This window comes from Erwinia tracheiphila, assembly GCF_021365465.1.
Taxonomy (GTDB): Bacteria; Pseudomonadota; Gammaproteobacteria; order Enterobacterales; family Enterobacteriaceae; genus Erwinia; species Erwinia tracheiphila.
This window is the reverse complement of the sequence record NZ_CP089932.1, coordinates 1-57,320: the sequence shown is the minus strand read 5'-3', so window position 1 is coordinate 57,320 and position 57,320 is coordinate 1. Positions and strand designations below refer to the sequence as shown.

53 protein-coding genes and 10 pseudogenes are annotated in these 57,320 nt (G+C 52.1%); 28 read left to right on the top strand and 35 right to left on the bottom strand.

The annotated features are described in order from the left end of the window. Positions 1–213: 213 nt before the first annotated feature. Positions 214–705 (top strand): annotated as a pseudogene (locus LU633_RS00305) (IS6 family transposase); the annotation flags it as partial. 89 nt (positions 706–794) lie between these two features. Here the strand turns inward: LU633_RS00305 and LU633_RS00300 are convergent. Next, on the bottom strand, positions 795–1,376 hold the full coding sequence (locus tag LU633_RS00300; RefSeq protein WP_016193039.1) for a hypothetical protein: 582 nt from the start codon (positions 1,374–1,376) through the stop codon (positions 795–797). Positions 1,377–1,467: 91 nt separating this feature from the next. On the opposite strand from LU633_RS00300, the pseudogene LU633_RS00295 reads away from it, so the two are divergent. The 8 genes and pseudogenes from LU633_RS00295 (at position 1,468) to LU633_RS00265 (ending at position 8,048) form a co-directional block, all read left to right on the top strand. Further along, positions 1,468–2,157 (top strand): annotated as a pseudogene (locus tag LU633_RS00295) (IS6 family transposase). 39 nt (positions 2,158–2,196) lie between these two features. After that, positions 2,197–2,972, top strand: a pseudogene (locus LU633_RS00290) (IS5 family transposase); the annotation flags it as partial. A gap of 34 nt (positions 2,973–3,006) precedes the next feature. Next, positions 3,007–3,096 (top strand): DUF943 family protein, encoded by a 90-nt coding sequence (locus tag LU633_RS26030; RefSeq protein ID WP_252120233.1) that lies wholly within the window; start codon positions 3,007–3,009, stop codon positions 3,094–3,096. 20 nt (positions 3,097–3,116) lie between these two features. After that, entirely contained in the window at positions 3,117–3,380 is a 264-nt protein-coding gene (locus LU633_RS25670; RefSeq protein WP_325175742.1) for a DUF943 family protein, read from the top strand. 451 nt (positions 3,381–3,831) lie between these two features. Continuing rightward, positions 3,832–5,751, top strand: a complete 1,920-nt coding sequence (locus LU633_RS00280) for a PTS mannitol transporter subunit IICBA (RefSeq protein ID WP_016193044.1) — start codon at positions 3,832–3,834, stop codon at positions 5,749–5,751. A 93-nt stretch (positions 5,752–5,844) separates the two neighbouring features. Then, positions 5,845–6,990 carry a mannitol-1-phosphate 5-dehydrogenase gene (locus LU633_RS00275; protein ID WP_016193045.1) on the top strand — a complete coding sequence of 382 codons (1,146 nt, stop codon included), beginning with the start codon at positions 5,845–5,847 and terminating at the stop codon, positions 6,988–6,990. 99 nt (positions 6,991–7,089) lie between these two features. Beyond that, a complete protein-coding gene (locus LU633_RS00270; RefSeq protein ID WP_016193046.1) occupies positions 7,090–7,614 on the top strand; it encodes an MltR family transcriptional regulator in 525 nt (174 codons plus the stop codon). A gap of 71 nt (positions 7,615–7,685) precedes the next feature. Then, on the top strand, positions 7,686–8,048 hold the full coding sequence (locus tag LU633_RS00265; RefSeq protein WP_016193047.1) for a YibL family ribosome-associated protein: 363 nt from the start codon (positions 7,686–7,688) through the stop codon (positions 8,046–8,048). On the opposite strand, the pseudogene LU633_RS00260 reads toward LU633_RS00265, so the two are convergent. Continuing rightward, positions 8,047–9,039, bottom strand: a pseudogene (locus tag LU633_RS00260) (ATP-binding cassette domain-containing protein); the annotation flags it as partial. The gene LU633_RS00265 and the pseudogene LU633_RS00260 overlap by 2 nt on opposite strands. Positions 9,040–9,301: 262 nt before the next feature. Beyond that, positions 9,302–9,919: a superoxide dismutase [Mn] gene (gene sodA / locus LU633_RS00255; RefSeq protein WP_016193050.1), complete on the bottom strand. Its 618-nt coding sequence runs from the start codon at positions 9,917–9,919 to the stop codon at positions 9,302–9,304. A gap of 135 nt (positions 9,920–10,054) precedes the next feature. Here sodA and LU633_RS00250 point away from each other — a divergent pair. Continuing rightward, a pseudogene (locus LU633_RS00250) lies at positions 10,055–10,177 on the top strand (IS5/IS1182 family transposase); the annotation flags it as partial. Positions 10,178–10,204: 27 nt separating this feature from the next. On the opposite strand, the gene LU633_RS00245 reads toward LU633_RS00250, so the two are convergent. Next, a complete protein-coding gene (locus tag LU633_RS00245) occupies positions 10,205–11,206 on the bottom strand; it encodes an acyltransferase family protein (RefSeq protein WP_016193051.1) in 1,002 nt (333 codons plus the stop codon). 161 nt (positions 11,207–11,367) lie between these two features. Here LU633_RS00245 and LU633_RS00240 point away from each other — a divergent pair, with 161 nt between their 5' ends. Continuing rightward, on the top strand, positions 11,368–11,802 hold the full coding sequence (locus LU633_RS00240) for a hypothetical protein (protein WP_016193052.1): 435 nt from the start codon (positions 11,368–11,370) through the stop codon (positions 11,800–11,802). A 46-nt stretch (positions 11,803–11,848) separates the two neighbouring features. Here LU633_RS00240 and LU633_RS00235 read toward each other — a convergent pair. After that, positions 11,849–13,085 (bottom strand): annotated as a pseudogene (locus tag LU633_RS00235) (aspartate aminotransferase family protein). Positions 13,086–13,256: 171 nt separating this feature from the next. On the opposite strand from LU633_RS00235, the gene LU633_RS00230 reads away from it, so the two are divergent. Beyond that, on the top strand, positions 13,257–14,033 hold the full coding sequence (locus LU633_RS00230; RefSeq protein WP_016193053.1) for a DeoR/GlpR family DNA-binding transcription regulator: 777 nt from the start codon (positions 13,257–13,259) through the stop codon (positions 14,031–14,033). Between the two features lie 8 nt (positions 14,034–14,041). Here the strand turns inward: LU633_RS00230 and fdhD are convergent, their stop codons facing one another. Further along, entirely contained in the window at positions 14,042–14,791 is a 750-nt protein-coding gene (fdhD, locus tag LU633_RS00225) for a formate dehydrogenase accessory sulfurtransferase FdhD (protein WP_040465912.1), read from the bottom strand. Positions 14,792–15,132: 341 nt separating this feature from the next. On the opposite strand from fdhD, the gene fdhE reads away from it, so the two are divergent. The 3 genes and pseudogenes from fdhE to LU633_RS00210 all read left to right on the top strand — a co-directional run bounded on the left by fdhE (position 15,133) and on the right by LU633_RS00210 (position 17,339). Beyond that, on the top strand, positions 15,133–16,053 hold the full coding sequence (gene fdhE / locus LU633_RS00220; protein ID WP_016193055.1) for a formate dehydrogenase accessory protein FdhE: 921 nt from the start codon (positions 15,133–15,135) through the stop codon (positions 16,051–16,053). Between the two features lie 58 nt (positions 16,054–16,111). After that, positions 16,112–16,691: pseudogene (locus LU633_RS00215) on the top strand (glutathione S-transferase). 84 nt (positions 16,692–16,775) lie between these two features. Beyond that, positions 16,776–17,339, top strand: coding sequence for a DNA-3-methyladenine glycosylase I (locus LU633_RS00210; RefSeq protein ID WP_016193058.1), 564 nt, complete (start codon positions 16,776–16,778; stop codon positions 17,337–17,339). A gap of 204 nt (positions 17,340–17,543) precedes the next feature. Here LU633_RS00210 and LU633_RS00205 read toward each other — a convergent pair whose 3' ends face one another. Genes LU633_RS00205 through LU633_RS00130 form a run of 17 tightly spaced genes read right to left on the bottom strand, consistent with a single transcriptional unit; the run spans position 17,544 to position 29,659 of the window. After that, positions 17,544–18,140, bottom strand: a complete 597-nt coding sequence (locus tag LU633_RS00205) for a tail fiber assembly protein (protein WP_016191786.1) — start codon at positions 18,138–18,140, stop codon at positions 17,544–17,546. Further along, entirely contained in the window at positions 18,140–18,796 is a 657-nt protein-coding gene (locus LU633_RS00200; protein WP_407647036.1) for a phage tail protein, read from the bottom strand. Before LU633_RS00200 ends, LU633_RS00205 begins: the two co-directional genes overlap by 1 nt. Positions 18,797–18,834: 38 nt before the next feature. Continuing rightward, entirely contained in the window at positions 18,835–19,419 is a 585-nt protein-coding gene (locus LU633_RS00195; protein WP_016191784.1) for a YmfQ family protein, read from the bottom strand. Further along, positions 19,410–20,489 (bottom strand): baseplate J/gp47 family protein, encoded by a 1,080-nt coding sequence (locus LU633_RS00190; protein WP_016191783.1) that lies wholly within the window; start codon positions 20,487–20,489, stop codon positions 19,410–19,412. Before LU633_RS00190 ends, LU633_RS00195 begins: the two co-directional genes overlap by 10 nt. Beyond that, positions 20,490–20,930 (bottom strand): phage GP46 family protein, encoded by a 441-nt coding sequence (locus LU633_RS00185; protein WP_016191782.1) that lies wholly within the window; start codon positions 20,928–20,930, stop codon positions 20,490–20,492. Then, positions 20,927–21,475: a phage baseplate assembly protein V gene (locus LU633_RS00180; protein ID WP_016191781.1), complete on the bottom strand. Its 549-nt coding sequence runs from the start codon at positions 21,473–21,475 to the stop codon at positions 20,927–20,929. The genes LU633_RS00185 and LU633_RS00180 overlap by 4 nt, the downstream gene beginning before the upstream one ends. Further along, positions 21,472–22,569, bottom strand: coding sequence for a phage baseplate assembly protein (locus LU633_RS00175; protein WP_016191780.1), 1,098 nt, complete (start codon positions 22,567–22,569; stop codon positions 21,472–21,474). Before LU633_RS00175 ends, LU633_RS00180 begins: the two co-directional genes overlap by 4 nt. Next, positions 22,553–23,869 carry a DNA circularization protein gene (locus LU633_RS00170; RefSeq protein WP_016191779.1) on the bottom strand — a complete coding sequence of 439 codons (1,317 nt, stop codon included), beginning with the start codon at positions 23,867–23,869 and terminating at the stop codon, positions 22,553–22,555. The genes LU633_RS00175 and LU633_RS00170 overlap by 17 nt, the downstream gene beginning before the upstream one ends. Further along, positions 23,869–25,677, bottom strand: coding sequence for a hypothetical protein (locus tag LU633_RS00165; protein WP_016191778.1), 1,809 nt, complete (start codon positions 25,675–25,677; stop codon positions 23,869–23,871). The genes LU633_RS00170 and LU633_RS00165 overlap by 1 nt, the downstream gene beginning before the upstream one ends. Further along, on the bottom strand, positions 25,678–25,809 hold the full coding sequence (locus LU633_RS25665; RefSeq protein ID WP_016191777.1) for a hypothetical protein: 132 nt from the start codon (positions 25,807–25,809) through the stop codon (positions 25,678–25,680). A 1-nt stretch (position 25,810) separates the two neighbouring features. Continuing rightward, the gene (locus LU633_RS00160) at positions 25,811–26,164 is read right to left on the bottom strand and encodes a phage tail assembly protein (protein ID WP_016191776.1); all 354 of its coding nucleotides are present in this window, start codon (positions 26,162–26,164) and stop codon (positions 25,811–25,813) included. Positions 26,165–26,167: 3 nt separating this feature from the next. Continuing rightward, on the bottom strand, positions 26,168–26,527 hold the full coding sequence (locus LU633_RS00155; RefSeq protein ID WP_016191775.1) for a phage tail tube protein: 360 nt from the start codon (positions 26,525–26,527) through the stop codon (positions 26,168–26,170). A gap of 9 nt (positions 26,528–26,536) precedes the next feature. Beyond that, positions 26,537–28,003, bottom strand: coding sequence for a phage tail sheath subtilisin-like domain-containing protein (locus LU633_RS00150; protein ID WP_016191774.1), 1,467 nt, complete (start codon positions 28,001–28,003; stop codon positions 26,537–26,539). Continuing rightward, the gene (locus LU633_RS00145) at positions 28,003–28,182 is read right to left on the bottom strand and encodes a DUF2635 domain-containing protein (protein ID WP_016191773.1); all 180 of its coding nucleotides are present in this window, start codon (positions 28,180–28,182) and stop codon (positions 28,003–28,005) included. Before LU633_RS00145 ends, LU633_RS00150 begins: the two co-directional genes overlap by 1 nt. Beyond that, on the bottom strand, positions 28,175–28,741 hold the full coding sequence (locus LU633_RS00140; RefSeq protein WP_016191772.1) for a DUF1834 family protein: 567 nt from the start codon (positions 28,739–28,741) through the stop codon (positions 28,175–28,177). Before LU633_RS00140 ends, LU633_RS00145 begins: the two co-directional genes overlap by 8 nt. 1 nt (position 28,742) lies before the next feature. Then, positions 28,743–29,195, bottom strand: a complete 453-nt coding sequence (locus LU633_RS00135; protein WP_016191771.1) for a gp436 family protein — start codon at positions 29,193–29,195, stop codon at positions 28,743–28,745. Then, positions 29,192–29,659 carry an HI1506-related protein gene (locus LU633_RS00130; protein ID WP_016191770.1) on the bottom strand — a complete coding sequence of 156 codons (468 nt, stop codon included), beginning with the start codon at positions 29,657–29,659 and terminating at the stop codon, positions 29,192–29,194. Before LU633_RS00130 ends, LU633_RS00135 begins: the two co-directional genes overlap by 4 nt. Positions 29,660–30,216: 557 nt before the next feature. Here LU633_RS00130 and LU633_RS00125 point away from each other — a divergent pair. The 4 genes and pseudogenes from LU633_RS00125 (at position 30,217) to asnC (ending at position 34,182) form a co-directional block, all read left to right on the top strand. After that, positions 30,217–30,357, top strand: coding sequence for a hypothetical protein (locus LU633_RS00125; RefSeq protein WP_161796965.1), 141 nt, complete (start codon positions 30,217–30,219; stop codon positions 30,355–30,357). Positions 30,358–30,365: 8 nt separating this feature from the next. Next, positions 30,366–31,580 carry an IS91 family transposase gene (locus LU633_RS00120; RefSeq protein ID WP_046371879.1) on the top strand — a complete coding sequence of 405 codons (1,215 nt, stop codon included), beginning with the start codon at positions 30,366–30,368 and terminating at the stop codon, positions 31,578–31,580. Positions 31,581–31,734: 154 nt separating this feature from the next. After that, positions 31,735–33,600, top strand: a pseudogene (gene ovoA / locus LU633_RS00115) (5-histidylcysteine sulfoxide synthase); the annotation flags it as partial. Positions 33,601–33,720: 120 nt separating this feature from the next. Next, positions 33,721–34,182 carry a transcriptional regulator AsnC gene (gene asnC, locus LU633_RS00110; protein WP_016192443.1) on the top strand — a complete coding sequence of 154 codons (462 nt, stop codon included), beginning with the start codon at positions 33,721–33,723 and terminating at the stop codon, positions 34,180–34,182. A gap of 88 nt (positions 34,183–34,270) precedes the next feature. Here the strand turns inward: asnC and LU633_RS00105 are convergent, their stop codons facing one another. From LU633_RS00105 to LU633_RS00090, 4 genes are all read right to left on the bottom strand, one after another. After that, the gene (locus LU633_RS00105; protein WP_040465776.1) at positions 34,271–35,539 is read right to left on the bottom strand and encodes a hypothetical protein; all 1,269 of its coding nucleotides are present in this window, start codon (positions 35,537–35,539) and stop codon (positions 34,271–34,273) included. Then, positions 35,539–37,968, bottom strand: coding sequence for a TcfC E-set like domain-containing protein (locus LU633_RS00100; protein WP_051124405.1), 2,430 nt, complete (start codon positions 37,966–37,968; stop codon positions 35,539–35,541). The genes LU633_RS00105 and LU633_RS00100 overlap by 1 nt, the downstream gene beginning before the upstream one ends. A 62-nt stretch (positions 37,969–38,030) precedes the next feature. After that, positions 38,031–38,558, bottom strand: coding sequence for a CS1 type fimbrial major subunit (locus tag LU633_RS00095; RefSeq protein WP_016192441.1), 528 nt, complete (start codon positions 38,556–38,558; stop codon positions 38,031–38,033). Between the two features lie 73 nt (positions 38,559–38,631). Then, positions 38,632–39,393 (bottom strand): hypothetical protein, encoded by a 762-nt coding sequence (locus LU633_RS00090; protein WP_040465790.1) that lies wholly within the window; start codon positions 39,391–39,393, stop codon positions 38,632–38,634. An 831-nt stretch (positions 39,394–40,224) separates the two neighbouring features. Here LU633_RS00090 and LU633_RS00085 point away from each other — a divergent pair. The 5 genes and pseudogenes from LU633_RS00085 to LU633_RS00065 all read left to right on the top strand — a co-directional run. After that, positions 40,225–40,560 (top strand): hypothetical protein, encoded by a 336-nt coding sequence (locus LU633_RS00085; RefSeq protein ID WP_052734695.1) that lies wholly within the window; start codon positions 40,225–40,227, stop codon positions 40,558–40,560. 8 nt (positions 40,561–40,568) lie between these two features. After that, positions 40,569–41,783, top strand: coding sequence for an IS91 family transposase (locus LU633_RS00080; protein ID WP_046371879.1), 1,215 nt, complete (start codon positions 40,569–40,571; stop codon positions 41,781–41,783). A 151-nt stretch (positions 41,784–41,934) separates the two neighbouring features. Then, a pseudogene (locus tag LU633_RS00075) lies at positions 41,935–42,390 on the top strand (substrate-binding domain-containing protein); the annotation flags it as partial. A gap of 143 nt (positions 42,391–42,533) precedes the next feature. After that, a complete protein-coding gene (locus tag LU633_RS00070) occupies positions 42,534–43,157 on the top strand; it encodes a hypothetical protein (protein ID WP_016192438.1) in 624 nt (207 codons plus the stop codon). Then, a pseudogene (locus LU633_RS00065) lies at positions 43,111–43,848 on the top strand (NAD(P)-dependent oxidoreductase); the annotation flags it as partial. The gene LU633_RS00070 and the pseudogene LU633_RS00065, both read left to right, overlap by 47 nt. Before the next feature lie 90 nt (positions 43,849–43,938). Here LU633_RS00065 and kduD read toward each other — a convergent pair. Continuing rightward, on the bottom strand, positions 43,939–44,700 hold the full coding sequence (gene kduD, locus LU633_RS00060; RefSeq protein ID WP_016192436.1) for a 2-dehydro-3-deoxy-D-gluconate 5-dehydrogenase KduD: 762 nt from the start codon (positions 44,698–44,700) through the stop codon (positions 43,939–43,941). A gap of 352 nt (positions 44,701–45,052) precedes the next feature. Here kduD and LU633_RS00055 point away from each other — a divergent pair, with 352 nt between their 5' ends. Both LU633_RS00055 and LU633_RS00050 read left to right on the top strand, forming a co-directional pair. Next, positions 45,053–46,303 carry a valine--pyruvate transaminase gene (locus LU633_RS00055; RefSeq protein ID WP_016192435.1) on the top strand — a complete coding sequence of 417 codons (1,251 nt, stop codon included), beginning with the start codon at positions 45,053–45,055 and terminating at the stop codon, positions 46,301–46,303. A 40-nt stretch (positions 46,304–46,343) separates the two neighbouring features. Beyond that, positions 46,344–46,577, top strand: a complete 234-nt coding sequence (locus LU633_RS00050; protein WP_016192434.1) for a hypothetical protein — start codon at positions 46,344–46,346, stop codon at positions 46,575–46,577. A gap of 127 nt (positions 46,578–46,704) precedes the next feature. On the opposite strand, the gene ibpA is transcribed toward LU633_RS00050, so the two are convergent. Next, complete coding sequence (ibpA, locus tag LU633_RS00045) at positions 46,705–47,121, bottom strand: small heat shock chaperone IbpA (protein ID WP_016192433.1); 417 nt, start codon at positions 47,119–47,121, stop codon at positions 46,705–46,707. 299 nt (positions 47,122–47,420) lie between these two features. Between ibpA and LU633_RS00040 the strand changes: the two genes are divergently transcribed. Further along, a complete protein-coding gene (locus LU633_RS00040; RefSeq protein WP_016192432.1) occupies positions 47,421–47,792 on the top strand; it encodes a YceK/YidQ family lipoprotein in 372 nt (123 codons plus the stop codon). Here LU633_RS00040 and LU633_RS00035 read toward each other — a convergent pair. Both LU633_RS00035 and yidA read right to left on the bottom strand, forming a co-directional pair. Further along, positions 47,789–49,060 carry a DUF3748 domain-containing protein gene (locus tag LU633_RS00035; RefSeq protein ID WP_016192431.1) on the bottom strand — a complete coding sequence of 424 codons (1,272 nt, stop codon included), beginning with the start codon at positions 49,058–49,060 and terminating at the stop codon, positions 47,789–47,791. The two genes, LU633_RS00040 and LU633_RS00035, sit on opposite strands and share 4 nt — an antisense overlap. 109 nt (positions 49,061–49,169) lie before the next feature. Further along, positions 49,170–49,979, bottom strand: coding sequence for a sugar-phosphatase (gene yidA / locus LU633_RS00030; RefSeq protein WP_016192430.1), 810 nt, complete (start codon positions 49,977–49,979; stop codon positions 49,170–49,172). A 322-nt stretch (positions 49,980–50,301) separates the two neighbouring features. On the opposite strand from yidA, the gene LU633_RS00025 reads away from it, so the two are divergent. Continuing rightward, positions 50,302–50,898, top strand: a complete 597-nt coding sequence (locus LU633_RS00025) for a helix-turn-helix domain-containing protein (RefSeq protein ID WP_157275262.1) — start codon at positions 50,302–50,304, stop codon at positions 50,896–50,898. Between the two features lie 264 nt (positions 50,899–51,162). Here LU633_RS00025 and gyrB read toward each other — a convergent pair whose 3' ends face one another. The 4 genes from gyrB to dnaA all read right to left on the bottom strand — a co-directional run bounded on the left by gyrB (position 51,163) and on the right by dnaA (position 57,320). After that, a complete protein-coding gene (gyrB, locus tag LU633_RS00020) occupies positions 51,163–53,568 on the bottom strand; it encodes a DNA topoisomerase (ATP-hydrolyzing) subunit B (protein WP_016192428.1) in 2,406 nt (801 codons plus the stop codon). An 18-nt stretch (positions 53,569–53,586) separates the two neighbouring features. After that, the gene (recF, locus tag LU633_RS00015) at positions 53,587–54,672 is read right to left on the bottom strand and encodes a DNA replication/repair protein RecF (protein WP_016192427.1); all 1,086 of its coding nucleotides are present in this window, start codon (positions 54,670–54,672) and stop codon (positions 53,587–53,589) included. Positions 54,673–54,823: 151 nt separating this feature from the next. Continuing rightward, positions 54,824–55,924 (bottom strand): DNA polymerase III subunit beta, encoded by a 1,101-nt coding sequence (gene dnaN, locus LU633_RS00010; RefSeq protein ID WP_016192426.1) that lies wholly within the window; start codon positions 55,922–55,924, stop codon positions 54,824–54,826. A gap of 4 nt (positions 55,925–55,928) precedes the next feature. Next, positions 55,929–57,320, bottom strand: a complete 1,392-nt coding sequence (dnaA, locus tag LU633_RS00005; protein ID WP_016192425.1) for a chromosomal replication initiator protein DnaA — start codon at positions 57,318–57,320, stop codon at positions 55,929–55,931.

Sequence of the window (57,320 nt, the reverse complement as noted above, 5' to 3'; positions counted from 1 at the left end):
ATAAAAGCGCTCTGGCAAAATAATAAACATTAAGAGCCTGTTCCAAAAAGGAGTTATCGTACAATGCATCCCGGTAATATCTGAGGGCAAAGTATGGCAGGCAGCAAATGGGGTCCTGTCGCATTAAGTAGTCATCAGGTAACATGCTGTTTTTTTGTGATTTTACCTGCCCATGTCTCCGATCCTGACATCCTTCAAACGCCCGCACTATCCCGCCGACATAAACGTGCTGTGGGGGGCCACTGGCGCATGGACGAAACCCACATCAGGGTCAGAGGGCAGTGGAAATACCTGTACCGCGCCGTCGACAGACCGGGACAGACCATCGACTTTTTGTTGACCGCCTGGCGTGATGCCGCCGCGCTGCGTTTCTTTCGCAAGGTTATCCGTCACTACGGTGAACCTGAAGTGGTGACGATCGCTAAAAGCGGCGCCAGTACCGCCGCCCTGGCAACGCTCAATGCCGACAAACCCGCTGAGGAAAACATCACCGTCAGGCAAAGCAAGTATATGAACAACTTAGTTGAGCAGGATCACCGCAATATCAGACGCCGGATACCAGATGCCGGGATTTAACTTGTTTCGCCGTGCACAGACGCGGCTGGCCGGCATCGAACAGCTCCACATGATACGCAAAGGACAATATCAACATCCACAAAGTGATGGACTGTCCCCGCGGAACAATTCTGTTTGCTGGCTGCCTGAAAAACAGGCAGCAGCCTTTCTGCCGGTCCACTGCCGTTAATGCGACAGAACCTTTGCCTGTCTACTTCCGTTAATTGCGGCAGCGCCAATTAACGCCCTTCGGACAGATAATCATCTGGAACAATTGTAGGTATAGTGTTGCTACGTGAGAAATTATGCGGAATATTGTCAATATGGCTTTCAGGAGCGAGATCGCTCTGTGCTGGAGCAGCACCACCATGGTATGTCCTGATAATCTCAGCATCATAGCGTCTCCCCAAAGCTACCCAATCACGCATCCGCTCTAAACAGGCAATGTGGTTGGACAAGACTGAACCTTGTTGTCTTTCTATGGGATCTAAAGAACCATTTTCCATGTTATTAATGTTGGTTTGTAAAATATCCATTTCATGGTCAGTCTGTCGATTGAGACGGTTCGCGGCGACTCGTATATTTATAAATTCATGTGTGTCAAAAGGTCTGTGTCCTTGTCGAGCGTCAAGCAGTGGATTGAGATGCGCACGAATATCACTGACTCTCGATATAATATCATTCCCTGGCCTTATAAAGTCTGCAACGGCTGAGTGATCTTCGGGCAATCCTTGCTGCCTGCCCTGAATAACGTTATCAGAATGGTTGTTACCCCGAGTTTCTCTAACACTGATATGACCACAGCAAGAAATATTTCCCATAAAAAGCCCTTTTCCACATAGTTATTAATGTACGTGTTTGTATGTGTAAAACTGGCTGTTATGGTTCCGTTTTTTTTGTGATGTTATGCCCATGTCTCCGATCCTGACATCCTTCAAACGCCCGCACTATCCCGCCGACATGATTACCCGGTGCGTCCGCGGGTATCTGGCCTGTGCCCTGAGCCTGCGTAATCTGGAAGAAATGATGGCGGAGCGCGGTACTGTCGTTGACCCTTCCACACGCCATCGCCGGGTCATCCGTCTGGTGCCGTTACCGGACAGGGCATTTCGCCGGCATAAACGTGCTGTGGGGGGCCACTGGCGCATGGACGAAGCCCACATCAGGGTCAGAGGGCAGTGGAAATACCTGTACCGCGCCGTCGACAGACCGGGACAGACCATCGACTTTTTGTTGACCGCCTGGCGTGATGCCACCGCGCTGCGTTTCTTTCGCAAGGCTATCCGTCACCACGGTGAACCTGAAGTGGTGACGATCGCTAAAAGCGGCACCAGTACCGCCGCCCTGGCAACGCTCAATGCCGACAAACCCGCTGAGGAAAACATCACCGTCAGGCAAAGCAAGTATCTGAACAACTTAGTTGAGCAGGATCACCACAATATCAGACGCCGGATACCAGATGCCGGGATTCAACTTGTTTCGCCGTGCACAGACGCGGCTGGCCGGCATCGAACAGCTCCACATGATACGCAAAGGACAATATCAACATCCACAAAGTGATGGACTGTCCCCGCGGAACAATTCTGTTTGCTGGCTGCCTGAAAAACAGGCAGCAGCCTTTCTGCCGGTCCACTGCCGTTAATGCGACAGAACCGTAAAGGGCAGATTAGCGATGAACTCCGGGACAAAATCGCTCCGCTTATCCCGGAACACAAAACCGCCACCCTCCGGGTACGCGCCGAAAACGTGTTGATAATCGGGTCGCAATGAACGCCATTTTCTTCGTCCCCAGCACAGCCTGTCAGTGGAATGCACTCAATGCCACAGGGATAGGTTCATCAGCTTCTGCGCACCGACGCTTCCGGGAACGGAGAGACGCAGGTGTCTTCGGGCGTTTCTGGCAGAACGGATCACTGGCCTGTGGACACCCCGGACTGCTCATGGATGGCGGTATGACAACATCACCGCTGCCCGGGACAAAAAAACAGGACGCAACCCCACGGACAGAGGGAAACAGGGCGTAAAGCCCAGTCTGATGACAGATACCGGGGGGCTTCCTCTGTCACGGGGCGTCGCAGCAGCAGACAGGCATGACATCAAACTGGTGGCGGACACACCCGGTGCTCTTCAGGCGGGATGCCCGGGGCAAAAAACCGGACTCTGCCCGGACAAAGGCGACGAAGCACCCGGGCTGAAAACAGACCGGTTGAGCCGTCGTGACGAACCTTATATCCCGCCCCGTAAAGAGGAATGAGATGCCAGTAAAACCACGAACTTCAGTGCCCGTCGCCGGGAGGACGCGCAGCCGGATGAACCGGTTTCGCCGGGCCCTGACCCGACGGGAAAAGACATCTGAGAATGACGGGGTCCTGTTGCATTTTTCCTGTGGTCTTATTGTCTGGAATAACGTTCTGTTGAGACAGGCTATTAACCTGGTTTTTATTACGAGCTGTGGACATTGTCGCCACCCACCAAAAATTTGAGACTTCTTCAGTACTGGTAAATCACTTTCCTCTTACGGATAGCGGAAAAATACAATAGTGGCTAAAAAATAAAGAGATATTAAAGAAAAATATAATGTCCCACAGGAAGACAGCGATCGAAGTTTCAGCGTAATTTTCTGGAATTTCGGTGATGGCTACCAAGAAGAGGGAAAATATGACAGGCTCTGTTTTGATGATATGCATACAAAAGAAAACTGCATTGAAAAAGATCCGGTTTTTTCCGTCAGCAACAGCAGAAACAGGGGAATCATTTTTACCGTCTACGACGGCACCTGGCATGTAAAAGAAAGCGGTGAAATTATCCGCCTGCAGGATGAATAATCGATAAGCTTATCCAGAGGGCCTGATACCATTCAGCCGTAGTAGCCCGCCTGGCAAAATAGTCAGCCAGAATAGCGACTGCTGTAAAATAGAGTGGTCCACGCTTTCGGCAAGGAAAAAATAATTTGTGACAATAGTCACATGTCAATCAAAAACACCCAATCACAAAATGTGATTAATATCACAAAAAATCCGGCATTTTATTTATCAACACGCGTTAATCAACCTTTATTTGTGCAAAATTGTGATTAACATCACTATCCACCCCCCTGTTTTACGCCATTAAAGGTGATTTCAATCACATTTCTGTGACCGACTACGCAGCTGAAAATTCGCGTGATAGAGTCCGCCTGCATACAGCGATATTGGTGGTAATTTTCGCCATCCGTTCCTAAACAAAAATCAACGCGCGCACTTATTAGTCAGCGCGTGCTAATAAGGGGTGCCTTTTATGTCCTCATCAGATATCAAGATCAAGGTGCAAAATTTTGGTCGCTTTCTGAGCAACATGGTGATGCCAAACATTGGGGCGTTTATCGCCTGGGGGATTATCACCGCGCTGTTTATTCCTACAGGCTGGTTGCCAAATGCCACCCTGGCAAAACTGGTTGCCCCGATGATCACCTACCTGCTGCCTCTGCTAATTGGCTATACCGGGGGTCGGCTGGTCGGTGGCGATCGCGGTGGCGTGGTGGGTGCCATCACCACCATGGGCGTCATTGTGGGTGCCGATATGCCGATGTTTCTTGGCGCAATGATTGCCGGTCCGCTGGGTGGCTGGGCGATAAGAACATTCGATCATATGGTTGACGGTAAAATCAAAAGTGGCTTTGAAATGCTGGTCAACAACTTCTCTGCCGGGATCATCGGCATGCTGTTGGCCATCCTCTCTTTTCTGGCGATTGGTCCACTGGTGGAAGGGCTGTCGCACCTTCTCGCCACAGGTGTTAATGTGATGGTGCAGAATAACCTGCTGCCGCTGACCTCTGTCTTTGTGGAACCGGCAAAAATCCTGTTCCTCAACAATGCCATCAACCACGGTATCTTCTCCCCACTGGGCATTCAGCAGGCCAGTGAAGCAGGCAAGTCAATCTTCTTTTTGATCGAAGCCAACCCAGGTCCGGGTATGGGCGTGCTGATGGCCTACCTGTTCTTTGGTCGCGGCAATGCTAAACAATCCGCAGGCGGTGCGGCTATCATCCACTTCCTCGGCGGTATTCACGAAATTTACTTCCCGTACGTGCTGATGAACCCGCGTCTGATCATCGCGGTGATTCTGGGAGGCATGACTGGCGTGTTCACCCTGACCATGTTGAACGGCGGTCTGGTATCACCGGCATCCCCCGGCTCTATTCTGGCCGTGCTGGCGATGACGCCAAAAGGTGCTTATTTCGCCAATATTGCCGCGATTGTCGCCGCGTTTGCCGTCTCCTTCGTGATCTCCGCCATCCTGCTAAAAACCAGCAAGGTTAAAGAGAAGGAGGATATTGAAGCAGCCACCCGGCGCGTCAATGAGATGAAAGCACACGCAAAGGGCCAGGCCAGATCGGCTGATACCCGGACCAGCGACCTTAGCCATGTGCATAAAATCATCGTCGCCTGCGATGCCGGTATGGGTTCAAGCGCCATGGGTGCCGGCGTACTGCGTAAAAAAGTCAGCGATGCGGGTTTGGACGATATTTCTGTGACCAATACCGCCATTAATAACCTGCCGGGTGACGTGGACCTGGTGATCACGCACCGCGACCTGACCGAGCGGGCGATGCGCCAGGCACCTCATGCCCAGCATATTTCGCTGACCAACTTCCTCGACAGCGCCCTTTACAACGATTTGACCGCGCGTCTGACAGACGCGAAACGCGCTGCCGGACACCGGGCAAAGGCGTCTGCCGCGCCGGGTGACAGCGAGGATAACGGTCAGGCACAGCTGTTCAGGCTGACCGCCAGCAATATCTTTCTTGGCAATCGTGCCGTGGACAAAGAGCAGGCGATCCGCTTCGCCGGTGAACAGCTGGTGAAAGGCGGTTACGTGGAACCGGAATATGTGCAGGCGATGCTGGACCGCGAAAAACTGACGCCAACCTATCTGGGCGAATCCATCGCAGTGCCACACGGCACCATTGAAGCCAAAGATCGCGTACTGAAAACGGGTGTGGTGTTCTGCCAGTACCCGGAAGGGGTGCGTTTTGGTGAGGATGAAGATGAGATTGCCCGTCTGGTGATCGGCATCGCCGCACGTAATAATGAGCACATCCAGGTGATCACCAGCCTGACTAACGCGCTGGATGACGAAAGCACCATTGCAAAACTGACCCGCACCACGGACGTTCAGGACGTGCTGGATCTGCTGTCAGGTAAACCCTCAGCCTGAGCAGAAAAACATTGATACACCCAAGGCCGGGCATGCCCGGCGCTTTCTTCAGGCCGGCTATATCCGGCTTCCTCATTAAAATGGGAAAAGATTATGCAAGCGCTTCATTTTGGTGCCGGAAACATTGGCCGCGGTTTTATTGGTAAATTACTGGCGGATGCGGGTATTGCGTTAACCTTCGCCGACGTGAATCAGCAGGTGCTGGATGCGCTGAACCAGCGCCATGAATACCCGGTGAACGTGGTCGGCGAACAGTCGCAGGTGGAAATGGTTCGTGGCGTGCAGGCGGTGAACAGCGCCAGCGAGGCGATTATTCCGTTAATAGCGGAAGTGGATATTGTCACTACAGCGGTTGGACCACAAATTCTGGCGCGCATTGCGGCAGGGATTGCCAAAGGTCTGGTCAGCCGCAGCGAGAACGGTAACCCTCGCCCGCTGAACATCATCGCCTGTGAAAACATGGTGCGCGGCACCACACAGTTAAAAGACCATGTGATGCAGGCGCTGCCTGAGCACTATCACGCCTGGGTTGACGCCAACGTGGGCTTCGTCGATTCTGCCGTAGACCGCATCGTGCCGCCTTCGCAAGCGGGTAACGATCCGCTGGAAGTAACGGTGGAAACCTTTAGTGAATGGATTGTCGATAAGACCCAGTTCAAAGGCCTGCTTCCTGAAATCCCTGGCATGGAACTGACCGATAACCTGATGGCCTTTGTTGAACGTAAACTGTTCACCCTGAATACCGGCCACGCCATCACCGCCTATCTGGGCCAGCTGGCCGGTCACCACACCATTCGCGACGCCATTCTGGATGAGAAGATCCGGGCCATCGTGACAGGCGCGATGGAAGAAAGCGGCGCGGTGCTGATTAAACGCTACGGTTTTGCTGCCGACAAACATGCGGCTTATATCCAGAAAATCCTTGGCCGTTTTGAAAATCCTTATCTGAAAGATGACGCAGAGCGCGTTGGCCGTCAGCCACTGCGTAAACTGAGCGCGGGTGACCGCCTGATCAAGCCTCTGCTCGGTACGCATGAGTACCATCTGCCCCACGACAACCTGGTGACCGGCATCGCTGCCGCCCTGCATTACCGCAGCGTCGAGGATCCGCAGGCACAGGAATTAAGCGAGCTGCTTGCACACCTGGGTGTATCGGCCACGCTGGCACAGATATCAGGCCTGGAGGCCGGCAGCGAAACGGTGGCTGCGATAGTGAAGGCTTACCACGCTATGGCATAATGCGTCATTTTCGAGTGACGGAAAAAGTAAGGGACTCGGTTCACCCCTCTGTATCAGCGCGGTGGAACCGCTGGATTTGAGTACAATGTGCAGGCGCTCATGGAACAACCACAGGCTTTTGAAAATCGGGTGCTTGAACGCCTGAATGCCGGGCGGACGGTCAGAAGCTTTATGATCGCCGCGATGGAGCTGTTGAGCGAGGCGGTTAACCTGCTGGTCATTCAGGTCTTTCGCAAAGATGATTACGCGGTAAAGTATGCCGTGGAACCGTTGCTCATGGGCGATGGCCCGCTGGGTGAGCTGTCGGTGCGGTTGAAGCTGATCTACGGCCTTGGGGTGATAACCCGCAATGAATATGAGGATGCCGAGCTGCTGATGACACTGTGCGAAGCGTTGAAGGACGAGAGTGCCGACTATCGCTTTACCGACGATGAGATGCTTGGCCCCTTTACGGAACTGCACTGCGTGGCCACCCTGCCTGCCTGCCCGGACTTATCCGGCGACGATGCCGGGTTAGGCCCCATGCTTCAGCAACGCTACCAGCAAGTGGTTCGTTCCACTCTGGTCCTGTCCCTGACAGAACTCATCTCTCGCATCAGCCTTAAACAGGCTTTCAAAAAGTAGCTGATCGACTTTCCCGGACCATGCTGCTTTCGTGTATCCTTGCGACAATTAACTTCCTTACGGTAACAACAATGAAAGAACAGATTCAGGCAGAAATCAGAAACCTTAGCGACAAGCTGGACGCTCTGACACGCAAGGAGCCCATGCTGCTGGAATCCGGCGATGCTGAAAAGCTGGGTGAGCTGCTGAAGGAAAAAGAAAAGCTGGTTAACGAGCTGGAACGTCTGCGTGGCGTCCGCGAAGATAAATTGAGTAAAGAAGCGCAAAAGCTGAAACAGATGCCGTTCAGCCGTGCCATTACTAAAAAAGAGCAGGCCAATATGGGCGTGCTGAAAAAAAGCGTGCGAGGCCTAGTGGTGGTTCACCCGATGACCGCGCTGGGCCGCGAAATGGGCCTGAAAGAGATGACCGGCTACGCCAGAAGCGCGTTTTAACGGGTGCCATGCGATTTTCTACCGCTGCTGAAGGCGATGCGGGCCGCCAGGGCTGCCCATGCAGCTCGCCGCCGTTGATGCGGCTGCGACTGGCACCGAACAGTGCCTTACACAGCCCGGTTTTGCCCGCACCCACCAGCAACGCGATGCCAGGGATTTCGCCTTTGCGCAGGGTCAGTGAAATATTGTGCAACAACGAATCATCGTGCAGCCCTTCCACCTTGAGCAGCGTTTCATCGCTAAACGGCCGGCGACGTGAGGCATAGATATTTTCCAGCTGGTGTCTCAGCATCTTTTCTACAATCTGCTCACTGCTCAGTGCCGCCATCGGGCCGGTTTCAATCAATCGATCATCACGCAGCACCGTTAGCTGGTCGCAAATCGCGCGGAGTTCGTGAATACGGTGGGAAATAAAAACCACGCCAATGCTGTTATTTTGCAGACGACGAACCACGGTAAACAGCCGCTCGTTTTCTTGCTGGTCCAGCGGAGCAGCGGGTTCATCAAGGATAAGAAAACGGCAATGATGAGAAAGCGCTCCTGCCAGCAGGATATGCTGTTTTTCCGCCAGGCTACACCGATCGATACGCTGGCGCGCATCCAGTGAGACATCCAGCTGTCCCAGTAGCGGCCTGGCCTGGCGATGAATAGCTGCCCGACATCGACCAGGCGGTCCAGCATAATATTCCCGGCTACGCTGAGGCCAGGAACCAACACGGCATCCACTTCCTGTTGCACCAGATGTATACCCAGCCATTTGGCATCACGCGGGGAGCGAATTGACACCGACTCACCATCCAGCAGGATCTCTCCGCTGTCGTGGTCATACGCACCGGAAAGCACCACCATCAGCATTGATTTACCTGCGCCATTTACACCAGCCAGCGCATGGAGAGTGACCAGACAGGCTGAAACCCACCCCTGTAAGCGCTGAAAATCCGCCAAAAGCGATGGAGATATGACACATTTCGAGCTGATTGAGCGCAACCATAAGCCTGTTTCTATTACTTAATAAACAACTGTGTCACTTATCTTTTATGGAATTGTCACAGTGGGCAACAAACGAAAGGGCATAAGCTAATATAAAATATTATTAACCATCTGGACGGCCAGAAATTTAAGCAATTAACGCCAGACAGTTGCCTTCAGTCAGCATAATGAAAGGGAAAAAATGAGATGAATAGAATTTGTCGCGGTAATTGGGGGATAAAAAAACCGGCGAAGCAGATCTCGCCGGTTGCCGGGAACAGTAATTATTTAGCGGAAGCAAAGCGCGCAGCAGCTTCGTCCCAGTTAACGACTTCCCAGAATGCCTTGATGTAGTCAGGACGCTTGTTCTGGTATTTCAGATAGTAAGCGTGTTCCCACACATCCAGACCAACGATTGGCGTACCGGATACGCCGGAGATCGCTTCACCCATCAACGGGCTGTCCTGGTTGGCAGTTGAAACCACGGCCAGTTTGTCGCCTTTCTTGACCAGCCACGCCCAGCCTGAACCAAAACGGGTTGCCGCCGCTTTTTCAAATTCAGCTTTGAACGCGTCAACGCTACCAAAGTCTTTTTCAATGGCGGCTTTCAGGTCACCGCCCAGGGTGGTGCCGGTTTTCAGGCCTTTCCAGAAAAAACTGTGGTTCGCGTGCCCGCCCGCGTTGTTACGCAGCACGGTTTTTTTGTCGGCAGGAACCTTGTCCAGTTTGGCGATCAGCTCTTCAACCGGCAGGCTGGCAAACTCGGTTCCTTCCAGTGCTGCATTGGCGTTGTTGACGTAGGTCTGGTGGTGTTTGGTGTGATGGATTTCCATCGTCTGCTTGTCGAAATGTGGTTCCAGTGCGTCGTAAGCGTAAGGCAGGGATGGCAGTGAATAACTCATGTTCATCATCTCCATAATGGTTGGCAAGGACGATATCGCCCCACGTAAGTAGTCGGATTATTATAGTTAAATAAATGTTCCCGGAAAGATTAATCAATGCCTTGGCTTTCTTAGGGTTTAGTCGGTATCCACGCGCAAAGCCATAGATGGATGAACCGGTTTCGCCGGATCCTGACCCGACGGGAAAAGAAGTCTGAGAATTACGGGGCCATATTGCATTTTTCCTGTGGTCTTATTGTCCAGAATAAAGTCATATTGAGACAGGCTCTTATTGCAGGCTCTCCGTCAGTCAGTTTGCGGCTGGCGGTGTTCTCTTTTGAAAACGCGCCTGACGGCTGGTTCGACGTAACAGGTGAGTTGCCATGCAACAAAATAAAGCAGCGCCACAACAGGAATCGTCATCAACAACATGATGTAATCGTTGTTAATATAATGATTGAGCTTGATCAGGGTGGCGATCAACAGATTCTCATGGATTAGATAAAGCGTATAACTGGCGTAGCCAATGGATCTCAGAAAGGAGACAGACAGCACTTTCTCCAGCCGCGTGGAGTAAAAGCTGAAAACAAACAGAAGAAAGGCGAGCGCCAGAGGAAACAGCACGTCCAGCCCGCGGGTTTTAATGTAAAAACTGAGGTTAATCAGTATCGCCAGCAGGGTTAAACCATAATGGTAGAGCTTGTCCCGCTGGTGCATCCTTTCGTATACCAGGCAGCCAATCATAAACCATGAATAATGGATAAAACCGAATTTCGAGATAACATCCGCCAGCAGCGGGTGTCCAAGCATTTTCATTGCGGATGCGGCAGACACCGCCAGCATGGGTAAAATTAAGGCAGGCAGACAATATTTTCTGCCGACAAAATAGTAAACAAAACCAATAAGCAGATAAAAGACAACTTCAACATACAGCGACCAGAACGATCCCTCGAGAGAAGCGAAGTTTATGCCGCTGGCCATCGAGAGCGTTTCAGGGTTGATGAAAAGTAATCCTGGGATCAAATTTATCAGGGTCGGGATGCCTGCCGGGCGTTCAGGAAATAAACCCGCCGTCAGATAAATCAGCACGCTGGCAATCAGCATAGCGGGAAATAATCTGAGCCATCTTTTCTGTAAAAAAGATCGGTAGCTTTCTGACTTATCAAGCGTCATGAAAATCACGAAGCCAGAAATCATAAAAAACAGCGGCACGCCTAAATAGCCATAAGCAAACAGCGGGAAATCTTTCGTCGAGGCAACAAAATGCAATTTTTCCGGCCATCTTGCGCAGGCATGAAAACCAATCACCAACAGGATTGCCAGTCACCTCATCCCATCCAGATGCTGAATTCTTGCGCGCACGGCGATACCTCAAATAAGTGTCGATTAATGTAAATAACCTTCACGGTAGCATCGTAGAAAGCGTAAATCCTATCAGCCCTAATCCTAATTTGAAGATGGAACTGTGAATGATGAAGAAAAACTGGTGCTGCTGGACCGGCACAGGAATGGGATCGATCGCCCTGATGCTGGCATTAATACATTTTATGGCTGGCCCTTTTTCAGCACAGCCGCCACTGGAGGAAATAATTGCAACAAACGCTGTTGCTATCAAACAGGCAACCCTTGCCGCATTGCGGGGAAAAAAAGAGGTGATGGCCACACCGCCGGACAGCCTGTGGGATAAAGACCGTATGCTGTCCGCCGCGATTGCCGCACTTGCGGCGGGCGCTGTCATTCTGGGTGTGTTGGGTGGGATGGTACACAAGGAAAATCGCCGTGTCGCGACGGCGGCAGTATTACTCGGTATCGCAACCGTCGAGCTCCAGTTTGCGGCAATGGTGCTGAGTGTGGTCCTGCTACTGGTGCTGATTGCAGGTGTGATAAGCCTGTTGAGCGGCTGAAGCAGAGTCGAAAGCATTTCAGCTCTGTTTGCGATAATAACGTCGTTTATTTTCCTGATGCCACCAGCGACTTGTCCAGCGCACCCACCAACCTGTCGATGTCGCTTTCCTGGAAAGCCAGCGGTGGCCGTAGCTTCAGTACATTGCCGTAAGAACCCGCGACCGAGGTGAGCACATGGTTATCACACAGTTTCTCGGTAATATCCAGCGCCAGCTGCTTGTCCGGCGTTTTACTCGATTTGTCCGTGACCAGCTCAAAACCGATAAACAACCCCGCTCCGTGCATGTCACCGACGCAGTCGTACTTCTCTTTTAGCGTTAACAGTTCAGCCAACAGTTTTTCACCCACCACCCGGCTGTGTTCCTGAAGCCCTTCTTCTTTGATCACCGTCAGCACCGCCTGCACAGCCGGATTGCCGCCAAAGGTATTGAAATAGGGAATATCACCGCTGAAGGCCGCCAGAACATTGCTTTTTGCCAGCAGCGCGGAAACCGGAATGCTATTACCCATTGGTTTTCCGGTGGTGACAGTGTTAGGTACCTCGCCGTGACGGGCACTCCCCCGGAAGGCCTCGCCGGTACGCGCAAAACCCGGTTGAACTTCATCGGCAATGAATATCCCGCCGTTTTTATGCATCACATCGACCGCTTTTTTCAGGAAGCCTTTTGGTCCCGGCAGCACACCGTCCGAAGAGAAAATAGAGTCCGCCAGAAAACCGGCAAATTTGATGCCGTGTGCCACCATATCATCGATTTGTTTCTGGATTTCGCCTGCAAACCAGTCACCCAGATCCGACGCATCAACGCGATAGTAATCAGGCGGCGATACCAGCCGGGTGCAGCAACCAACAGCTGCCCGCTGCCCAGCACAGGCGAGACGCGAATTGCCAGGCCACTGGCTTCCGAACCGGTACACATATACATTGACCGGTCAATTTCTGACAGCATGGTAGCCAGCAATGCCTCTGAATAATCCAGGATACGCTGGTGCAGATAGCGGGGGTGAGTATTCATCTGCTGATATACCGCATCAATAACCGCCGGATTACAGTGGCCGATACTGGCTACATTGTTGTAAACATCAAGATACTTATCACTGGCTGCGTCCCACAGAGACTGTCCTTTACCCCGCACCAGGTGTACCGACTGCGATAGAACAGACGGTAAGATTCGCCCGGCACCTTGCTGCGCTTGTCGGTCATGCTGCGAATATCAGTATCCAGACCCGCAGCATGCTCCGCGCGAAAACTGTTGGTGTCCATGATGGTCGAACGTGTCGCCATAATCACTCCCGTTACGGTTTGCGTCATTGTGAGCAGCAGGTCCGGTGGTCTGCCTCCATCATGGCAAACCCTGATAAAATGCAATTAAGTACACAAATACAATAAAGTACACATACAATTCCCTGCAATGTCAGACAGACTATCGTTATCCAGTCTGACTAAGGAAAAGATATGCTTCAGGAAACACACCTCCACCGAATTCGTGCGCTGCTGACCATGCTCAATCAGGTCAGTACCGAACGGATTATCAGAGAGCTGGGAATCTCTCATGAAACCGCGCGAAGAGACATTATTGAACTGGAGGCTCAGGGCGTTGCCAGACGCGTGCATGGCGGGCTGATCGCTATTGACGCAGAACCAGCCCCTCCCCCACTGACCGTGCGCACCGAAGTACGTGCCAGGGAAAAACGAGCAATTGCCCGCGCCGCCGCGCGGCAGCTGAGGCCGGGTCAAACGCTGTTTCTTGATGCAGGCACCACCACTATGCTGGCGGAAGAACTGCGCACCATGACAGGGCTGACCATTATCACCAACAGCCTGAATGCCGCATTAACACTGGGCGCTGCCGAAGAATACGAAACGCTGAATAACACGATTATTCTGCTGGGTGGCGCGATGCTGGCGGGAGCAAAAGAAACGCGGGGTGAGCTGACGGTAGGTGAAATTTACCGCTACCGCGCCGATGTTGCGATGATGTCGCCAGTCGGTATCGACAGTAAAAACGGTGCCAGCAGCTTTCAGCCGCATGAGGCACCATTTGCCCGTGCCATGACCCGGCAGGCCAGCCAGCTTATTTTGCTGGCCGATCACAGTAAGTTGGGGCTGACCAGCAGGCTCAATTACGCCGATATCAGTGACGTCACCACCCTGGTGACCGATAGCGGTGCCACGACGCTGGCAGCCGTTCACGCGCTGCAGAAAGTGCTGTCGGTGATCGTTGCCAGCTAAACGACAGCTTATTTTTCCCGCAGGCGTTGAGGATGGGTATAAACCGTCGCTCGTCCCGGTTTGCTGAAGCCAACCAGCGTCAGATTACTGCGTTGCGCCACCTGCACCGCCAGGCTGGTGGCGGCAGAGACGGCAAACAGGATTTCAACTCCGCACAGGGCCGATTTCTGGACCATTTCATAGCTGGCACGGCTGGATACCAACACGACGCCATGCTGCCATGCACGCTGCTGGCTGCGTTTTCCCAGCAGTTTATCCAGCGCGACATGACGGCCCACGTCTTCATACCCCCCCGCGAGGGTACCGTCTGGCATCAACCAGGCTGCCGCATGGGTGCAACCGGTGAGCTGCCCTACAGGCTGCACATACTTTAGCTGAGTCAGCGCTCTATCCAATTGGGCAAGCGCAAAGGTCTGGCTGAACGGCAAAGGCGCAATCGGTTTGCCAATTTCCTGCAGCTGCTCCACGCCACACACGCCGCAGCCGGTTCGCCCTGCCAGCGCCCGCCGCTGTGCCTTCAGCGCCATAAAACGTCGGCTGGAAAGTTCCACCTGCACTTCGATACCCGCATGCGACGGGTAAATATCAATACCGTAAATATCATCAGGCGTGGCGATGATGCCTTCAGACAAGGAAAAACCAACGGCAAACACCTCCAAATCTTTCGGCGTCGCCATCATCACCACATGGGAAATGCCGTTATAAATCAGCGCAACCGGCACTTCATCGGCCAGGTAATCCTTCGTCGCGCAAGACAGACTGTCGCGATGCCAGACGTCAAGCTGGCTTAATCATTTGCTTTCAATGTGATTGCCCATTTTATTGTCCGTGTCCCGGCACCCGTATTAAGCCGGAGCAGACGCTTTTCCGGCCAGTTTGCCCTTCGCTGTAATTCTGAACCGACACACGGCCCACCGCAAAAAATCTTAAAATGGCGCAGAACAAGGAAGTCAGCACGGCACGTGCGCTATAATTTCCGCTCTGTGGGACCTGCATCGGCAACACCCCCCGAGTTTTATATGATTATTTCTGCAATTGCCCGACGCGGTTTCAACATTCCTTCATCCACGGCAACTGAAATGACAGGAAACACTCTTCGATGAACAAGCACCTTACCCCGCAGGCACCGCTGGAAAATGGCGGCCAGAACGTCGCAGAACGTGTTCCACCACTGCTCTTTCCCCGGCTGAAAAATCTTTATTCACGCCGCGCAGCCCGTCTGCGCCAGCTGGCGGAGAAAAATCCGCTGGGCGACTATCTGCGATTTGTTGCGGTGATAGCAACGGCTCAGGAAATTGTGTTGTACGACTATCCGTTGCACACCGATATTCACCGGAAGAAAAATGCCGCTCAGGGCAGGCCCCCCTTAGATATGCATTCCCTGGCGCGCGATATGCACTGGCAGCGTCTCCTCCACTCGCTGATTGCAGAACTGAAACCGGAAATGACCGGGCAGGCGCTGGCCGTGCTGGAAAATCTGGAGAAAGTATCGGCGCAGGAGCTGGAAGCGATAGCCTCCTCCCTGCTTGCCGGTAACTTTGGGGAAATCAGCAGCGATAAATCGCCGTTTGTTTGGGCAGCGCTGTCGCTCTGGTGGGCGCAAATGGCAACGCTGTTACCCGGTAAAATCGATGTGGCTTTCGGTACGGAACACCGGTTCTGCCCGGTGTGCGCCAGCGTCGCCGTTTCTGCTGTTCAGCATATGACCACCCAAAAAGAAGGCGTGCGTTATCTGCACTGCAATTTATGTGAAAGTGAATGGCATGTTGCGCATGCCGGATGCAGTTACTGTGATCAAGGTGGAGAGCTGCATCGCTGGTCACTGGGAAACGAGATGGAGGCGATCAAAGCAGAAAGCTGTGGCGACTGTGGCACCTATATGAAAATTCTTCTCCAGGAGAAAAATCCGGCGGTAGAGCCGATAGCAGACGACCTTGCCTCGTTGATCCTGGATGTCCGTATGGAGCAGGAAGGTTTTACACGCAGCGGTTTGAATCCTTTTCTTTTTCCGGGAAAATAATTTGATTGTATAGTGAGAACGCGCCCGCTTTACGCCCGCCAAACTGGAGGATGACATTTTGAAACTTATCGGCAGTATTATCAGCCCTTTTGTCCGTAAAATTGCGGTGAATCCTGCAGGAAAAGGGCATTACTTATGAGTTTGTCAGCAAGTAACCCTGGACAGATGAAAGCCCTGTTCCCCACTATAATCCGCTGGGAAAAGTCCCGGTTCTGATGATCGGTCCAGAGGAGATTTGGTACGACTCGCATATTATTGCCGCTTATCCTGAGCAGCTTCATCCCGGGCCGACGCTGCTTCCGCAAGAGAAACAAGCGGCGCTGGCAGACGGCGTCGGTGACGCGGCCGTGCTGCTGCGCGAGCAAATGCGTCCGGCTGAGACACAGTCAGAAACCCAGCAGCAACGGCAGCGCGATAAAATTCAACGTGGACTTGATGCACTCGAACAGGAAGCCCGCGCAGGGTTACACCTTAACTGTCAGGATATTAACCTGGCCGATATCGCCACCGCCTGTGTCATTAACTATATGTGTTTTCGCCAGATCATTATCCCAGACTGGCAGGATGGCCGCCCCACGCTGGTGGAGAAAATGCTCAAGCGTGCGAGCTTTGTTCAGACCACGCCTGAGTCAGCATAAGCCCGGTCACCACGGCCATGACATTTTTACGGGCGCTGGCCCGGTTCCCCGCCCTTAATCCGGTCTGATAAAAGGAGTTTTTCTGTGCAACGTTGTGGTTGGGTCACGCAGGACCCGCTCTATCTTGCCTATCACGACGACGAATGGGGCGTTGTTGAGAAAGACAGCGCTAAACTGTTTGAGATGATCTGCCTGGAAGGACAGATGGCCGGGTTATCCTGGCTCACCGTGTTGAAAAAACGGCAGAATTATCGTCGGGTATTTCATCAGTTTGATCCACATAAGGTGGCAACAATGGATGACGCCGATGTGGATCGGCTGATGCAGGACAGCGGCATTATCCGTCATCGGGGAAAAATCAGCGCAATTATCTGTAACGCGCAGGCATTGCTGAAAATGGGAGCCTCCGGGGAGACCTTTGCCCACTTTGTCTGGCAGTTTGTTGACCACCAGCCACAGGTGCAGCGCCATGCTGACCACCGTACAGCCCCCACTTTCAGCCCGGCTTCCGACGCGCTATCAAAAGCGCTAAAAAAACGCGGATTCAAATTTGTGGGTACCACAACATGCTACTCGTTTATGCAGGCCTGCGGCCTGATTAACGATCACAGCACAACCTGCTTTTGCCATCCTGATCATCACTCATAACCGCCGATTACGCGCTATCGCACTGGGCGACATTAGCACGGTGCTTTATGATGGCCTTTTTCATCCGCCGTTATGACAAACTCTGTTTAATACGAAGTCAGGCATTGTAGCGCGTCGCGTAAAATGAGAAATTGCGCCACTTAAATTGATAAATCGGTAACAGTGGTTTTTTTCTCATTATACGCGATTTGTTTTGATTGAAATTTAAACTGGCCGGACTGGCCAGATGATATCCGGCGCTTTCGATGTATCCACTGCCTGCACTGCTTTAATGTACCTCAGCCACACAACCAGACTTGCCTTGTCTTCGTCGCTGATAATGCCTAACTGGAGTTCCGTCTGCCACAAGCTAATTGTGGCCTGCGCTTCAGCCAGTAACACCGCTTTCTGCTGCTCTGCTGCTTTCACGTCCGCAATATGCTGTGTTTCATAATCTGTTATCCATTCGCTACCGTTCCACCTGTCGTATGGTGTGGCTGGTGCCAGCGTGGTGGTGCCTTCCGGGTAATCGCCCGGCACAGTAACAGCGACCTCTTCGCCTGTTTTAATGTTGTAAACGGTTTCCCCACGATGATCTGCTACGTATTCCCATGCAGTAAAATCCACAGTCCGACAGATGGTAAAGCCATCTTTACTTTTGCCCGGTGCGTCAGTACATGAGTTAGCAGGAACACCCACCCCCGGGGCAAGATACTCAACAGACGTTGAAAGATATTCACGGGTCCCGCCAGCGTAGTTAAATACGGTAATATCTCCCGCCTCAATGGAAATCAGTTCGCTGTTCAGTTTTGCCGTTGCCATTATGCGGCCCTCACAATGTAGTTAAACGCAATGTTTCGCGGGCGGGTTTCATTTGCTGATCGAACAGACAGACGAGCGGAGGAAGTTTGCCCACCGTCAGTGAATGCGTCCCCGGCTGCCAGGCCATCAATGGCATCGGCTCCCGAACCTGTACGATTAGTCAGTACAAGAATGTTTTTTACCGTCAACCCGTTAGAGGCATAGCTCACACCCATTGCATCATTCTGTGCGGAAAGAACAGACCTGCCAGCATCCATGCCCCGACCATCGTCCGTGCCACGGATAAACTCACCTCGCAGATCGGGCAAACTGCCTGAGGGGTACGCCACCGCCAGTGCGGGATATTTGGCTTTATCAAACGCCGCACCGTTGCATTTAAGCCAGCCTGCGGGGGCTGTCGCTGTCGCTGTCGGCCACGGCAGGGGTATACCGACAGGGATAACGTTAGCGCTGGCGGCAATAATTTGTGAGATCGCTCTGGAAAGTTGAGTGTTATCCGCTTTGTCGGGGGCGATACCGGCTTCTGTCAGTACATTCAGAAGCTCTGCCTGAACCTGGTTAAACCAGTCCTGTCCGGGATAGCTGGGCGACTGATTTGCCCCTCCTTCAGTAAACCATAACGGTGTTGCGCTGGATGTGGGCGCAATAGCAGGCATCACGCTGACACCGCTGTTGTTATCCAGTCCGTACATAATCAGTCCTCATAAATAAAGATAAATTCAGTTTCAGCAGGGGTATAGCGTTCAAGCAGGCACTCAAGGTCAGCCGCATCGGCAACCCGTAAACGCTGCGTGCAGTTATCCAGCACCGTTGAGTAATGTGTGACCGTCGATGCCACATATACAAAGACGCGAAACCAGTTAGTTTCCGGATGAATGGGGTAAATGCAGCTCCGCAGGCAATGGTGCGGATAACGCTCAACCAGCCTTATGCTGTAACCACGGGAAGCAGCCAGCTGCTCGTAAAACGGGATACACAGGCTCCCGGCCATCGTCAGCCTGGTCTTCAGAGCGCTACGGCGGTTCTCAATCGGCGCGTCCCTGTCGATGCTGCAATCGGGTAGCCCGGCAAAATCTTCCCAGCTGTCCAGCAACAGAAATGCCCGGTCAGGATGCATCTCATTCAGCAATGCGTCGTTGATGCTGTCAACCCGGGCAAATTCTTCGCCAGTGGCCAGCATCAGTCGTGCCAGCTGGCTGTCCGGTTTTTTTGTCCAGGCTTTACCATTCGGCAGCAGTTTCAGACCTGACTGTTGATAGTCCTGCGCGGTCATCGCCATACGATATCACCCAGGACAAACAGCTCATTTTCGGCCGCATACTGGTCAGAAACAGGAGAAATAACGGTGTTATCCGTCTCCCCGGGGGCACTGGATATGGTGGCCCGCAGCTGGGACAACAGCATTGTGCCACCACGAGGAAGGGTGGCAAGCCAGGCTTTAAGGTTGTCACTGACTGCCGTTCTGACGTCCTGAGTATCAGGCACCAGCCGGATAACGGGGTTAAGGGGTAAGGGGTTCGGGCTTTCAACAATCAGTTCAGCCCCAACGGTCTTACCTTCAACCTGATTTGTTACCGGGTTGATATGTGCGGTCAGATACTCTTTGACGCGGGCAAGATCGTTTGGCGTCGGGAATATATCAACTTCCTCATCCAGTACAAACATCACTCCCACCGTGCCATAGCCCCGATAGCGTGGAATACACCAGGCACGGGTAACACCAGCGCATTCCAGCGCCCATCGGACATAATCGAACTGATTACCACCAGATGGCGGATACTGCACGCGAAACAGTAATCGTACGCACAGTGAATCAATACTTTCCAGTTCAGCACCGCCACTGATTGTGGTCTGGCTGACAACGGCACTGCTCTGGACAAAATCAACGGGTGAGATGAGTTCCACCGTTACATTTTCGGCGGTATTGCTGTTTTTACCCGTCTCAATGGCCACAACGTAAACAGCGACACGCCCGGCTCTGGCTCTGATTTCAGCAACTGACTCAAACATCGTGCCATCAGGCCGCTGCCAGCGGGTGCCCTCAGGGATTACGGTGTCACCGTTCACCGTTACCAACAGTTCCCCACTGGCACTGGCGGCAGGTTTACGCCATACCCCCCAGAATTCACAGTGTTCCAGCAGCTTATCTTCATCCGCCAGATGCGGAACTATCTGGCGCGATGTCCAGGCTAAATGGTCATGCAGCGCTGCGGCGTTACCGGCATTGGCAAATGCAACAGCTCCTGCAACGCTGAAGCGGGGGCGGGCGTACGTACCGGGTAACCGGCTTTCAATGTCTGCCTGGCCACGGGCCAGCAGTAGTGATAATGCAGGAGGGGTATAAGCCATTTAAATACCGTTTAAAGTGGTGTTAAACGCCAGCGGGACGGTGCTGCCGTCCGGGAGCGTCAGCATTACCGTAAGCAACAGAAATCCCGTGCGGGGAGCCGATGCCGTCACATCAACATGCCTGATATGACCGTCATCAACCAGCCAGGCCAGCGCCTCGCAGGCGTAGGTTCTGGCCCGTATCAGCACGGATGCCATCTGTTTTTCACGGGAAAGCAACCACAGTCGGCTTCCCATCTGACGGGACTGAAAGGCGTCTCCCCACCAACCGCGTTTATCTGTATCCGGCCCGGCGGGTAATTCATCAGAATCCAGCGCCCGCCGGTCAGTAAATAATGAAATAATGACGGCGGTACTCAGTGAATCATCCAGCAGAATATCCGCATTGCCCACGGCTATATCAGCGCCGTTGGTTTGCCAGATTAGTGCGATATCTGTCATGCCTTCGGCCCTCCGGAGCTGTAGCCATCATGTTCAGGGTGGATGTGGTTCGCGCCGCTAATCCCGCCAGACAGATGGTCACTGGCCTGACTGATGCCAACGATATCAACATCACCGGTAAAGCGGGTTTGGGGTGAGTCAAACAGGATTTCATCCTCCGCCACGACCTCAAGGCGCTTGCAGGCAATCTTAATAACTCCATCTTTGGTAAGCACGATACGGTGTCCCTCAAGGTGATAGACGGCGCTGTCACCAGGTTCAAGGTTGCCCAGTCGTGAGTTTTTGTCATCAACGGCGATGGCCACCAGATGCTGCCGGATACCGCCCACCGATAAAACGATGGCTTCACTGCCCACCGGGGGCACGCTGCTGTGGCCGTAGTTCTGGAAGCGCTCGACATCATCTGCTGTCTCATCGGCCAGCATGGTGACCTGTAGGTTCTGCGTCCTGAGACTGTCATTGGCCATATTGACCACACCACGGGAAATCAACAGGCGCAGACGACGTTGTAAACCGGCGGTGATTTTATTTATCTGTCTGATCATCGCCATACACCATCATAAAATTTCGCGTCTGGCTGCGCCGGTTCCTCGAAACCTTCACGGGGCATCAGTTCCAGTTCGGTGACCGTGCCTCCCTCCTGCGTCAAATTAAAGGTGACGGTTGTGATTAGTAAATCCCGTTCAGGAAATCCCGCCGCCCTGGCCCTGACGGTTACAAGCTGGTTGGGTGACCAGAGCTTACCCTGCGGATTAAACCAGTCCTGTACCGTTGCAATGGCGGTGGTGGCATGGGCCATTGAGCGCTTCTGCTCCCAGCTTCCCCGCGCATTACCTTTAGCTTTGGTGAAGTTGTCATCAGCAATAATAATGGTCGGGCGATAGCGGGTGATATCAGGGTCTGCCACATCAACATACACTGACGTTGCCTGGCTGGCCGTTTGGGTCTCTCCCCATAGCCCGCCGCCACTGCAACCACCTTTGACGCGAAACAGGCTGAAGCGCTCGGCCCATGACTGGTGGGTTTTAACCGATAACATTCGGGTGCCTGACGCATCTTTATCACTGCCGTCAGGCCCTAAAATCAGTGTGCCCGCACGGTTTTTACTGGCTGTCGTAAAGACAAGGTCGCCCTGTGCGTTGCTGGTGATCAGCACACCGCGATGGCGTGCTGCCCGTGACAGCATATCAAAGACGGTCTCCCCGGGTTCAATCTGCCAGACCCGGAATTTTGCGGCAGCAGCAGGCAGTTCAATCTGCCAGATGACCTCAACACCAAAGGGCTGACAGACGTCTCTGGCAATCGTGGCCAGCGTGACGTCACGCCACTGGCCCCGGACATGAATTGCCGTACAATCCACCAGATCACCGGTCTTATCGCGTCCGGTCAACGTAATGGTGCGGTTTTTGCTGTCGACATCGGTATCCATCGTATCCACATAGCCGGTAATCACACGCTGACCATTGATCTCCAGCTTACAGGCCATACCGGCTTCTGATACCAGTGGTGAATCACCGCCTGTAACCGTGACGCCCAGCGTGAACTGTCCGGCGATTTCCTCAAGGCTGCGAGTAACGCTCAGTTCTTTCCAGCCGCTGTAAATCCGGTTACCCAGATACAGTTCAATACGATGTGTCATTGATGATCTCCACGTCTGTGCTACCGGTGACAAAGGCCGGGTGACGGATACCGTTACGGCGGATAAAGCGGTCAAGATGGTGGACGTCACCGGTGTGACGGTACAGCGCGACTAACGCGGGTTCTGTTCCGGTGAGCTGTATCGTTCTGGCAGCAGGCAGGTTTTGCGCGACAGATTTCATGTACTGAATAAAGGTCAGTCGGAAAATTCGCACCTGAATGGATGTCTGAAACCAGCCCATATCGCCGGTATCTGTCAGTGCGTCCAGCAGGATGTCCCCCAGTTCAGTCATCGCGGCGTTGCAGTCTTCCAGCGTTTCTATAGCTGAGGTACAGGCCTGCGTCTTTGCAGGTGAAGTTAATGACAGACTGTCATTGCTGCCGGTTAATACCACTGAACGGGAAGATGACATGATGCTTTCTTTCGCGGCCGTCAGGGTTACTTTAGCCAGTTCAGCCGCTGTAAATGTGGTAACGGTGGTATTCATCACCGTCTGGATGCGGGCAACCGTCGGATCATTCGACGTGAACTGAGTCTGTATGCCGCCCCGTGTTTTCTGCAACGCCCGAACCGATACCGCAGAGGTGCCGGTTTGTACCACACCGCTGATAAGAGCGAACATTTCCGAAAAAAGCTGCCCGGGGGTATTGATAAGATTTTTGACAGAGCCTTTTAATGCCAGTGCTGCCGCCAGTAATGAGGCACCGCCAGAACTGGAGGTCAGTCCGCGGATCCCGTTGGTAATGGTATTAAGCGTTTTTTCCACTTCATTTATCGCCGCCGTAGCATCAGCCATTGTTTGGGTAACCGTGGCCCAGCCCGACTGAACATCGTTTAGCAGGCTGACGGCAAGACTGTCACTGTTGAGCAGGGTATCTTCAGCCTCAGTCGGTGCCGTGTCATCCTCTGCTGGCGAGAAGGTAATGGAAAAAATGGCGTTGCCCTGTGCCCCACAGGATTCACGTACCGTATAGGTTTCAATCCGGACGTTTAAAGTGCCCCAGTTCGGGTGAACAAGTTCCCCCACATCCCTGGCCTCAAGCGCGTTAATCAGCGCATCACGCTGGTCAAAGTAGTCATCCCCCACAACAACAGCGGTAAAAGCATACTGACGCAGGGCGCGGCCCATATCTTCGGTCAGCCCCTCATCACGCAGGGGGTATTCATGGCGCACAATCCGGCGTCCTCCGGTCAGCGTCGTGTCTTCAATCATCCGGAACGGCACACCCCGAAAAGAGCCTTTACCATCAGCCAGACGGCCACGCCATGAGGTATCGTTAAACAGTGCGTTAATATCCATTATATGCCCCCGCCCCATGTGTAACCGGTGTTAACCCGCAGCCCGATATTACGTGATTTGACCTCGGTGGCTTTTACCTTCAGGTCAGGGTTAGCTGAAGAAACTTCTATGGTAATTTTGCCATCCGGCGGCTGTATTGCCTTACGGAAATCACGGGCCTCAGTGGGTGCGGTGGCTTGTGCCTGCTCCCACTGTTCGCCCATCGTCCCCCCACGCAAATAAGGGGAAATTGCCGGGCCACGCTCACTCAGCCGTTTATCCCTGTCCTGTAACCAGTTATCAATAGGGGCAGGAAGCCAGGCATATTTCGGCTGGCGTCCATCAGGATATTGCTCCTTCCGCAACTGTTCGAGCCGCTGTTTTAACTCATCCTCTGTAGGCAAAAGCCCCATGATTTGGATGGTGCTATTCATGGCGGAAGCACGCGGCCCGACTTTATTAAAGGGGGTATCACTTCCAGGTCCCGCGCCATTACCGTTGCCGCCATCCTGCCAGTTGGTGACATAGACAGGAACGACCGAACCGTCGCCCCCCAGTTCACCCCTGCCTGCCCCCTTTTTACCGGGTCCCATAAGGAGGTCTTTACCCCATTTACCGGCTCGCCAGGTATAGCGGGCAGCAACGGCTGCACCGATGGCCCAGGTGGCCTTTTCCAGAATACCGGTGTATTTATCGAGTTCTTCAGCGGACAGGTCATTAATGGCGTCAGCCAGGTCTTGCACTGGCTTTGCCAGTTTAAGCTGGGCGAATTTATCACCGGCATTGGCCAGTGATGTTAATGCGCTATTTAACGTCTGGATATTCCTGGTGGCTTTCTCGTCGGTAAAGCCATCTTTAACATTAGCCGGATTGATTAAGCTTTTAAGTTGTTGCTGCTTATCTTTACTGGTAAATCCCATCATCATTTGCAGGGCATTGCCGTTAAATATATCCCTGAAATTATGTTCTTTCTGTTTTGCTGCTTTACCTATTTCCAGAGCCAGTTCCGGTGCTGACTTATAAATCCCTCTTTTTCTGTCCTTATAAACCTCGACGTGATTACGCCTCAGTATTTTTTGATTGTCTTTATTTTTAACTGATTCAAAAAAATCGTTTACCGCGCTGGCAGCCTGAGATGGATCGGTAAACTGTTCATTGGCCAGCCTCTGCATACCCACAATCTGCGCGATATCCTCAGGCGTTTTCCATGAGGTGCTTTTGATCATGCCGGGCACCGATTTAACCTGTTCAGATAAATTGCCGGTGCCGGTCAGCGAGACGGATGATAACCCATCTAACGCCCGCGTCATTGCCCTGGCATCCCTGGTGCCACTCAGCCAGAATGCGCTGACCAGATCACCGGCATCCTCAGCACTTAATCCGATGCCTTTCATGGCCAGAGCGATGTTATCCATCTGCGTGACAGCGCCATCAAGATCGTTCGTCCGCTCCAGAAATTTCCCGGTGGCATTAATCAGGTCGGTATAGTTTGTCTTGCGGTTACCCGCGTTCTGCCACACCGCCTGATTAAATGCATTAACCTGGTCAGCCGTCAGGTTATAGCGCGTGCCAAGTTCGGTAAGCAACTGGCTCTGCTCACCAACCCGTTTACCCGCCATCACCAGACCACCGCCTGTGGCAAATCCGACCAGCCTGTTATCAAACTTGTCCAGAATGCCGTTAGCGCCGCTGACTGAACGGGAAAGCAACCGCATTGACAGACTGCCGTCCCTGCCTAACTGGCGGATGCTGCTGCCAAAGTTACGGGCACGCTGAGAAACGTTACCCACCAGATCAATAATGAATTTCGCGCGATTCTCAGTGGCCATTTATTTCTTCTTCGTCCAGTGCTGATAAAGAATAAGTTTTGACAGAGGCAGCCCCAGCGCCCAGACCGGGCCACCTTTCAAAATAATACCGATATGGAGTGCAGTGCGTTCGATGTCCCTGACGCACCGCAAACTATCGCCCCTCGTCAGTCACCCGATTTACCGTGGTGATGGCAGCATCGCTTTGCAGGTTAGTTGCCTTCAGCAACAGTTCAAGATCGTCCTGATGCAGGGTTTTCAGCAGCGCCATCGACAGTGGCCCCTGAATGACACCAATACGTGCAATGCTGCGACGAACCATTTCATAACCCATCATGGCCGGGCTGGAGAGCAGCGCCGGACCCTTCGGGGTCATTACCATTTTTTCGCTGGCCTGTTCTGCTTCAATCAGGTCACCGGCATTCAGCTCCCTTAACTCGACGTCAAACTGCCTGACCATATCATCGCCCTGGCCATAGCACAGACCGTGTATCAGCTGGATTTGCATGACTTAAATTTCCCTGCATTCAATGGCATCAAAAGCCGCTGCGATATCACCCGAATCCGTTAATGTGGATTCGCCTGTACTCCAGGCATTGGCCATCAGAAACCGTTCGCCGGTATCGCTTTCAAACTCGACAGTTACATCGGTGAGATTATTGATATAAAAAAGAGAGATCCCCGGCCCCTGTGGAATGGTGCAACTGAGTTTGGCCTCCCTCGGCTTTCCCTGCCAGCCGTAGACGCGGGCACCCACCACAGGCTGGCGACTGATGCCACCCGGTGTCAGGGTGGCCCCCTCTTTGGTCGGGTATTCCTTACCGTTCAGGCGGACGTAGGCCACCCCGGTATACTGATATGGACTGGTCATCTGTTGTCCTTACAAAATAAACTGAATAGCGTGCGCGTATATTCTGAACTGATTCACCAGGTCAGGGTTGTCACGCACGTTAAGTCGGTTACGGTCATTTTCGTCACGCTCAACGATCAGCGTGGCTTTGTAGTCATCAAATCCTTCAACCAGCCCTGCCCACTCATGTTCGGTAAACAGGGCAAGCAGCTCCGTTTTAACCACTGCCGGGGTCACGATGGCTTGTCCGGGGCTGACCCGGATACCGTCGCTGGCCAGCTTATGGCGGGGGAACTTTTGTGTGATGCGGGTGCGGGTGGAATAGCGCAGATATGACAGGGTGGCGATGGTTTCCACATCAAGATAACTCGGGTCAGTATCGCCAAAGCTGTTTTCACGGTACATGGTGATAAGCCGTTCAATCTGCACCACATTGCCCGCCGCCACGCTGTAGGTTGAAATGCCGTCATAGAGCAGCACATTACGTTCATTCAACGCCCAGCGTTCACCTATGGTGGGTGGCAACAATCCGGGCAGTTGCAGGGTTTGCAAAGGTCGTGCCGGGTCAGTGCTCAGGGAAGCGACGGCTGCACCGGCTACGGTTGCGGCCCAGATATACGGGGGCTGTGGCACCAGACCGGTGCCGGTGGTCGAAAACAGGTAATCATTGCGCCGGATACCAAAGGTACTGGTGGCGGCATGGGTGCCCCTGAATCCCATAAAGCACTGACCATCAATCTGGCGCAGTGGCCCCCAGCGGTTCACCAGCTCCAGTTTGAGCAGGTCAAGGTTGGCTGTATCGGTGAACGGGTTCACCAGGTAATTCCACCATGTATCGCCAAAAGCGGCGATGGCATCAGACAGGTCAGGATTACCCACACCGCCGGTCATGACGCTACAGGTACATCCGACCCCGGCTGGCAGCATATCGCCGTCGTAATAGTTCACCCGGATATCAATATCATTGCCGGTTACGCCGCTCCACCTGGCGGTCAGCGTCACTTTGTCCTCTGCTGAAGTGGCCGTTACCGGCAGTGTTTTGAGAGCATTGACGGCGGCGGCAATTTTCCGGGCCATAGCGGTGGCAGTGTCCCCGGCCAGTGCAGTCACCCGCACAGAGGTTCCGGCTATCATCAATGCAATCTGACCTGATGTTTTGCAGGGGCCTGACAGCGTAACGGTTCCGGTTGCCCTGATGCCGTTCTCATCGTCATCAACGGCAACAGCCCACAGATCGCTGTAGGTATTGGCCTTAATAAAAGCACCGGCCATCGTGGATAACATTGACCCCCGACCAAATGCCGATTCGGCAGCACTGGCTGAGGTGATACGAAACGGCTGACCTGCCGGGACGCTGCCGGTATTGAGGCGCAGACCCAGCAGCAGCGTTTTGTGCAGCGTCTGAGGAGTACCTTTTACTGCCGCACTGTTATCAAACTCAATATAACAGAGGGGGACACGAATATTGTCCGGGATATCCTGGAATGAAATCGCCATTATTTATCGGCTCCTTTCTTTGATGTGCCAGCCGTAACTGCAACCACGTCGCCATCCTTCAGCCTGCGCAACCAGAAGCCGGTACACGGTTTCTTTTCGCCATTGACAGCCAGTGGTTCGTAAGTATCAGGGTCCCGAACTGTCAGCCCGGGGACCGGTTTGATATATAACTCAGTCATGTGGTTTATCCTGGACAGGGAGAGAAATCAGCGCCTCCTGCTCCGGTGTACCGACAGGTACAGCCCATTTCTGGTAGTGGGTGGTGTAGTCACCGATATCATCGTCATTGAGGTCAGGCGCATCCGGCAATTGCTGTGGTGCTTCAAAATACAGGCCGTAGACCGCCACGCCGCCCGCACTCTGGATATCACTCCACAGATTGCCCGCCTGAGTCAGCATAAAGCGACCTGCCGGGGCAAGGCGTCTCCCGTGTAGCCAGGCGGTCAGGCGCTCAACGATTTGATAAATACCGGGCGAATCACTGGTACGGCCATTCAGTACCTGAGCACTGATAAATATTCCCCAGGTACTGACCATCGTCTGCCGTACCGTGCCAGGACGCCCACCCAGCCAGGCGACATAAACGGCTGGGGCGGTGTTGATAATGGTTTTCACCGCGCTGTCACTCCACTGGCCCGGGTGCGTATCTACTCTGCGCAGGGTACTGGCAAACAGATGTCTGATCCCTGCAAGCAGCGCGTCAGAGATTTCAGTCGTAACAGAAGATGGGATCGTCATATCAGATAAACCCCCTGGATTTGCTGCGACTGAAGACACTGCCCGCACTGCTCATCATGGCGACATCACCACCGTCAGGCCGTTCTGCCTCCTTACTGAGGCCAAGGCTGATATCACCGGTGGCGACTTTTTCCAGCAGTCGCAACACATCTTCATTGTCTTTGGTTGCTTTTTCCGTGGCCGCACCGTCTTCGAGGGCAACGCGGGCCAGCACACACGCCACCCTGATCAGCACCTGTGGAACGGTTCTTAACGGCAGGGTTGCCCGGCTGTCGATATAGCCATCAATGGTGGCCGATGCATCATCCAGAGCGATCTGTAGTAACTGTTTCCGTGCGGTAGTAAGTTCCGCAGCATCCAGCTGGTGCCAGTCAGCAATTTTGGCATCCACCAGAGTATGCAGAGCATCCGTGCTGTAACGGCTGTACAGGTCGGTCAGGGTGGCGTAACTCATGGTTGTGAACCTCCGTCCAGTGCCTGAGTGATTTCTTCTGCCGTCAGATCGTCACCCACAATTGATCGCCAGTGTTCCAGACGGGGACTGCCGCTTTTGGTCCAGAAAATCAGCGGATCTGACTCCAGCTCTGAGCACATTACCGCCCCCAGCAGCAGCTCGGCACGGGTGGGTTTGACTGACTGTGGATCACCGGGTTTCAGAGCGTTGTCGTCTACCGCGTCAGATAACGGGGTATTACCCAGCCCCCGCGACGGCAAATCATCCGTAGCTGCCGAAATAATCGTGACAGACAGACGCGGGTCATCGGCCAGGGTCTGCCATTGCTGCGCAGTGACCGGCGGTAAAATATTGTCACCCCGGGCGAAAACAAAACCCGCCCGGCGATACCCGTCATGTGCCGTATTGACCACGCTAATGCCGACCATATCGACATATTCCATATTTGCATTCTGATTTGGCATGACATTCACTTTCCTTTGGCTGAGGTTTAAACAGGATTCACACCCTGTTTAAAGGGAGATAAAAAAACGTCCCGGGCTTACAGGTAGTCGCCCACGATCAGTTCCAGACGGCCTTTCATTTCATTGCTGACCGTGCCACCGTCGCTGTCGATAGTGAGTTCACGCTGAACATAGCGCCCTTACAGGGCGAGCGTCACGGCTCTGCCGTTCCGAGGGTGTTCATGACCGGCTCACAGCTTTATACTCTGCGGTATGTTAATTTCTCAGGAAATCATTCACATGGCCCGTAGCAAAGCCCCCAGAAAGCGTAAACCCACGCCCTCGTCCCGACGCGCTATACCCGGATATCCTAAGCGTTTTCTGGTGTCCATTCCGCCCCGGAGCGATTATGACGACCCCGACGAGTTTTTTACGACACTCCGCAGGATGCCATTCGTCACTGTGTCCACCTGGGGCCACAGTTTTTCCTCGATACACACTTCGACCCGCCTCTCGTCTGCATCATCCGCGGCTTTGAGCCGCCTGACTCACCCGACGGCGATGTCGTCCTTGAGTCCATGCCAGCCGATGTGTTTATTATCGCCACAGAATCCGGCATGCTGCCGGTGACCTTCGCTCCCTGGGATAAACACACCGACAACTGGGCCGATGACTGTGACGACTGGCACTATAATACCGGTGCCACTGCAGAGCGATAATCCGCCGCATGTATATCCCGCGCCCGGCAAAACTGCTGTTCACCACTGATGACGCCTGGAACCGGTATATGGATAAACACGGGGACACCCTCAGCCCCTGGACCGTACTCTGCGTCGAGCGCATGCTCGCCTGCGGCACTGCTGCCATGGGGGTGAAGCGATACTGCTGCGCCTCCCCGGACTGCACCCACACCCGCTTCTTCTGCCAGACCTGTAAATCAAAAGGCTGCAGCTCCTGCGGACATAAGGCCACGGAGCAGTGGATTACAGAGCAACAGCAAATTCTGCCCGACTGCGACTGGCAGCATATCACCTTCACCATGCCCCATCTGCTGTGGCCCTTTTTCAACAATAACTGGCCTCTGCTCAATGCCCTGTTCCGCGCAGCCACCCGCGCCATGCTCCGCTGGGCCAGAAAACAGGGTGTGGAAGTCGGTATCTTCTGCGCCCTGCACACCTACGGTCGCCAGCTCAACCAGCATCCCCACATTCATCTCTCCGTCACCCGCGGCGGGCTTGATATTAAACACGGCGTATGGCGCGACCTCTTCTTTAAAAAGCATGCCGTGGAGGAAATCTGGCGCGGAGCCGTCATCCGGCTGCTGCGCCACAGCTATGACCTGATTAACCCCGGCAGGCTGCCGGGGCTGGGGCATATCCACGACAAAAAACAGTGGCTGCGCTATCTGCAGGCGCAGTACGGGCGCCGCTGGAAGGTCCACTTCGCGAAGAAGACCCGGGGGGCCTGGCGGAGCGTCAAATATCTGGGCCGGTACCTGAAACGGCCCCCCGTGTCGGCGGCGAAGCTGAGGCACTACAGCGGCGGCGCGGTGGTGCACCACTATTACGACCACCGTACGCAGCAGTACCGGCAGCAGACGCTGACGCAGGAAGATATGATCGGACGTTATATCAGCCATATCCCGGCGAAGCATTTTAAGATGGTGCGTTATTACGGTTTTTTATCAAACCGTAAACGGGGTAGCCTGCTGCCGAAGGTGTATGAAGCCCTGGAGATGGAAGCGCGGAAAAAACCGGAGAAGCCCGGCTTCGCCGCGCTGATGAAAGAATTTCTGCGCACGGATCCGTACAAATGCATTCTGTGCGGCAACCGACTGCGCTTCAGCAGTGCGCAGGCCGGGAGGCACGCGTCGGAGTTGGTGGCAGAAAGACTGCATAACATCGACCGGAAACGATGGCTTCTGGCACAGACTGCGGGATAAGTGCGTCTGAAAAACAGCTTTCAGGTTAAAAACGCGCCGCAAATGCCATTTTATGACCATAACGTTCCCGATGGCACATCATTACTGCATTACAGACACTGCTGCTCATGGTCAGGAAATTTTTAAAACGATGATTCAGTTTCCTAACCATGAACGTATTGATGCCAGGATAGAAGCGATGATGGCGATAGGCGTGGACGAGATGAGCTGGGACGATTTGGATACCAGCCACTATCCGTGGCCGACGCTGGCCGAACTGCGCGATTATCGCGGTAAAGTGCGCCAGCGAGTGGAAACCTTTATTAAAGAGATGCCGCTTACTCTGCCGATTGGCTGGGACAGCCCGGCATGGGTGATCCTTATGGGGATAGAGCATGAGCGTATTCATCTGGAAACGTCCAGCGTGCTAATTCGCCAGCTGCCGCTGAAATGGGTAAAAACGCAACCACACTGGCCAGCCTGTCCTGAAGCCCGTCATGATCGTGCTCTGGTGCCCGCCAATCGACTGATTGCGGTTGAAGGCGGCCGCGTAACCCAGGGCAAAACCGACGATACCTACGGCTGGGATAACGAATACGGCACGCTGGTTAGCGAGATAAAGCCTTTTAAAGCCAGCCAGATGCTGACCAGCAATGCGGAGTATTTTGAGTTTATCGCCGCAGGCGGCTACCAGGATGATCGCTGGTGGGATGAAGAAGGAGCAGGCTGGCGCAATTTCGCCAAAACAACCCAGCCGACATTTTGGGTTGGTACGGTTAATCAGCCTGACCAGTTAAAACTGCGTCTGATGACGGAAGAAATAGCGATGCCATGGGACTGGCCGGTCGAGGTCAATCAGCTGGAAGCGGCCGCTTTTTGTCGCTGGAAAGCAGAAGAAACCGGAAAATCTGTTCAGCTACCCAGCGAAGCAGAATGGCTGCTGCTATGCGAGCAACTGCCGGGCGAACGCGATGCACAGACGCCGGGTAACATTAATCTGGCGTGGTGGGCGTCATCCTGTCCGGTGGATCGCTTTGCGCACGGTGCGTTTTTTGATGTGGTCGGCAATGTCTGGCAGTGGACTACCACGCCCATTAATGGTCTGGAAGGGTTTAAAGTACATCCTTTGTATGATGATTTTTCCACGCCGACCTTTGACGGCAAGCATACGCTGATTAAGGGTGGAAGCTGGATTTCCACCGGCAATGAAACCCTGAAATCATCACGTTATGCGTTCCGTCTGCATTTCTTCCAGCATGCGGGCTTCCGCTATGTCGTTTCCAGCCATCAGGAAACGATGTCGCTTAATCCTTATGAAACCGACAGCATGGTGTCGCAATATCTGGATTTCCAGTACGGACCGGAATACTTCGGTATCGCTAACTATGCCACCGCGCTGGTGGAGATTGCCTGCCGGATGACCGACAAACGCGGACGCGCACTGGATATCGGCTGTGCCACCGGGCGCGCCAGTTTCGAGCTGGCCCGCCACTTCGAAAAAGTGGTTGGCATGGATTACTCGGCGCGCTTTATTGACGTGGCGCTGCAGCTGACCAGCGGTGAAAATTTCCGCTATGTGACGCAGGAAGAGGGCGATTTGGTTGAGTATCGTCAGGTTCGGCTGAAGGATTTTGCACTGGGCGCAGAGCAGGCCAGCCGCATTCAATTTGTGCAGGGGGATGCCTGTAATCTGAAACCACAGCAGGATGGTTATGACCTGGTGCTGGCGGCTAACCTGATTGACCGCCTGCGCCAACCGATGCGGTTTTTGCAGGATATTACCAGCATGATCAATAGCGGTGGCATTCTGCTGCTTTCATCACCCTATACCTGGCTGGAAGCGTTCACGCCGAAAGAAAACTGGCTGGGCGGTCTGCGTGAAAACGGTGAAGCACTGACCACTTATCAGGCATTGCAACGCCTGCTGGCCACTGATTTTGAAGAGATTGCCGCACCTCAGGATGTTCCTTTTGTTATCCGTGAGACCGCGCGAAAATATCAGCATACCATGGCGCAGTTGACTATCTGGCGTAAGCGTTAATCCCCGTCAGCGGGTGCCGTCCGGCATCCGCTGTTTAATCCATAATGAGATTGCCTGTCTGATTAATTTCCTGCACATTTAACGCTCATCAATAATGAAAAGGTCAATTAAGAAAGCGATATGGTAGACAATCTGCAACCCGACGATCTCGACCGCGGTATTCTTAATGCCCTGCTGGCCAATGCGCGCACCGCCTATGCCGAGCTGGCGAAGCAGTTTAACGTCAGCCCCGGCACTATCCATGTGCGCGTGGAGAAAATGAGGCAGGCGGGCATTATTAAAGGCACGCGAGTGGAGATCGATCCCCGACAGCTTGGCTATGACGTGTGTTGTTTTATCGGCATTATTCTAAAAAGCGCCAAAGATTATCCTGCCGCGCTGGCGCGCCTTGAAAGCCTGGATGAAGTGGTGGAAGCCTATTACACCACTGGCCATTACAGCATTTTCATCAAGGTGATGTGCCGCTCAATTGATGCGCTACAGCAGGTGCTGATTAACAAGATCCAGACCATTGATGAGATCCAGTCGACAGAAACGCTGATTTCTCTACAAAATCCGATTCTGCGCACCATTAAGCCCTGAACCGTCACACATCCTGCAATCTCGCGGCGTTTCGACGACGTATTTTGCTTACCTTCAGGCGCAGTTTTCCACATTGCTTTCCCTACATTCAATAGATCTGCGGGTCAAAAATCACCGTCACCGCACCTCGATAAGTATCAGGCCGCGTTTTCAGCATGGTGTCCACATCGCGCTGGCTGACCAGAAAATCTATGCTGCCCGCTTTGTTTTCTCCATAGTTTTTCGTCGAAAATACGTTCCTCGTCAGATCGCGCTCCACCGCCAGCCGCCTTTTAGACACCACAGCCCCGGTGTTTGCATCCACAATATTGTCCGGTAAGGTGAGCAGGCTTTGTACGGGGACCACCTGCGAGGGATCGCTGTCGCTTTTCAGGCCGCAGTCTGTACCGCTCTGCTGCTCGCACTGCAGGTAAACCGTAAAGGCCCCCGAGCTGGACAGCCGGAAGTTGCTTCTGCCGGTTAGCTGCGGCGTGATGCGGGTGATCATCCAACGCTCCCAGTTGGCTTTTCCCTGCTCTTCCGTGCAGCGGGTACCCGTCGTGCAGGGTTGAAGGGACACTTTTTGATCGCTTGCTGCTGTGGTCAGCTTCAGTTCGTGGTTGACGGAGAGGGTGAAGTTAACGGTGAGGTGATTATCATTGGCCTGAAAGTTATCACCAAAGTCTATATCCCCTCCAGGGCCAACAACAAAACTTATACTTCCCTTGTAAATCCCCGCATCTAACGTTAGAGGGTTCGGGGTTTCAAGGACATAGCCGATACTTATTCCATCTACCCCATAAATGAAATTATCGCTTCCTTGTGGACGTTCAATTGTCGTTATATTGTAACAACCTTCACCAGAAACTAGTCGCCAAATCCACGTAGTCCAGGAATTGTATACCCAGCCTTCGCCAGCTGAGGTACACCCTCCCTGCGGGCGCAATGTGAAATTTCCGGTCATCCAGTTATTGGCCCCGCTGACAGTGCTCCTGTAGTTAGCGCTGAAACTACTCACCCGAAAACGTACTTTAGACGTATCACTGGTGATGATATTTGTGACTTGTATTTCTCTGAATGTGTTAGGCCATTTAAAAAAAAGGCTGTCCCTGGGTTGATCTTCTGTCGTTAAGCCCTTAGATGAGGTGAGTTCAAGATGAGTTGCTATGCTAAAAACGCCATTATCCAAACACTCCTGAGGGCGTGGTGGATTACCCGTACAGTAGCCACTCTGCGGCGTGGTATTGATAAAAGCATTATTTTCCGGGTTATCCATCGTCGGCGTAAAGCTCGCCGTAATATCCATTGTTACTGCCGTCGCCGACAGGCTTCCCATCAGCAGCAGCGAAGCCACCAGCAAACGTTTTATCAAAATCATCACCGATTTTCTCCCACCGTGGCCGCCCGGCATTTCACCGCGCTGATAAACTGCACTTTTTTACCGCTGTCCATATCAGTCGGTAGCGCGCACTGCAAACCGGGCTGCTCCTTTTCCGCCCTGACAACCAGTTTTTTGTTGCCCACGCCCGAGTCCAGCGTCAGCACGCCCTCAGGGTTGATTACGCCGCCGGAGACATCGCTGCTGACATAGCGATTTTTCAACACGTTGCCACCCTCGTCCTGCAACATTCCTACAATGGTGAGGGTCTTGACCGCTCTCACCTTAATGTACTTTACGCTTCCCCGGCGCATTTGCACGCTGTCATGCGCCGGAAAGACCTGCACGTTTTCACCGCCGCTGACGCTGAACTGCACCGTGTCTTTTTTCCACAATTCTGCCGGAACGATATTTCGTCCTGCCTTCAGCCGCGTTTCGGTCATGCTGCCGGACGCCACAACGCCCGTGTTGTTATCGTCCGCATCCACATCAACAATCAGCGCGGATTCCATACTGCGACTGTTGTTGCCATTAACCGAAGCCACCTTGCCACCACCGAATACCAGTACCTGGTTAAGGTTTCCACCGGCGGTGTTAGCGCTTCCCTGCGTATTGTGCTGTAAATAGCCATCCCCACTGATATACCGCGTATCTACGGCGGCATTACCGCTGATAACCGTGTTTGAAGCGCTGTAGGACACGCCTCCGCCCAGGGTGCGGATACCGTTATCGTTCGCAGGCTGCCACTGATAGCTCAGACTGGAGTAGCCCTGATTCTGGTTCATGCCGGTTTCGGCTGAAATAATATGGCGAGCGGCAGGAGCCAGAGAGAAACTAACCCCAAAGGAGACGCCCCTGTCGCGACCCCGGTCATCAAAACCCGGACGATCGTATCCGCTGACCCTGACGTTCATATCGCGTCCCGACAATCTCGCCAGCGTGGTGACCGCGACATCGCTGGCAAATCCCTGACGCCATGCGGTATCCATATATTGCCCAGTGGCGATAAGCGAGGTTGACCAGGGCAGCCGTAAAGACAGTGACGCCCCCCAGGTGTCCCCCTGCTGATGATTTGAGATGCGATGACCATAAATATCTGAGGTGGTCGAACGCCAGAACAGGCTGGCTGAACCGCCGCCGGTAATATTACAGTAATAGCGAATATCGGTCGCCGCGCTGGACTGATATTGCGTATTGCCCATCGTATATTGGGCAAACAGCGTATCATTCTGCGTCAATGTAATATTAGCTCGTGTTCTTAGCTGATGATCGCTCTCTGTTACCGCACCGCTGATCCCCAGAACGGCACGTGGATGTGCCAGCACATCCACACCACCACCAAACGCAAAGGGGGTAGCTTCGCGCAGGCGGGCACTGCCGGTCGCCAGGGTTCTGTATTGGCCGCTCCACAGATTCATGCGCCAGCGCCTGTCGGGATTGCTCCACCCCTGTGGCTTATAAATTTGCGCCTGTTGCGTATCAACGGTTTGTCCGTTTTCAATAATTTTGATGGTGATATCGTAAATGCCACCCGGCAACTGACGGGTATCCAGCGCCTGCACGCCAGCCTGTAGCTGCTGCGTATGGATCAGTCTTCCATCACGCCAGACTTCCGCAATTGACTGGTTTCGCCCTGTGACATAAACAGGCCAGGCACTGACGCTGTCGGTGCTTACCATAAGCGTATCCGAGGTTGCCCACATGGCTCCCGCCACCGTGTCATAGCCAAAGCCCGCAGTCTGAACGTTCCCGGTATCGCTGTCTGGCGCGAAAAAGCCCAGTCGCACAAAACTGCCCTGTAGCTCTTTTTGCGTAAACAACTCGTACAAACTTGAACTGCTGTAATGGTAGCGGCCATCTGTACCGGAAGATTGAAAGGATGCTTTCTGGCTCCAACCAGCGAATGAAGAGATAAGGGATGAGTTTATCCCCCAGCTGCGAGAGGATGCCGTATTGGTGGCCGACAGGTCGTTATACATAATCACGCCGCCCGGCGTGTTATCCGGCATACTGATATAAGCACCTTTGATTTTTGAAGTTTCATAGTGTGTGGTGTAAAGCCGCAGTACGGAGTTATTGAGCCGGTACTCCACGTCCATCAGGCCGGAGGGACAGCTTTTCGTACATTTCCCGATGGAAACCCCCTGACGCAGTACATGGGTCCACAGCGTGCGGGTTGCAGGATCGATCTCCTGCTGTTCATCAATGGTGCGCAACAGAGCAACATCACCACTTTCTTTAAGCGATACCGCAGCATCAAACAGATGCGCATCATTGAGATAAACCTGAACAATCAGCTCAGAGTCGTAAAAATAGCGTTTAAAATCGGCAGGTAAACCACGTATATTGGCGGCCAGCGTTGTCTCCGCCGCGGGAGCCAAAGAGGTCATCAGCGGTAATAAAGTTAAAACCAGCAGGCTTTTTTTCATAAAAAAAGCCGCCACAATGCAGCAGCGGCCTCCAACAGGTTACGGGATCAGTGTTATCAGCTTTACGGCGCCGCTACTACCGGCTCAAAAATCAGCCCAACGCTTCCGGTGAAAGAACCATTGACGTTTAGCTCCCCCTTTCCAGCCTGAGCAATCCTCAGCGCGGTTCGACCGCCGGCTTTGGCTGCATCTGCGGCTACAACCTGCGTAGCAGCATTACCAAGGAGTTGGTTATTGAACGTTACCGCCAGCGGAATCACGTCTGTTCCATTAGATAACTGCGGGTTTCCATCGCTATTAAGATTGCCGGTAAGCTGCGCCTGAATTGCCCCTGCAGTATTTTTATACTGGAACTGTCTCTCGAATATCTCGAGCCTGTTGGTTGCAATGTCGTATCCCATTTCCTGGGTCTGGTTAATCCAGCCACTCTCCACCGGAATAACCTGGAAGTTGTCAGCTGGAACGCTTGCCGTTAAATTGATGGTATAACTCTGGCTATCGGCAGCATGAGCGACCGAGGCACCCAATACGACACAGGAAAAAATGGCTGTAGCCAGTGATTTATTCAGTAAAGAAAAGTGATGCTTCATATAAATGAATCCTTAAAGTTAAAGTTAATAAACAATTATTTAAGCTGAAGACTATCTACTTAAATTTAAGCTATTAATAGTTCAACACCCGCTTATCGTTTCCTTCAATAAGGGTGAAATTGGTTTTATATCCAGACTTTTTATCAATTTTTTTATTTCGGCCCGGCAGGACAAATTCACGCGTGATACTTCCGCAATCAGTATTTGCCATTCTACACTGCCGGATATTATCCAGTGATACGGTGGCACTACCATTATTATGAATAGTAATAACGTCAGAATTATTATTTTCAATTACTGTATTAAATAATGGTTTTTCCGGCTGAATAATCACCACCGAACCATAGCCGGTAAGCACATTAAGACCGGCATGAAGCGTATTTTTTTGATAATCATTAATAGTATTTTTATCCAGGCCAAAATTGTCATCCGCCTCTGGCATAACAGGGGTAAATCGAACACGGAAATATTTCTCTTTATCACGTTCGCCGGGCCAAAGAATACGTACGGACTGGAACCCTGCGGGAGGAATAATCAGGCGCTGTGGCGTGACAATAAGCCGGTCCTGTTCCAGTTTGTTACCGGTGACCTCTTTTTGCGGCCTTTCCTCCGGCCTGTCTTTGTCACCGGGATGTATTTCAAGCAGTTCGACGCGAACAAATGCTGTTGAATCACCCGTATTATAAATACGTTTAGTGAGACTCTGCATGCCAGGCGTAAGAACATCATACATGCTACCAATACCAATTATCGGTGTTGCAATGGCAGGCAAACTGCTCATCAGTGCTGAACATAATACGCCGATACTAATTAACATTTTTTTAAGATAATTCATATAATTTCTCATCGTTTTATCTCTTTCCAATCATGAAAATGATGGACCTGAGATAACTGTGTAATTGGATAGTACGAATAAACTCATAATCCTTTACCTGGATGAAAAACAGCATGTTATTTTCACAGAATGTTTTCTGAGCTTAAATATCAGAACAGTACCAATTTAAATAAATTAAGCTATTATGTTATAAATCGAAAATTTAACTAACCTACAAATAAGAATGAGTCATTAATATACTTTATCGACATAATGCCCTTATAATCTCAAAAGGTCAATAACCTCCAAAAACACCTTTAATTAATGTTAAAAAAATTAATAGTGGAGTCGTTCAAAAAAGAAAAATACAACTTACTATTATTAATGATAAAAAAAGATACAATACCCGTTTCAGAAAATGATAAAAAAACAATCTTTAAACATATTTTTCACCTTAGTCGTTTAACATTGGTTTATTCGTAGTTTCCAGATATCTTTATTTTATACTCAAAATATCTTAATTTGGGGCAAAACAGACCTGACATTATTTTTAAACTTACCGTTTCATTATTAGTCAGTGCTTCACCGTATGTTTCCCACGGCACATTTTTTATGGGGTGCGTTACAGAGCACCGTTAGGTGGGACAACCTCACCGAACATAGCGCCCTTACAGGGCGAGCGTCACGGCTCTGCCGTTCCGAGGGTGTTCATGACCGGCTCACAGCTTTATACTCTGCGGTATGTTAATTTCTCAGGAAATCATTCACATGGCCCGTAGCAAAGCCCCCAGAAAGCGTAAACCCACGCCCTCGTCCCGACGCGCTATACCCGGATATCCTAAGCGTTTTCTGGTGTCCATTCCGCCCCGGAGCGATTATGACGACCCCGACGAGTTTTTTTACGACACTCCGCAGGATGCCATTCGTCACTGTGTCCACCTGGGGCCACAGTTTTTCCTCGATACACACTTCGACCCGCCTCTCGTCTGCATCATCCGCGGCTTTGAGCCGCCTGACTCACCCGACGGCGATGTCGTCCTTGAGTCCATGCCAGCCGATGTGTTTATTATCGCCACAGAATCCGGCATGCTGCCGGTGACCTTCGCTCCCTGGGATAAACACACCGACAACTGGGCCGATGACTGTGACGACTGGCACTATAATACCGGTGCCACTGCAGAGCGATAATCCGCCGCATGTATATCCCGCGCCCGGCAAAACTGCTGTTCACCACTGATGACGCCTGGAACCGGTATATGGATAAACACGGGGACACCCTCAGCCCCTGGACCGTACTCTGCGTCGAGCGCATGCTCGCCTGCGGCACTGCTGCCATGGGGGTGAAGCGATACTGCTGCGCCTCCCCGGACTGCACCCACACCCGCTTCTTCTGCCAGACCTGTAAATCAAAAGGCTGCAGCTCCTGCGGACATAAGGCCACGGAGCAGTGGATTACAGAGCAACAGCAAATTCTGCCCGACTGCGACTGGCAGCATATCACCTTCACCATGCCCCATCTGCTGTGGCCCTTTTTCAACAATAACTGGCCTCTGCTCAATGCCCTGTTCCGCGCAGCCACCCGCGCCATGCTCCGCTGGGCCAGAAAACAGGGTGTGGAAGTCGGTATCTTCTGCGCCCTGCACACCTACGGTCGCCAGCTCAACCAGCATCCCCACATTCATCTCTCCGTCACCCGCGGCGGGCTTGATATTAAACACGGCGTATGGCGCGACCTCTTCTTTAAAAAGCATGCCGTGGAGGAAATCTGGCGCGGAGCCGTCATCCGGCTGCTGCGCCACAGCTATGACCTGATTAACCCCGGCAGGCTGCCGGGGCTGGGGCATATCCACGACAAAAAACAGTGGCTGCGCTATCTGCAGGCGCAGTACGGGCGCCGCTGGAAGGTCCACTTCGCGAAGAAGACCCGGGGGGCCTGGCGGAGCGTCAAATATCTGGGCCGGTACCTGAAACGGCCCCCCGTGTCGGCGGCGAAGCTGAGGCACTACAGCGGCGGCGCGGTGGTGCACCACTATTACGACCACCGTACGCAGCAGTACCGGCAGCAGACGCTGACGCAGGAAGATATGATCGGACGTTATATCAGCCATATCCCGGCGAAGCATTTTAAGATGGTGCGTTATTACGGTTTTTTATCAAACCGTAAACGGGGTAGCCTGCTGCCGAAGGTGTATGAAGCCCTGGAGATGGAAGCGCGGAAAAAACCGGAGAAGCCCGGCTTCGCCGCGCTGATGAAAGAATTTCTGCGCACGGATCCGTACAAATGCATTCTGTGCGGCAACCGACTGCGCTTCAGCAGTGCGCAGGCCGGGAGGCACGCGTCGGAGTTGGTGGCAGAAAGACTGCATAACATCGACCGGAAACGATGGCTTCTGGCACAGACTGCGGGATAAGTGCGTCTGAAAAACAGCTTTCAGGTTAAAAACGCGCCGCAAATGCCATTTTATGACCATAACGTTCCCGATGGCACATCATTACTGCATTACAGACACTGCTGCTCATGGTCAGGAAATTTTTAAAACGATGATTCAGTTTCCTAACCATGAACCACTGGGCAAGGTGAACACGCGAAACGACCGACTCAATGCGTTCCGGGCCACAATGGCAAAATACCCCGAACGCTACACAGAACAGGCCGAAGTCAGGCTGGCTGACGCAGACGGACTGGATCAGGTTTTACAGGACTTTTATCAACGCCACCGCAAACGGCGCTGCGCGGTGATGGTGGTTAACGGCGCGCTGACTTTACAGGTCGCCCGCGCAATGAAACGTATCGGTCTGGACTGGGGCAGGCAGATTGGCCTGCTGGGTTTTGACGAGCTGGCATGGGCCGAACTGGCTGGCGTTGGCATTACCACGTTGCAACAGCCCACCTGGCAAATTGGCTATAGCGCCCTTGAGAAGGTCATCGAGCGCATTAATGGTGATATCACCCCAGCAAAACAGCAGGTTTTCTCCGGTAAGCTAATCATTCGCGGCTCTACCCGTTTTCCATCCTGATTCACTGGCGTCGCACGACGCCCTCTTCAACTGAGTATTCCTGTTACTTCGTAAGCGAAATCATAAAAAAAGCGTCGTTGCTTTATCTTAGAACCGGTCCCATCTACGGTTTTTATCATTAAAAAGCCAATCGGGACAGCACAATGACAAACGAGGTGATTGTGGTGACGGCAGCGTATGGTCGCGATCAAATCGAAAACCTGGGTGGTCAGCAGGAGCTTTTACCGATTATTGCCGCCGCGGGTGCCGATGGTGTAGCGATTCGCAGGGAATTGCTCAGGAAGGAGAAAAGGACAGCTTGTCAGCGCCCGGCAACGTGGTTTCTGCTGGCCGGGCTACAGGCTTTTTATTCCATGCCAGAAGCGCTGTTTACCCTACAAGGGGAACCCAATCCTCACCTTAACCGACATCTTGTCGAGGCGCAGCAGTTAAGCGCCAGGGGTCTGAAATATTCTCTGGGTGGCTTTCGTCACGACAGGGATTACTCATTATTGCGTAAGGAGCTTGCCGCGCTACCGCTTACGATTCTCGTTGAAAACGATCAGACTCACTTTGGCAAACTGGCACCCATGGCGCGCTACTTTCACGATAATGCAGGCCCGCAGGCCGATACCCGAATGACTTTCAACACCGGGAACTGGTTGTGGGTGGATGAAAATCCTCTGGAGGCCGCCCGGCATCTGACTCCGTTGGCTGCCGTAACAACAGAAAAAGGCTGGTGTGCTGTTAATGCATACGCCAATCGTGCTAACGGAAAACGTTGCTGACACCATGATAGCGCTGGTGTTAGCCAGCGCACGCCGCGTCGTTGAAGTGGCACAAAGGGTGAAAGACAGCGAATGGCAGAACAGTATCCCCAACAACGGGTTCGGTATCGATGTCCATCACAAAAAGATGGGGATCCTCGGGATGGGCAGCATTGGGCTGGCACTGGCGCAACGCGCGCATTTTGGTTTCAGCATGCAGATTCTTTACCATGCACGTCATCAGCATCAGGATGCTGAACAACGCTTTCATGCCACCCGATGTGAACTCGATACGCTGCTGAGAGAATCCAATTTTTTGTGCATCAGCCTGCCGCTAATGACAGAAACACATCATCTGACTGGACAAGGGCAACTGGCGAAGGCGAAAATGAAGCCGTCTGCCATGCTGATAAACGCCGGGCGCGGGCCGGTGGTGAATGAAGATGCGCTGATTAGCGCTCTGCAGCAGAAAGCTTTATATGCCGCCGGGCTGGATGTGTTTGAAAAAGAGCTGTTACCGACATCCTCTCCGCTGTTAACCATGCCGAACGTGGTGGCGCTGCCTCATATCGGTTCTGCCACCCAGGAAACTCGCCACGGGATGGCCAGAGATGCTGTCGATAATCTGATTGCCACGTTGAGTGGCAACGTACAGAAAAATTGCGTGAATCCACAAGTGCTGGCTCAACGTTCAAAACAGCGTGGCGGGTGATTCAGGTGCAACGCTGTCTTTATAGCCACCTGATTTGCTGTCTTACCAGAAAAGGATACAGCCACCCAACTTTGGTGGCCATTTGGGCGTTTAACGTGCCAGCCAGCCACCATCAACAGCAAGCGTATATCCATTGATATAATCTGACGCAGAGGACGCCAGGAATACCGCTGGCCCTTTAAGATCGTCAGGCAGGCCCCAGCGTGCCGCCGGAATACGTTCCAGAATCTCCTCATTGCGTTTTTCATCCGCCCTCAGCATTTGCGTATTGTTGGTCGCCATGTACCCTGGCGCGATAGCGTTCACATTTATGCCGTGTTTAGCCCATTCGTTAGCCAGCAAACGGGTTACTCCCATCACTGCACTTTTGGATGCTGTGTAGGAAGGGACGCGGATGCCGCCCTGATAAGAGAGCATGGACGCAATATTGATAATTTTCCCACCGTGGCCCTGCTTAATAAACTGACGGGCAACGGCCTGCGACATAAAAAAGACCGATTTGATATTCAGGTTCATCACATCATCCCAGTCTTTTTCGCTGAAATTGATCGCATCTTCACGGCGGATAATACCGGCATTGTTAACCAGGATATCTATCCTGCCAAACGCAGCCAGCGCGTCAGTGAGCAGGCTAGTAATACAGTCGATATTGCCCAAATCAGCAGTCAGGCTAAGGAAACGGCGGCCCAGAACCGTGATTTTTTCGATGGTTTCTCGTGGTTCAACAATATTGACACCAACAATATCACAGCCCGCTTCGGCCAGCCCCAGCGCCATGCCCTGCCCCAGGCCGGTATCACAACCCGTTACCATCGCCACTTTTCCGTTTAGTTCAAATGCGTTCAAAATCATCTCAATGCCCTCTGGAATCCCTTAGAGACTGCCTCATGCAGTTCTTTTTCGGCGAGATACTATAACCGGGTGAGATCGGCGATAACTGTGATCGCTATCGTACAAATTTATTTTTAGAAAAATCATTCCTTTTAAAAAGAAACGCCTTTTCATTTATATCATCTAGATTTTACATGATTTTTTATTTGGTCAGCGCTCACATGCCGTCGGGTGATACCATATAAGATTGCCCTGACAGGGGCCGCTCACTTCCAATGAGCAAAGATCGGCACATCATGTCAGTGGATTGCATCATGTCGTGACTGACGTTAAGGTGAACTCCCTTTTTCATATAACAAACAGTTTACACGCCATGAATTTTTCCGCCTTCGGTGACAAATTTACACGCCATTCAGGTATTGCGCGCCTGATGGAAGATATGAGTGAAGGGCTGCGCACGCCGGATGCCGTCATGCTGGGCGGCGGTAATCCCGCACAAATTCCGGCAATGCATGACTATTTTCAGCAACTGTTGCAGGAGATGCACAACAGGGGCACCTTAACCGAGGCATTGTGTAACTATGACGGCCCGCGCGGGAAAAGTACGCTACTGACGTCGCTGGCTGCGCTGTTGCATAACGAACTGGGCTGGCACATTAGCCCGCAAAATATTGCGCTGACCAATGGCAGCCAAAGCGCGTTTTTCTACCTCTTTAATTTATATGCCGGGCGCCGGGCCGATGGCAGCAAAAAGCGTGTCCTGTTCCCGCTGGCACCGGAATATCTTGGCTATGCCGATGCCGGACTGGATGAGGAACTGTTTGTTTCCGTCAGGCCCAATATCAAAATGCTGCCTGAAGGCCAGTTTAAATATCACGTCGATTTCGAGCACCTGGACATCACCGATGATACCGGGCTGATTTGCGTCTCACGGCCGACCAATCCAACGGGTAATGTTATTACCGATGACGAACTGATCAAACTGGATTCGCTGGCTCAACAGCATCAGGTGCCATTGCTTATCGACAATGCCTATGGCGTGCCCTTTCCCGGCATTATTTTCACTGAGGCGCGTCCACTGTGGAATCCAAACATTATCCTGTGTATGAGCCTCTCCAAACTGGGGCTACCGGGGTCACGCTGCGGCATTATTATTGCTGATGAAAAGGTCATATCTGCTATTGGCAATATGAATGGCATTATTAGCCTTGCTCCCGGTAGTATTGGCCCGGCTATCGCCAACGAGATGATTGAGCGCGGCGATTTGCTACGGCTGTCCGGGCAAGTGATTAAGCCGTTTTATCAACAGCGGGTTAATCAGACTATTGTGGTTATTCGTCGCTATTTATCTGCCGACCGCTGTCTGATTCATAAGCCCGAAGGCGCTATTTTCCTTTGGCTCTGGTTTAAAGACCTGCCGATTACAACAGAAGTGCTTTATCAGCGTCTCAAAAAACGCGGTGTACTGATGGTGCCGGGTCATTTCTTTTTTCCAGGGCTGGCACAGGAGTGGGCGCATGCACACCAATGTATGCGCATGAATTATGTTCCTGACAGCGAAAAGATTGAACGTGGCGTGGCTATTCTGGCCGAAGAGATTGAACGCGCACATCAGCAAGGCTGAAACAGGTTTTTGCTAAAAGCATTGTGCTTTCTAAACCGTCATGGCAGCTCAGAAGCGCACGATTCAGCGCAGGCGTAACAGGACTATTCAGCCTTTCAAAGAACTGGCAGGGGCAGGGCGACAGTATACCGTGACGGCATTTTCTCATGCAACGCTTTCAGACTTTGCTGCCTGGCAGCAGCGATCGTTTCCACAAGCTGCTGACCACGTATTAGCGCTGAAATATTGTCCAAAAGGTGTTTTGACTAAAAAAATGCTGAAACTGACGGAATAAAGTCGCTTGCAGATAAAACAGGGTTAAGAGGATATCTGGTGCAACGCCTGGAGCGAGTTGATACCTTAAAAAGCAAAACCCCATGCGGTTACATGGGGCCAGTCGTTATTGACTCGTCAGAGAGGGCTTATTTGACGATCTCAATGCGGCGAGGTTTATTCGCTTCAGGAACCACGCGTTCAAGGTCAATATAAAGCAAACCATTTTCAAGCCTGGCATCACGAACGTTGACATGTTCAGCCAGCTGAAACTTACGCTCAAAGTTGCGCTCTGCAATCCCCTGATAGAGGTAGGTTTTTTCCTGCTGTTCTTCAGGATGAGCACCCCGGACGGTGAGCATATTGTCGTGAGAGGTAATATCCAGTTCACTTTGTGCAAACCCGGCAACGGCAATGGTTATGCGGTAGTAGTTTTCTGCAACCAACTCAACATTGTAGGGAGGATAACCGCCATTACTCTGACTCTGGTTGGACTCAAGCAGGTTAATCAGACGATCAAAACCAATAGAGGAACGATAAAGTGGGGCAAGATCAAAATTACGCATTTCACTACTCCTGATAATCAGCAAGATGGATGGTTAAAGCCTTCCTTTCATGACAGGCCGGTGGTCAACGAGCTGTACCCTGTCGGCGTACATCTGTGTGACCTGATATCAAAATGGAGCCAGAAAACGGACTTTCAAGCACCGCTGATGCAATTTTTTCAACCGACATGCGATGAATGACATACACTCTGGAGAAAATCATCGGTGCCGGGTGGGTATGCTGACAAGGCAAGCACAGCTTTTATGCATACCGTAAGAAAAAATCAGGCTGGCCCTGCTGTTACCGAAGGAATGAAAATATGATAGCAATGAAAACCTGTTACTTTACTGGCATTCTGGCTGGCCTCGCGCTGGCGGGTACCAGTGGTTGCTCCAGCTTTATGTCCCATTCCGGACCAGATCAGGGCTATTATTCAGGCACCCGGGCCAGCGCCAAAATTATTGCTGACAGTAACAGTGGCTGGGTGATGCGCCCGCTGGCTGCTATTGATTTGCCCTTTTCAGCCGTGATGGACACACTGCTGCTCCCCTGGGATTATTATCGCGCAGGGAGTGATAAGGCACTGGATTCCCCCCATGAGCGCGTGCGGCGCAGTGAACAGCTTAATCATACCGATGAAAGCCTGTCAGAAGCCGCACCGCCACACAGCACCCCACCGGGACAGCGCTAATTTTCCACTGTCTTTGCAATGAAGATTTGCCGGAAGCCTTCAACATGCCGCAGATAGGCAACATATTTTCCGTCAGGTGAACACACCACCGCATCGCCAACGGGCGGCTCGCTGCTCCGCACGGTCAGCCGCCTCATTTTCCCGCTGCGGATGTCACAAAGCATCACGCTGTTGTCGTTAATTAATGCCACTGACTGACCATCCGGGTGCCAGCTAAACGCCGACTGAATATCCGTCGCTGCCTGGCTTACCTGACGGGGTTGGCCCCCTGTCGGCGCCACTGTCCAAAGCTGGGCTACACCCGCATCATCTTTCATCAAAAAGGCAATTGAACTTCCATCTGGCGAACTCCGTAACCAGTGGCGAGGCGTGAGTGCGACGCCGGGAAAGGCCCGCTGGTGAGTAAAAGTCAGTCTGCGCTGTTTGACCCCTGCTGGCGGCGCGGGAAGTGAATACAGCGTGCCCTCAATAGGCTGGTCCCCCCGGCGTGCATAATCCGTCAACTTTTCGGGTAAATCGACAATAAAAACCTCAGGGACTTTTTCACCGAGAAGGCTCAACGTCTCACCAATAAAGGCCAGCGCCCAACGCTGTCGACTGCCCTCTTTTTTCAGATAGCCTTCATTTCCTACCCAACCTTCTTCGAAAGCGCGGACAATTTCGTCACTGCCAGGCAACGGCGATCGGTTCGTCTGGCTCACCAGCACACAAAAATAGCTGCCGTCGTACTCGCGTGGATGAATTTTGGGCGGGCAAACCGAGCGAAGCGGCACCGCTACGCCAACGTTACGCCGATCTTCTTCCGCCGCCAGCTGATGCATAACGTGGTCGTTATAGGTAAAACTCAGCCGTGAACCATCCGGGCTGAAAACGTGAACATGCGAGCCACCGCGCAAAGCACCGACGGTAAAAGGCGGCGTGATATCACAGGCATCCATATTCTTCGCCAGACCATTTTGCACAATAACGCCACGGCGATGATGAAAGTCATAGTGCCAGTGCGCGTCAGGGTGCTCCGGGCCATGGATAAAGACATAACGCGGTGGCATATCAGGGCTGGTGGTCACTACGCCAATATGCGCATCTTCATGTGCCTGATAGATAACGTCGGTCTGACCACTGAGATTGACTCGCTCAACAGTTAACCCATCAAACGTCGCCGTATCGGAACGCACGTCATAAACCAGCCAGCGGCTGTCTGCCGTCCAGATATTAATGTTCGTTAGCTGATGGTTACGAGTGTCGAAAGTTAACTGGCATTCGGTCATGGTTTTACCTCTGGCGGTGTTTCCTGCCAAGGGTAATGCATTCAATGGCATTGCGATACTCACTGAGAGAGCAGATAACGCGTTAATCCAGCGCCGCTGGCGTGCTTATTTACAGCACAAACCTCTCAATAGCGTACGCAACGCCGTCTTCCTGATTGGTTTTGGTGACAAACTGCGCAACAGATTTAACGGACGCAATACCATTTCCCATCGCCACCCCTGTGCCAGCAAAATCCAGCATGGCCAGATCGTTTTCCTGATCGCCAATCGCCATCACCTCTTCACGCACCAGCCCCAGACGTTCGGACAGCATTTTAACGCCCGCACCTTTATTGACCTGCCTGTGAAGAATCTCCAGATAATAAGGCGAGCTTTTCATAATGGTGTAACGATCATGAGCATCCTGAGGAATTCGTTTGATAGCATCATTTAATATTTCAGGTGAATCGATCATCATTACTTTCGGAAAAGTGGCCGATTTATCCATCTCTTCCACCGTACGAAAGCGTAATGGGATGCCGGTCAGGAAAGATTCATGCACGGTATACTCGCTAATATCTTTATTGGCGGTAAACAGCAATGATTTTGTCAGTGCCTGAAAATGTACGCCCAGATCGCGGGATAGCTGCTCAAAATAGCGATAATCGTCATAATCAAGGGTGACTTCAGCCACACAATCGCCACTTGCCGCCAGCTGAACTAATGCACCATTATTGGTAATGCAATATTGCCCCTTATGCTCCAGATCAAGCTCCATCAGGTAACGTTGCACGCCAATAAACGGACGCCCGGTCGCCAGCACAATGGACACTCCTTTATCAAGGGCTGCACGAATCGCTTCTTTAACGCCAGCCGTCACTTCATGTTGCGGATTCAACAGCGTACCGTCCATATCAATTGCTATCAGTTTTATCGCCATACAATCCTCGTCAGTTCGGGGTACGCTTCATGCTAACGCGATTCAACTAACACTGACCAGCACGATTAAAACCCGAAGTAATTTACCCTCAATGTTTTCGATATGTTAATTGAGAAATTATTATTGATTTAAAACTTATCTAAATCAGATTCAGGTCAAAATTATCCTATTAAAAAGTGGTGCCAGATATAAATTTATGCGTAAAGTAACAGGTGTAAATATGATAACTGGCATCACTAAAAGTCATTGCAGCATTATCTGTTGCTGATTCCAGATGAACAGGTTTACCAGCATTAACAGTGGCAAAATTCATGGAGGAAAAATGAATATATTGATCATTAGCGAAGATAACTATTTTATTACAGGAGTCATTAGTTTAATTAATCAGTCATGGTTTTCACCCCATTTAGCAAACCATCCTGTTTATCTGATTGACGATAAAAAACGCTTACCGTTTCAGCCGGATGTCATCATTTCTGATATTTTTCATATAAAGAATGTTGGCAGGCATGTCGCTAAAAGCTGTGAAAGGATTAACCGTCATGTCTTACTCAATCTGGCAACGCTCTGTCAGGCAGAACCGGGGCGGTTATGCCTTGAGCATGCGTTACGTTTTGAAAAATATGAGGCTGCCAAAAAGTTGCAGCAGCTTTTCAGAAATGGCAGTTCGCCGGTTTACTTACCAATGCCCCTGGAGAAAGAAGGGTGTAAAAAGAATGCTGATATTACGCTTAGTAAACAACAGGCGATGGTGGTGCAATATACGCGTGAAGGGTTATCGCTGACTGATATATCTCGCCGTACCAGTTTAAGCGTAAAAACCATCAGCACTCACAAACGGGCAATAATGCGTAAGCTTGGCATGAAAAATAACAGTGAGTTTTATCAATATACGCTGAAAGGCGTCATTCAACGCTAATTAATCCTGCGGTAAGATGATTGTTAATTTATTACTAAAATTTCTAATACCTGCATAACAGAAAGGTTTATTTAAACGGCTTTTATTTCTTAACCAAATAATTCTTCTTTCCTTTTAATGACGGGTTCTTATAATTTCCTGACTATGCTAAACGGCTCAACGAATTTGCAAGATCGTCCCGCAAAATTGGGATAAAAAAACCGGAGCAGTTAACTGACTCCGGTTTTTTATGTTGTGACAATCACTCGCTGTCACAGAAATACACTAAATATCAATATTTGCGGCTTTAAGCGCATTCTCTTCGATAAAGGCGCGACGAGGCTCGACGGCATCACCCATTAAAGTAGTGAACAGCTGGTCGGCGGCGATAGCATCTTTAACCGTGACGCGCAGCATACGACGGCTGTCAGGGTCCATAGTGGTTTCCCACAGCTGGTCCGGGTTCATTTCACCCAATCCTTTATAGCGCTGAACCGACAAACCGCGACGGGACTCTTTTACCAGCCAGTCGACGGCCTGCTCGAAAGAAGCGATCAGCTGGCGACGCTCGCCACGCTCAATAAATGCATCTTCTTCGATAAGACCCCGAAGTTTCTCGCCCAGCGCACAAATCTTACGGTATTCACCGCCCATCACGAACTCACTGTCCAGTACATAGTCAGTATCCACGCCATGGGTACGAATACGTACGACAGGTTCGAAAATATTCAGCTCGCGATTCTCGCGCACCACACCCACATAAGAGCTGCCGTGCTGTTCCTTTTCATTCAGCTGTACAATCAGTCCGTTAATCCACTTGCTGACCGGGGCTTCTGCAGAAAGATCGCTCAGGGTTGCATGGTCAATTAATGCATTTAGCAGCGCAACCGGGTAACGACGCTCCATGCGTTTGATCATCTTACGGGTACTGTTAAATTCTGCCACCAAGTTTTCCAGTGGCTCGCCACCCAGCGGTGGCGCGTCGGCGTTGGTATGCAGCGTTGCACCGTCGAGCGCGATGGCGATTTGATACTGGTCCATCGCATCACCATCTTTAATATACTGTTCCTGCTTGCCTTTTTTTACTTTGTATAAAGGTGGTTGAGCGATAAAAACGTGGCCACGCTCAATAATTTCCGGCATCTGGCGGTAAAAAAATGTCAGCAGCAGCGTACGGATGTGTGAACCATCGACGTCGGCATCGGTCATGATGATGATGCTGTGATAGCGCAATTTGTCGGGATTATATTCATCCCGACCAATACCACAGCCCAACGCGGTGATCAGCGTTGCCACTTCCTGAGAAGCGAGCATCTTATCGAAGCGTGCTTTTTCAACGTTAAGGATTTTGCCTTTAAGCGGTAGAATAGCCTGGTTCTTACGATTGCGTCCCTGCTTGGCAGAACCACCTGCAGAGTCACCTTCCACCAGGTAAATTTCAGACAGCGCCGGATCGCGTTCCTGACAGTCGGCCAGCTTACCTGGAAGGCCAGCCAGATCGAGAGCACCTTTACGGCGAGTCATCTCACGCGCGCGGCGGGCTGCTTCACGAGCACGGGCGGCATCGATAATTTTACCCACCACCGTTTTTGCATCACCGGGATTTTCCAGCAGATATTCTGCCAGCAGCTCATTCATCTGCTGTTCAACTGCGGATTTCACCTCGGATGAAACCAGCTTATCTTTTGTCTGCGAGGAGAATTTCGGGTCCGGTACCTTAACCGATACCACGGCAATCAGACCTTCACGCGCATCGTCACCGGTCGCGCTCACTTTGGCCTTTTTGCTATAGCCTTCTTTGTCCATATAGGCATTCAGCGTGCGGGTCATTGCCGCGCGGAAACCGGCCAGGTGTGTACCGCCGTCACGCTGGGGAATATTGTTGGTAAAGCAGTAAATATTTTCCTGAAAACCGTCATTCCACTGTAAGGCCACTTCCACACCAATACCGTCTTTTTCCGTGGAGAAATAGAAGACGTTAGGGTGAATAGGGGTTTTATTACGATTCAGGTATTCAACAAATGCCTTGATACCCCCTTCGTAGTGATAGTGATCTTTTTTGTCGTCACGTTTGTCTTCAAGCTTGATGGAGACGCCGGAGTTCAGAAATGACAGTTCGCGCAGGCGTTTAGCCAAAATTTCATATTCGAAATCAGTAACGTTGGTGAAAGTCTCATGACTTGGCCAGAAACGCACGCGCGTGCCGGTCAAATCGGTTTCGCCCGTTACGCCCAGAGGAGCCTGTGGCACGCCATGCGCATAAATTTGCTGGTGTACTTTCCCTTCACGACGAATGGTCAGCTCAAGTTTTTCCGAAAGTGCATTCACCACCGACACGCCCACGCCGTGCAAACCGCCGGATACCTTGTAGGAGTTATCATCAAACTTACCGCCTGCATGCAGCACAGTCATGATCACTTCAGCCGCTGAAACGCCTTCTTCTTCATGGATGCCGGTCGGAATACCACGGCCATCATCCTGGACAGAAACAGAGTTATCTGCGTGAATGGTAACAATAATATCTTTACAGTGACCGGCGAGTGCTTCGTCAATGGCATTATCCACGACCTCGAATACCATGTGATGCAGACCGGTGCCGTCGTCCGTATCACCGATGTACATACCCGGGCGCTTGCGTACCGCATCCAGCCCTTTCAGAACTTTGATACTTGAGGAGTCATAATTCGACATCAACGTTTCTCACTCGTTTTAATCTTCAGGTTGAACGGCTATTTTACCCTGTTCTACGTGGAACATCTTGCCCTTTTCATCAGACATGTCGAACACGTGCCCGGCATCAATTGCGCTGACAAAAACCTGGGCATGAGTGGCTTTTAACCGCGAGGCCAACAGTTGACGACGCGTTTCATCCAGCTCAGAGGCAAAATCATCTATCAGATACAGGCAACGACGCCCGTTCTGTCGTGTCAGAAACTCACCCTGAGCCAGTCTCAGGGCGCACATCAACAGCTTCAACTGGCCGCGTGACAGCAAATCTTCTACCGGCGTACCGTCAGCACGAATACGAAAATCTGCCTTGTGAGGGCCGCTGGCCGTATACGTCAAGGCCCTGTCCCGCTCGAACTGACGCTCAAGGAGTTCGGCATAGTCAGTTTCTTTATCCCAGCCGCGCTGAAAAGAGAAATTTAACGCAAACTCCGGTAAAAAATGGGCGCAGGTATCACTGATATCCGCCGCAATGGCCTCACTGTATGCAGCACGCCAGCGACTCAGCTGTTCAGCCAGCGGAGCTAACTCCAGGTCCCAGGCGCGGATTTGCTGATAACGTGAAACCTGACGCAGCGCGGCATTGCGCTGTTTCAGCAAGCGACGGAGATTGCTCCATGCGTTAAAAAAACCTGATTCATTGTGAAAACAGCCCCAGTCAATGTAAGCACGGCGATATTTTGGTCCGCCATTCAGCAGGCTGAATCCTTCCGGGGTAATCAGCTGCATCGGTAGCATCTGTGCCAGTTCAGCCACTTTATGCCCGTCACTACCCGCAATACGCACTTTGCTGTCACCCGCGCGGTTTTTCGTGAGCCCCACAGAAACGTCACGCTCTGCACCTTCAATACGTCCATGCAGAATAAACGCATTCTGGTCATGACGAATGACCCTGCCCGCCTGAAGACTGCGAAAAGCCCGACCATGGCCCAGCGTATAAATCGCCTCCAGCACGCTGGTTTTGCCGCTGCCATTGGCACCGACCAGAAAGTTAAATCCCGGTGCCAGCGCAAGATCCGCATTTTCGATGTTACGAAAATCTTTAATGAGAAGGCGGGTTAAGGCCATAAAGAAAATGTTTCCGAGAACAGGGGGATCGGATGATAGCACCTTTGATTTTTTAGCATGCAGCACGGCTATCCCGGCGCTTTCTTTGCACAAATACCCCTGTAGGTAAGGGTTTTGTACGCGTCAAACCGCAGGATAGCGAACCAATAAACTATAAGCGCATCGGCATAACTACATAGGCAGCATGTTGGCTTGCAGCATCTTCAATCTGCACGCTGGAGACAGAATCGGTCAGCAGCAGCCTGACATTCTCGGTTTTCAGGGCATTGAGCACGTCCAGCACGTAGCTGACATTGAAACCAATTTCCAAATCGGTGCCATCATAGGATACATCCAGAATCTCTTCCGCTTCTTCCTGCTCTGGATTATTTGCCGTGATTTTTAACTGATTTTTGCTGATATAGAGGCGAACGCCGCGGAATTTCTCATTAGAGAGGATCGCCGCGCGGGAGAACGCCTGTTTGAGCAGATCACAACTGGCACCCAGGGTTTTATCGGGGTTTTTCGGCAAGACGCGGCGATAATCAGGGAAACGACCGTCAACCAGCTTCGATGTGAAAATAAAATCACCAACGTGCGCGCGAATATTGTTACTGCCAATCTGCACTCGCAGCGGCGTATCCCCACCGTCCAGTAAACGCACCAGTTCAATCACGCCTTTGCGCGGCACAATAACACAATGACTGGGAAGTGACTGCCCCACCGACATGGAACATACTGCCAGGCGATGTCCGTCTGTGGCCACGGTGCGTAACTCTTCGCCTTCGGTTTCGAACAGCATGCCGTTCAGATAGTAGCGAACGTCCTGATGTGCCATGGAGAATTGCGTCGCCTCAATAAGACGCTTCATGGTCGCCTGCGGCAAGGTAAATTCCACTTCGCTCTGCCAGTCATCGAGGTTCGGAAAGTCACTGGCCGGCAGCGTCGAAAGAGAAAAACGACTGCGGCCTGAACGCACCAGCATTCTTTCGCCTTCAAGGGCAACGGTGATATCAGCCCCTTCCGGCAGTCCACGGCAGATATCAAAAAACTTACGCGCCGGAACGGTGGTCGCACCCGGCTGGTGATCCTGCGTCAAAGCAACGCGGGCAACCATTTCCATTTCCAAATCAGTGCCGGTAAGCAGAAGACTCCCTTCATTAACCTGTAACAGCAGGTTGCCAAGGATAGGCAAGGTCGGGCGGCCACCCAACGGGCTGCTGACCTGCTGTAACGGCTTAAGTAAATGCTCACGTTCTACAATAAATTTCATAGCGTCAGGAGGATAATGTTCTGATTAGATTTGAAAAATCTTCTTTAATATCGTGACTTTCTTCACGCAGCTGCTCAATTTTACGACAGGCATGCAGCACGGTGGTATGGTCACGACCCCCGAAAGCATCGCCGATTTCCGGCAAGCTGTGGTTGGTCAGCTCTTTTGCCATCGCCATCGCCATCTGGCGTGGTCGGGCGACAGACCGCGAACGGCGTTTGGAGAGCAGGTCAGCCACTTTGATTTTGTAATACTCAGCGACCGTTTTCTGAATGTTATCGATAGTGACCAGCTTTTCCTGTAACGCCAGCAGGTCGCGTAGTGCTTCCCGAACAAAATCAATGGTGATCGCGCGGCCGGTAAAATTGGCGTTGGCAATAACCCGGTTCAGCGCCCCTTCCAGTTCGCGAACGTTAGAACGCAGACGTTTGGCAATAAAGAACGCCACCTCACCCGGCAAACGAATATCGTTTTCATCGGCTTTTTTCATCAGAATTGCCACGCGGGTTTCCAACTCCGGCGGCTCGATGGCAACCGTCAGGCCCCAGCCAAAGCGGGACTTCAGGCGATCCTCAACCCCGTTGATCTCTTTTGGGTAACGATCCGAAGTCAGAATGATCTGCTGATTGCCTTCCAGCAGCGCATTAAAGGTGTGGAAAAACTCTTCCTGGGATCGTTCCTTATTAGCAAAGAACTGAATGTCATCGATCAGTAACGCATCCACTGAGCGGTAATAGCGCTTAAATTCTTCAATGGCATTATTTTGCAGCGCTTTCACCATATCCTGAACGAAACGCTCTGAGTGCATGTAAACCACTTTAGCATTTGGCTTACGCGCCATAATACCATTGCCCACCGCATGCAGCAGATGGGTTTTTCCCAACCCCGTGCCCCCATAAAGGAACAGAGGGTTATAGGCGCTACCAGGGTTATCCGCAACCTGACGGGCTGCCGCGCGAGCCAGCTGGTTAGATTTACCTTCCACAAAATTATCGAAATTATGTTTGGTATTAACGTTTGATCGATAGGAAAGCTCCGCTGGTGCAGGCAGGTTGTCCCAGCTTGGACGCAAAGGCGCGGGGCGGACATCCACTGCGGGTGCGTTAGCGTGCACGCCGACCACAACCGGCTGGCTTATCTGGCGCGTGATCGGTTTACTGCCCACTTCAAAACGCAATAGCGGCGTATCAGCCCCGCAAAAATCATTTAGCAACACATTAATATTATTGAGATATTTATCACGGACCCAATCGAGCACAAAGCGATTTGGTGCATACAGGGCCAGCGTATTATCGTTCAATTCAGCCTGTAATGGACGTATCCACATGCTGAATTCTGTGGCAGGTAGTTCATCCTGCAAACGGGCAAGACACTGTTGCCAAAGCGTAAGTGACAC

Excerpts from the sequence above, each read along its gene's own strand:
- LU633_RS00050 (WP_016192434.1), top strand. The coding sequence starts at position 46,344 with ATGGCAGCTCAGAAGCGCACGATTCAGCGCAGGCGTAACAGGACTATT.
- LU633_RS00280 (WP_016193044.1), top strand. The coding sequence starts at position 3,832 with ATGTCCTCATCAGATATCAAGATCAAGGTGCAAAATTTTGGTCGCTTT.
- recF (WP_016192427.1), bottom strand. The coding sequence starts at position 54,672 with ATGGCCTTAACCCGCCTTCTCATTAAAGATTTTCGTAACATCGAAAAT.
- LU633_RS00200 (WP_407647036.1), bottom strand. The coding sequence starts at position 18,796 with ATGCCTGCTATTGCGCCCACATCCAGCGCAACACCGTTATGGTTTACT.
- LU633_RS00125 (WP_161796965.1), top strand. The coding sequence starts at position 30,217 with ATGCCAGCCGATGTGTTTATTATCGCCACAGAATCCGGCATGCTGCCG.
- LU633_RS00055 (WP_016192435.1), top strand. The coding sequence starts at position 45,053 with ATGAATTTTTCCGCCTTCGGTGACAAATTTACACGCCATTCAGGTATT.
- LU633_RS00120 (WP_046371879.1), top strand. The coding sequence starts at position 30,366 with ATGTATATCCCGCGCCCGGCAAAACTGCTGTTCACCACTGATGACGCC.
- LU633_RS00205 (WP_016191786.1), bottom strand. The coding sequence starts at position 18,140 with ATGGCAACGGCAAAACTGAACAGCGAACTGATTTCCATTGAGGCGGGA.
- yidA (WP_016192430.1), bottom strand. The coding sequence starts at position 49,979 with ATGGCGATAAAACTGATAGCAATTGATATGGACGGTACGCTGTTGAAT.
- LU633_RS00240 (WP_016193052.1), top strand. The coding sequence starts at position 11,368 with ATGATGAAGAAAAACTGGTGCTGCTGGACCGGCACAGGAATGGGATCG.
- LU633_RS00100 (WP_051124405.1), bottom strand. The coding sequence starts at position 37,968 with ATGAAAAAAAGCCTGCTGGTTTTAACTTTATTACCGCTGATGACCTCT.
- LU633_RS00230 (WP_016193053.1), top strand. The coding sequence starts at position 13,257 with ATGCTTCAGGAAACACACCTCCACCGAATTCGTGCGCTGCTGACCATG.
- LU633_RS00095 (WP_016192441.1), bottom strand. The coding sequence starts at position 38,558 with ATGAAGCATCACTTTTCTTTACTGAATAAATCACTGGCTACAGCCATT.
- LU633_RS00130 (WP_016191770.1), bottom strand. The coding sequence starts at position 29,659 with ATGCCAAATCAGAATGCAAATATGGAATATGTCGATATGGTCGGCATT.
- LU633_RS00180 (WP_016191781.1), bottom strand. The coding sequence starts at position 21,475 with ATGATCAGACAGATAAATAAAATCACCGCCGGTTTACAACGTCGTCTG.
- LU633_RS00145 (WP_016191773.1), bottom strand. The coding sequence starts at position 28,182 with ATGACTGAGTTATATATCAAACCGGTCCCCGGGCTGACAGTTCGGGAC.
- asnC (WP_016192443.1), top strand. The coding sequence starts at position 33,721 with ATGGTAGACAATCTGCAACCCGACGATCTCGACCGCGGTATTCTTAAT.
- LU633_RS00270 (WP_016193046.1), top strand. The coding sequence starts at position 7,090 with ATGGAACAACCACAGGCTTTTGAAAATCGGGTGCTTGAACGCCTGAAT.
- LU633_RS00175 (WP_016191780.1), bottom strand. The coding sequence starts at position 22,569 with ATGACACATCGTATTGAACTGTATCTGGGTAACCGGATTTACAGCGGC.
- fdhE (WP_016193055.1), top strand. The coding sequence starts at position 15,133 with ATGAACAAGCACCTTACCCCGCAGGCACCGCTGGAAAATGGCGGCCAG.
- LU633_RS00080 (WP_046371879.1), top strand. The coding sequence starts at position 40,569 with ATGTATATCCCGCGCCCGGCAAAACTGCTGTTCACCACTGATGACGCC.
- dnaN (WP_016192426.1), bottom strand. The coding sequence starts at position 55,924 with ATGAAATTTATTGTAGAACGTGAGCATTTACTTAAGCCGTTACAGCAG.
- ibpA (WP_016192433.1), bottom strand. The coding sequence starts at position 47,121 with ATGCGTAATTTTGATCTTGCCCCACTTTATCGTTCCTCTATTGGTTTT.
- LU633_RS00025 (WP_157275262.1), top strand. The coding sequence starts at position 50,302 with ATGAATATATTGATCATTAGCGAAGATAACTATTTTATTACAGGAGTC.
- LU633_RS00135 (WP_016191771.1), bottom strand. The coding sequence starts at position 29,195 with ATGAGTTACGCCACCCTGACCGACCTGTACAGCCGTTACAGCACGGAT.
- LU633_RS00105 (WP_040465776.1), bottom strand. The coding sequence starts at position 35,539 with ATGATTTTGATAAAACGTTTGCTGGTGGCTTCGCTGCTGCTGATGGGA.
- gyrB (WP_016192428.1), bottom strand. The coding sequence starts at position 53,568 with ATGTCGAATTATGACTCCTCAAGTATCAAAGTTCTGAAAGGGCTGGAT.
- LU633_RS00275 (WP_016193045.1), top strand. The coding sequence starts at position 5,845 with ATGCAAGCGCTTCATTTTGGTGCCGGAAACATTGGCCGCGGTTTTATT.
- LU633_RS00170 (WP_016191779.1), bottom strand. The coding sequence starts at position 23,869 with ATGGATATTAACGCACTGTTTAACGATACCTCATGGCGTGGCCGTCTG.
- LU633_RS00185 (WP_016191782.1), bottom strand. The coding sequence starts at position 20,930 with ATGACAGATATCGCACTAATCTGGCAAACCAACGGCGCTGATATAGCC.
- LU633_RS00150 (WP_016191774.1), bottom strand. The coding sequence starts at position 28,003 with ATGGCGATTTCATTCCAGGATATCCCGGACAATATTCGTGTCCCCCTC.
- LU633_RS00140 (WP_016191772.1), bottom strand. The coding sequence starts at position 28,741 with ATGACGATCCCATCTTCTGTTACGACTGAAATCTCTGACGCGCTGCTT.
- LU633_RS00090 (WP_040465790.1), bottom strand. The coding sequence starts at position 39,393 with ATGAATTATCTTAAAAAAATGTTAATTAGTATCGGCGTATTATGTTCA.
- kduD (WP_016192436.1), bottom strand. The coding sequence starts at position 44,700 with ATGATTTTGAACGCATTTGAACTAAACGGAAAAGTGGCGATGGTAACG.
- LU633_RS00155 (WP_016191775.1), bottom strand. The coding sequence starts at position 26,527 with ATGACCAGTCCATATCAGTATACCGGGGTGGCCTACGTCCGCCTGAAC.
- LU633_RS00300 (WP_016193039.1), bottom strand. The coding sequence starts at position 1,376 with ATGGGAAATATTTCTTGCTGTGGTCATATCAGTGTTAGAGAAACTCGG.
- LU633_RS00070 (WP_016192438.1), top strand. The coding sequence starts at position 42,534 with ATGACAAACGAGGTGATTGTGGTGACGGCAGCGTATGGTCGCGATCAA.
- LU633_RS00040 (WP_016192432.1), top strand. The coding sequence starts at position 47,421 with ATGATAGCAATGAAAACCTGTTACTTTACTGGCATTCTGGCTGGCCTC.
- LU633_RS00265 (WP_016193047.1), top strand. The coding sequence starts at position 7,686 with ATGAAAGAACAGATTCAGGCAGAAATCAGAAACCTTAGCGACAAGCTG.
- sodA (WP_016193050.1), bottom strand. The coding sequence starts at position 9,919 with ATGAGTTATTCACTGCCATCCCTGCCTTACGCTTACGACGCACTGGAA.
- LU633_RS00195 (WP_016191784.1), bottom strand. The coding sequence starts at position 19,419 with ATGGCGATGACCGCGCAGGACTATCAACAGTCAGGTCTGAAACTGCTG.
- LU633_RS00035 (WP_016192431.1), bottom strand. The coding sequence starts at position 49,060 with ATGACCGAATGCCAGTTAACTTTCGACACTCGTAACCATCAGCTAACG.
- LU633_RS00165 (WP_016191778.1), bottom strand. The coding sequence starts at position 25,677 with ATGGCCACTGAGAATCGCGCGAAATTCATTATTGATCTGGTGGGTAAC.
- LU633_RS00190 (WP_016191783.1), bottom strand. The coding sequence starts at position 20,489 with ATGGCTTATACCCCTCCTGCATTATCACTACTGCTGGCCCGTGGCCAG.
- LU633_RS00160 (WP_016191776.1), bottom strand. The coding sequence starts at position 26,164 with ATGCAAATCCAGCTGATACACGGTCTGTGCTATGGCCAGGGCGATGAT.